Raw genomic sequence first — 52,766 nt, forward strand, 5'->3', positions numbered from 1 at the left:
CTCCGTCACCAGTTCCCGCTGTCCAGCGTCGCCAGGCATGCACGTCAACACCGCGAGCTGGCCGCGCGCGCTGGCCGGCGTCACCGTCGCCGGCGCGCCGGCGAGCGCGTTCGTGCTGGTCCGGATCGTCGGCGCGGACCGGGTCCGGCTGGCGTTGCGCGAGCGGGGGTACGCGGTGCGGCGCGGCGACACGTTTCCGGGGCTGGGTGCCGACTGGCTGCGGGTGGCGGTGCGGGACACTGCCACCACCGACGCGTTCACCGCGGCGCTCGCGAACGTTCTGGAGGCGTGATGTTGGAGGCGACGCTGTTGGAGGCGACGCTGGCGGCGATCCGGCCGCTCGACGGGGCCGCGATGGCCGCGGCCCGGTGGCTGCAGGCCCGGCTCACCAAGCCGCCCGGCTCGCTCGGGATGCTCGAGGAACTCTCCATTCGGCTGGCCGGACTGGCCGGGACCTGCCCGCCGCCGGTGCCCCAACCCGCGACGGTCGCGGTGTTCGCCGGGGACCACGGGGTGCACGCCCAGGGCGTGACGCCGTGGCCGCAGGAGGTCACCGCGCAGATGGTGGCCAACTTCCTCGACGGCGGCGCCGTGATCAACGCGTTCGCCCGGCAGACCGGCGCCTCGTTGACCGTGGTCGACGTCGGCGTCGCGAACCCACTCAAGCCCGTCCGTGGCCTGGTGGCCGCCAACGTCCGCGCCGGCACCCGTGACCTGACCGTCGAGGCCGCGCTGACCGACGATGAGGTCGTGGCGGCGGTCGAGGTCGGCATCCGGGTCGCCGGTGACCTCGTCGACCGGGGCGAGAACATGCTCGTCACCGGCGATATGGGGATCGCCAACAGCACCCCGGCCGCAGCCCTGATCGCCGCGTTCACCGGCACCGACCCGGCCGACGCGACCGGCCGGGGGACCGGCGTGGACGACGCGACGTACGCGCACAAGGTGTCGGTGGTGCGCGCGGCGCTCGACCTGCACCGTCCCGACCCCGCGGACCCGATCGCCGTGCTGGGGGCGGTCGGCGGCCTGGAACACGCGGCCCTGGCCGGTCTCATCCTGGGCGCCGCCGCCGCACGGGTGCCGGTGATCCTCGACGGGGTGGTCTCGGTCTCCGCCGCCCTGGCCGCCGCCGCGCTCGCCCCCGACGCGATCGGGGCGATGGTGGCGGGGCACCGCTCGGTCGAGCCGGGCGCCAGCGCCGCCCTGCGGCACCTCGGGCTCGACCCGCTGCTCGACCTCGGCCTGCGACTCGGCGAGGGGACCGGCGCGATGCTGGCCGTGCCGATCGTGGCCGCCGCGGTGCGGGTGCTGCACGACGTGGCGACGTTCGACTCGGCGGGGGTTTCGGAGCAGTGACCCTCTATCCCCTCGCATTGCGGCTGGAGGGCCGCACGGTGCTGGTCGTCGGTGGCGGCGCGGTGGCGACCCGCCGGGTGCCGGCGCTCCTCGACGCCGGCGCGCACGTGGTGGTCGTCGCCCCTCAGCTGACCCCGGCGCTGCAGGCGCTCGCCTCGGCCGACCGGCTGCGCTGGGAGCCGCGCCGCTTCGAACCCTCCGATGTGGACGACGCGTGGCTGGTGCAGGTCGCCGTCGATGATCCGGTGGCGGCCGCCGAGGTGAGCGAGGCCGCCGAGGAACGCCGGGTGTTCTGCGTCCGCGCCGACGACCGTACCCGGGCCACCGCCTGGACGCCGGCGGTGACCCGGCACGGCCCGGTGACCGTGGCGGTGCTCGGCGGCGGCGACCCGCGCCGGGCGATGGTGGTCCGCGACGCCATCCGCGACGGTCTGGTCGACGGCACGCTGGAGAGCGCCGCCCCGCTCGCGCCCGTCGCCGAGGCCACGCCCGGGCGCGTCGCGCTCGTCGGGTCCGGGCCGGGTGACCCCGAGCTGATCACCGTCAAGGGACGGCGGTTGCTCGCCCGCGCCGACGTGGTGGTCGCCGACCGGCTGGTGCCCGGCCTGCTCCTCGACGAGCTCCGCCCCGACGTCGAGCTGGTCGACGCCTCCAAGATCCCGTATGGGCCGGCAAAGGCCCAGGAGGAGATCAACCGTATCCTCGTCGACCGGGCCCGGGCCGGCCACTTCGTCGTCCGGCTCAAGGGCGGCGACCCGTACGTCTTCGGGCGCGGCGGCGAGGAGCTGATCGCGTGCGCCGAGGCGGGCGTCCCGGTCACCGTGGTGCCCGGCGTGACCAGCTCGATCGCCGCGCCGGCCGCCGCCGGCATCCCGGTGACCCATCGCGGGGTGGCGCACGAGTTCACCGTCGTCTCCGGCCACGTCGCGCCGGACAACCCGCTCTCGCTGGTCGACTGGTCGGCGCTGGCCCGGATGCGCGGCACGCTCGTCGTACTCATGGGGTTGAAGAACCTGCCGGCGATCGCCGCGACGCTGCTGACGCACGGACGGCCGGCGGCGACGCCGGCCGCGGTGGTGCAGGAGGGCACGACCGGGGCGCAGCGCGTGCTCCGCTCCACCCTCGGCGACGTCGTCGACGAGGTGGCCGCGGCCGGCATCCGACCGCCTGCGGTGGTGGTCTTCGGTAACGTGGTGGACGCGCTGGCGACGACCCTTCCGGCCCGGCGCGGCGATCAAACCTGATGCACGGACCCAGCTGAGCGAAGGCGTTGCCACCCCGACGCGTCCCGCGGAGGTACGGATGGCAGCAGATCATGCTCGTGTTTGGCATCGGTTGGTGGCCGCCGTCGCGGTGTTCGCGGTGACGGCTGTCGCGGGGGTGGTGATTCCGGGCGCGGTGCCCGCGGTCGCTTCCGGCGCGGCCGTCTCCGGCCTCGTCGCCCCTTCCGGCGGGTGTCCGGTGGGCGTGCAGCCCAAGCGTCAGCTCCGTGGCGCCTGGATCGCGTCTGTCTCCAACATCAACTGGCCGTCCCGGGTGGGGCTGACCGCGGCACAGCAGCAGGCCGAGCTGCGCGTCCTGCTCGACGAGGCGGTGCGGCTGCGGCTCAACGCCGTGTTCCTGCAGATCCGGCCGACCGCCGACGCGTTCTGGCCCTCACGGCACGAGCCCTGGTCGGAGTACCTGACCGGCAGGCAGGGCGGCGACCCCGGCTACGACCCGCTCGCCTTCGCCGTCACCGAGGCGCACGCGCGCAGCCTGGAGCTGCACGGGTGGTTCAACCCCTACCGCGTGAGCATGCAGGCCGACCCCGCCCGCCTGCTCCCCACCCACCCGGCCCGGCTCAACCCGTCATGGGTGGAGCGCTACGACGGCAAGCTCTTCTACAACCCCGGGGTGCCCGCCGCGCGCCAGCACGCTGTCAACGCGATCATGGACGCGGTCACCCGGTACGACCTGGACGGCGTCCACTTCGACGACTACTTCTACCCCTACCCGGTCGCCGGTCAGAGCTTCGACGACGGCGCCGAGTTCGCCGCGTACGGGGCCGGGCGGACGCTCGGGGACTGGCGCCGGGCCAACGTCGACAGCCTCGTCCAGGAGCTCGGCGCCCGGATCCGGCAGGTCAAGCCGCACGTACGCTTCGGCATCTCGCCCTTCGGCATCTGGCGCAACGCGGCGACCGACCCGCGCGGCTCCGCCACGTCCGGCCTGCAGTCATACGACGCGATCTACGCCGACACCCGGAAGTGGGTCAAGCATGGGTGGGTGGACTACGTCGCGCCGCAGATCTACTGGAAGACCGGGTACGCCCCGGCCGCCTACGACGTGCTGGTGCCGTGGTGGTCGAACGTGGTCGCCGGCACGAACGTGCAGCTCTACATCGGCCAGGCGGCGTACCGGATCGCGGAGTGGGGCGACGCTGGGGAGATGCCGCGGCATCTGCTGCTCAACCGCGGCCACCCGGTCGTCGGGGACGTCTACTTCTCGATCGGCGATCTGCGGGCCAACCCGCTGGGCTTCGCCGACCGGCTCCGCGCCGACTTCTACCGTGACCCGGCGCTGGTGCCGGTCAGCCCGCGCCTCGGTGGCGCCCCGCCGGCAGCGCCCGCCTCGGTGCGGGCGACCCGACGTGGCGGCGGCATCGAGCTGAGTTGGAGCGCGGGGAGCGGCACGCGGCCAGCCTATTACGCGATCTACCGGGCGGACGGCGCGGGGTGCGGCATCGACGCGGCGCGCAACCTGATGGCCGTACGCCGGGCCGGCGCGGGGGCGCAGCGCTTCACCGACACGGCACCTCCGCCGGTCGGGCAGACCACGTATCTGGTGACGGCGCTGTCCCGGCTGCACCACGAGAGCCCGCCGGTGCCGGTCACCGTCGCTGACTGACCCGGATCAAGGAAACGCCCGCCGATCAAGGACGTCTTCACACGATCGGAGATCGAACCATGTGAAGACGTCCTTGATCGGCGGGCGGTTCAGCCCTCGGGCGGTCAGCCCTTGAGCATGTCGTCCAGCAGGAGGGCGCAGCGGATCAGGCCAAGGTGGCTGTAGGCCTGGGGGTGGTTGCCCAGCCCCCGCTCCGATAGCGGGTCGTACTGCTCCGGCAGCAGCCCGGTCGGCCCGGCGGTGTCGATCATCTGCCTGAACAGCTCCTCGGCATCACTGCGCCGCCCGGTGCGCAGGTAGGCCTCGATGAGCCAGGCGGTGCAGATGTGGAACCCGCCCTCCCGGCCCGGCAGCCCGTCGTCCCACCGGTAGCGGTAGACGACCGGACCACTGCGCAGATCCGCCTCGACCTTGAGCACGGTGGCGAGGAAGCGCGGGTCGTTGTCGGGAAGCAGCCCGGAGAGGCCGATCCAGAGGGACGACGCGTCCATGTCCTCGTCGCCGTACGCGACCGTGTAGGCGCCCGCGGCCTCGTGCCAGCCGTGCTCGAGCACGTTGTGCGCGATCCGGTCGCGCAGCGCCACCCAGTCCGGGCGGTCCTGGCCGCCGTGCTGGCGCATGACGTGCAGCGCCCGGTCCACGGTCATCCAGCACATGACCTTGGAGTAGACGTGGTGTCGAGGGGAGAGGCGCGCCTCCCACAGGCCGTGGTCGGGTTCGTGCCAGCGCCGGTCGACGGCCTGGACCATCGCCTCGATGACCCGCCACTCGTCGTCCCGTACGGAACCGCGGGCGTCGGCGACCGCCGCGAGCAGGTCGGCGACCGGCCCGAAGACATCGAGCTGGAGCTGGTGGTTGGCGAGGTTGCCGACCCGGACGGGGCGGGAGCCGGCGTAGCCGGGCAGCGTGTCGATGACCGCCTCGGCGCCGAGTTCGTAGCCGTCGACCGTGTAGAGCGGGTGTAGCCGCTCGGGGTGGCCCCCGGTGCGCTCCACGCAGCCGTCGACCCAGCGCAGCAACGCCTCCGCCTCGGTAAGCGAGCCGAGGTCGACCAGTGCGCGCGCGGTCATCGCCGCGTCGCGCAGCCAGCAGTAGCGGTAGTCCCAGTTGCGGACGCCGCCGATCTCTTCCGGCAGCGAGGTGGTCGCGGCGGCGAGGATCGAGCCGGTGGGCTTGTGGCAGAGCCCCCGCAGGGTCAGTGCGCTCCGCGCGACGAGGTCGCGGGCCCCGGGGGGCAGCCGCAGCCCGGCCACCCAGTCACGCCACGGCTGCTCGGCGGCGGCCTGCCGCTCCTGCACCGGCACCGTGTGGTGGTCGAGGCTGTGCGACCCGAACCGCAGCTCCATGGTGACCGAGCCGCCCGCCGCCGTGAGGTCGACGACCGCCCGTGCGGTTTCGTGGCCGCCGTCCTCGACGATCTCCCACTCGACGCCCGGGGAGTAGAGCGCGAACGGTTCGTTGGAGCCGAGCACCAGCAACCCGTCGCCGAGCGGCTGGAGCTGCACGGAGACCTGGCCGAACTCCGGTCGGGGCGCGAACTCCAGCCGGGCCCGCCCGGAACCGGTCAGCACCCGCACCAGGGTGGAGTCCCCGGTGATCGCCAGCGTGTCGCCACCGATGTCGTCGGCCGGCCGCTGGTCGAGCCAGTCCGTGACGGTCAGCCCGGACCAGCGCGTCTCGACGGTCATGGTGTTCGACCGGTAACGCTGGCCGAGCGGGAGGCCGCCGCGGTCCGGCGCGACCGTGAAGTGGCCGGCCGGGTGGCCGCCGAGCAGGTCGGCGAAGATGGCCGACGAATCGGGCTTGGGGTGGCAGAGCCAGGTGACCTTGGCGTCGGGAGTGAGTAGCGCGACGGTGTGGCCGTTGGCCAGCATGGAGTGGCGCTCGATCGGCACCGCCCGCTCGCCGAAGAGCCACTGCCGCCGGCTCTCCAGCAGCAGGCCGAGCACGCGCGCGGCGTCGATCGGTTCGCCGACCCGGTAATCGGCCCGGGTCTCGCCAGGACCGATCTTGATGCCCATGTCGGGGCCGTGCAGGTTCGCGAACGCGTTCTCGTCGGTGATGTCGTCACCGATGAAGAGCACCGCGCTGGCCGACATCTGGGTGCGGATCTGGTCGACGGCGGTGCCCTTGTGGGTGGGGACCACCGAGAGCTCGATGACCTCCTTGCCCTGCGTGACGGTCACCTCCGGCCAGACGGCCGGGCCGGATCGAACCGCTTCGACAACCTCCGCGGTGACATCGGGGTCAGCGCTGCGGGTGTGCACGGCGACGCTCGCCGGCTTGATTTCCAGGCGTACGCCGGGCCGCTCGTGCGCGATCCGGCGCAGCTCGGCCTTCAACCGCGTGCGGACCTCCACCAACTCGGGGGCGAGCCGCTCCACGAAGCCGATGTCGAACTCCGAGCCGTGGCTGCCGACCAGGTGCACCTCGCTGGGGAGGCGGGAGAGCGCGGCGAGGTCGCGCAGCGCCCGCCCGGACACGACGGCGACGGTGGTCTGGGGCAGGGCGGCGAGGGCACGGATCGCCGCGACGGACTCGGGCAGCGGCGCGGCCTTGGTCGGGTCCTCCACGATCGGCGCGAGCGTGCCGTCGTAGTCGCAGGCGATCAGGAGCAGCGGCACCCGGGCGATCCGCCCGATGCCGGCGCGTAGCTCCGGCGCGATGGTGTCCCCGTCGTGCGCGTGCCCGTCCTGGACGGACGGTGTCATGCCGCCTCCGTCTCGGGGACGCCCAGCTCGTTCAGGAACGACCGGGCCCAGTGGCCCACGTCGTGGGTCCGCAGGTGGCGTTGCATGATGCGCATGCGGCGCCGGGCCTCCCCTTGATCGACATGTACGGCGCGCAGCAGCGCGTCCTTGACCCCGTCCGGGTCGTGCGGGTTACACAGGAACGCCTGGCGCAGCTCGGTGGCCGCGCCGGCGAATTCACTGAGCACGAGCGCGCCACCATGGTCGGCGCGCGATGCGACGTACTCCTTGGCCACCAGATTCATTCCGTCTCGGAGGGGGGTCACCATCATGACGTCGGCCGCGCAGTAGAGCGCGGCGAGTTCACTGCGACTGTACGACTGGTGCAGGTAGTGCACTGCGGGCACACCCACCCGTCCGAATTCACCATTAATCCGGCCAACTTCGCGCTCGACCTTGACCCGAAGTGCCTGGTAGTGCTCGACCCGCTCGCGGCTCGGCGTGGCGACCTGCACCATAACCGCGTCGGGGACTGTCAACTTTCCGTCAGCGAGCAGCTCGCGGAACGCCTTCAGGCGGAGCTCGATCCCCTTGGTGTAGTCGAGCCGGTCGACGCCGAGCACCACGGTCTTGGGATCGCCCAGCTCCGCCCGGATCTGTTTCGCCCGCGCCTGCACCGTCGGGTCCTGCGCCATCCGCTCCATCTCAGCCACGTCGATGGAGATCGGGAACGCGCCGGCCTTGACCCGCCGCCCGTCGACCTCGATCGTCTGACCCTCGTAGCGGAGCCCGAGCAGGTGCCGGGCCAGCCGGACGAAGTTCTGCGCGGCGAGCCGCTGCTGGAAGCCGACCAGATCCGCGCCGAGCAGGCCGCGCAGGATCTCGGCCCGCAGCGGCATCTGCATGAAGAGCTCGATCGGCGGGAAGGGGATGTGCAGAAAGAAGCCGATCCGCAGGTCGGGGCGGAGCTCGCGGAGCATGGCCGGTACGAGCTGCAGCTGGTAGTCCTGCACCCAGACCGTCGCACCCTCGGCGGCCACTTCCGCGGCGGCCTCCGCGAACCGGGCGTTGACCACCCGGTACGTCTCCCGCCAGCGCCGCTTGTACGCCGGTGTCTCCACCGCGTCGTGGTAGAGCGGCCAGATCGTCGCGTTCGACTGCCCCTCGTAGTAGCGCTCCAGCTCCTCGGAGCTCAGCGGCACGGGGTGCAGCCGGATCCCCTCCAGCTCGAACGGCTCCGGGGCGGCGCCGACGCCGCCGGCCCACCCGACCCAGGTGCCCCGTTGCTGTGCCAGCACGGGGTGCAGGGCGGTGACGAGCCCACCGGGGCTGCGCCGCCACTGCTGGCCCTCAGGGGTATTCACCTGGTCCACGGGCAGGCGGTTGGCTACGACGACGAACGAACTGCGAACCGTCACGCTCCGCACACCTCCGGTGATTACGGGACTGCCCCTGAGCGTACTGGGCGTCGCCAGGGCGTTGTGTCCCCGCCCACTCCATTACTGCCCCGCAGGTCGTAGCCGCAAAACCTGTTGTTGATCAGTGTCACGTAGTCCGCCGTCCCCGGTCTGTGCGGCGCGGCGCCGGAACGAATGCGGAAGGAAACGACCGTTCGCCGTGTTGTGTCCGGCGGAGCGCCGGGTCCGGCAGGTCGAGCGGGGCCCGCGGGCAGTGGTCGGCGGTCGCGCACCGTACTCCGCACAGCGGGGCGATGTGCGCGGACGGTGGCCTACCTGTCAGGATTGACCACGGCGTCTGCCGAATCGGTCTCCGTTCGCGACCGTCCGCGCCGCAGCGGCCGGGGCGGCGACTCCAGCCGCAAGCGCGCTCCTCGCGCTCACCGAGTCTCACACTCTGGAGGTAGGCCGCACCGTGGCCCAGTTCATCTACGTCCTGGAAAAGGCGCGCAAGGCGCACGGCGACAAGGTCGTCCTCGACAACGTGACGCTGAACTTCCTGCCGGGCGCCAAGATCGGTGTGGTCGGGCCGAACGGCGCCGGTAAGTCCAGCTTGCTCAAGATCATGGCCGGCCTGGACCGGCCGAGCAACGGTGAGGCCCGGCTGATGCCCGGCTACACCGTCGGGATGCTCGCCCAGGAGCCGCCGCTCAACGAGAACAAGACCGTCCTCGGCAACATCGAGGAGGCGGTCGCGGAGACCAAGGCGAAGCTGGACCGGTTCAACAAGATCGCCGAGCAGATGGCGACGGACTACACCGACGAGCTGATGGAAGAGATGGGCAAGCTCCAGGAGGAGCTCGACCACGCCGACGCGTGGGACATCGACTCCAAGCTCGAGCTGGCGATGGACGCGCTGCGCTGCCCGCCGCCGGACGCCGCCGTCACCGAGCTCTCCGGCGGTGAACGCCGCCGCGTCGCGCTGTGCAAACTGCTGCTCGAGGCCCCCGACCTGCTGCTGCTCGACGAGCCCACCAACCACCTGGACGCCGAGAGCGTGCAGTGGCTGGAGCAGCACCTGGCCAAGTACGCCGGCACGGTCATGGCGATCACGCACGACCGGTACTTCCTCGACAACGTGGCCAACTGGATCCTCGAGCTGGACCGCGGCCACACCTACCCGTACGAGGGCAACTACTCCACCTACCTGGAGAAGAAGGCCGCCCGCCTGGCGGTGCAGGGACGCAAGGACGTCAAGCTGCAGAAGCGCCTCACCGACGAGCTCGAGTGGGTGCGCTCCAACGCCAAGGCGCGGCAGACCAAGTCCAAGGCCCGGCTCGACCGGTACGAGGAGATGGCGAGCGAGGCGGAGAAGACCCGCAAGCTCGACTTCGAAGAGATCCAGATCCCGCCGGGCCCGCGCCTGGGCAGCACCGTCATCGAGGCCCGCAACCTGACGAAGGGTTTCGGGGACCGGGTGCTCATCGACAACCTGAGCTTCTCGCTGCCCCGCAACGGCATCGTCGGCATCATCGGCCCCAACGGCGTCGGCAAGACCACGCTGTTCAAGACCATTGTCGGCCTGGAGCAGCCGGACGACGGCGCCGTCAAGGTCGGCGAGACGGTGGAGCTGTCGTACGTCGACCAGAACCGCGCCGGCCTGGCCGGCGACAAGACGCTCTGGGAGACGGTCTCCGACGGGCTGGACTACATGATGGTCGGCAAGGTCGAGATGCCCTCGCGCGCCTACGTGGCCGCGTTCGGCTTCAAGGGCCCCGACCAGCAGAAGCCGACCAAGGTGCTCTCCGGCGGCGAGCGCAACCGGCTCAACCTGGCGCTGACGCTGAAGATCGGCGGCAACGTCATCCTGCTCGACGAGCCCACCAACGACCTCGACGTCGAGACGTTGTCGAGCCTGGAGAACGCGCTGCTCGAGTTCCCCGGCTGCGCCGTGGTGATCTCCCACGACCGGATGTTCCTCGACCGGGTCGCGACGCACATCCTGGCGTGGGAGGGCGACGACGAGAACCCGGCCAAGTGGTTCTGGTTCGAGGGCAACTACGAGGCGTACGAGAAGAAGAAGGTGGAGCGGCTCGGCGCCGACGCGGCCCGGCCGCACCGGGTGACCTACCGCAAGCTGACGCGTGACTAGTACGTCGCAGGCGCGTGCCGGGGCCGATGGTCCCGGCACGCGCGCAGGTGGGTCCGGCCAACCCCAGCGGTACGTCTACGACTGCGCCCTGCGCTGGTCCGATCTCGACGCGTACGGCCATGTCAACAACGCGCGCTTCCTCACGCTGTACGAGGAGGCGCGCGTGGCGTTGATGTTCGTCGGCGGACGTGCCTGGGGAGTCGGTTCGTTCGCCGACGGCGTGGTGATCGCGCGGCACGAGATCGACTACCTGCGGCCGGTCGACTACGCGGTGGGTCGGGCGACCGCGGAGCGGCCGCCGAGCGTGCGGATCGAGATGTGGGTCGAGGAGATCCGGGCCTCCCGGTTCACCATCGGCTACGAACTGTTCGACGGTGACGTGTTGGCCAGCCGGGCCCGCTCGGTGCTGGTCCCGTTCGACCTGGAACGGCAGCGTCCGCGCCGGCTGACCGCGGACGAGCGGGCCTTCCTGGAGCCGTACTCCGTGCCGGCCGGGGGTAAGACGCCGGCCGGGAGCGAGACGCCGGCCGGGAGCGAGACGCCGGCCGGGAGCGAGACGCCGGCGGGCGCGGAGTCGCGGTGAGCGCGCGACACGGGTTGACCGGCGTCGCGGATGCCGCCGCCTTCCTGACCCGGCTGACCCGGCTCGACGGGTCGGCCGTCGTGCGGCTGCGCGCGGGCGCGCCCGCGCGCACCGCCCTCTGGGCCCGGCTGCCCTGGGCGGTTCTGGTGAGCCGCACCGTCGCGGGCGACGGCCCCGGGGATGTGACCGTGTCGGGGGCCGAGCTGCTCGCCGAGGTGAGCCGGGGCGACGGCGCCCTGCCGGCGCGCCGCGACCAGGAGTGGCGATGGCCGTTGCCGCCGGCCGCGGGCCGGGTGGTGGAGACGCTCCGCGCGGCCGAGCTGTGGCAGGTTGCCGCCGCGGCGGCGGGGACGCTGCGCACGGCGGCGACGGAAGGAGTCGGCGGGCGGGCGGTGGGGCAGCGGATGCTGCGCGACGCGCTCCTCGATCACGTCGCGATCGTGGTGACGGAGCCGGCGGCGGTGGCCGAGGGTTCGGAGCCGCCGGTGGCCCAGAGCCGCATCGAGGTGCGGCAGGGTCTGATCCAGGCGATCGTCCGGATGGGGTTCCTGGGGTCGCCGGAGAGCGCGGGCGACGTGCCGGTTCACGTGCGGGTGGCCGGACGGTGGACCGGGCTGTCGGCACCGTACGGAGTCGCATGGTTACCGCCAGTCAGCACTCTCGCAGTGAGACCCACCAACTATCGTACGAACGGATGAGGTCACATGGACTGTCCGGTTTGGTGCGAGCGGTGGGGGGATGCCTGAAGGCGGCTATCCGGGTACCGTCGTGCCTCGGGTCCAACGCAACGTAAACGTCTGGATCCGCTGGGGAGCGAGGTGCGCGACGATGCCGTGGTGGTCATGGCGCCCCGGTCACGCCGGTGGCGTTGAGCCGGAAACTCGAAGAGCGATCGCAGAGGGCGGTAACGTCCGGCTCTCAGTGCCGGCGCCGCGCGAACCGGAGGCGATCTGCGCCCCGAGCGACGTGTCCACGATGGAGAAAACCCCGGCGCAGGTCGCCCCGGTCACACTGGACCGGGTGGGCGAAGCGCTGGACCTGCTCGACGTCCGGTATCTGGCCGATGGCGAAGGCAGCCTGCTGGCGATGTGGGAGCGGCACGCCGTGCTGTTCACGTTGGAGGGGCCCGACGACGAGATCCTCGTCGTCCGCGCGCGTCCACACTCGACCGTTCCGCCGGACTGGGCCGACCGGGCCTACCGCGTGGTCAACGAGTGGAACCACACCCGCCGGTTCTGCAAGGCGTACGTGGGTGACCCCACGGAGCGCGGCCAGCTGCCGATCTATGCCGAGCTGCAGGTGCCGCTCGGTGCCGGCGCCCACGACGCGCTCCTCGTCGAGGTTCTCGACTGCGGCGCCGCCGTGGCGACGACCTTCGTCGACTGGTTGCACGACGAGGGCGCCCTGCTCTGACCGGGCCGGGCGCCGCGCCGCGTCACGCCAACGGGAACATTCCGATCCGCCCGTGATACTCCTTCGCCAGTTCGTTGGTGTCCGAGCCGACCCAGAGCCCCTGTGGCGTCGCGAGGAACGCGCGGACGCCGACGCCGCGACTCCTGGTCGGGTTCCAGGGGAGCGCCTTGCCCGTACGCGGGTCGATCGCACCGATGCCCGGACGGGAGGCCGCTCCCGGGCCGGCCGACTTGTGACCGTACGGGTTGTTGAGCCACCGCTGGTGCCCCCCGACGTAGACCGCGGCGCCGGTGACCGAGACGGAGAAGAGCGTGTTCCCTCCGGTGTGGTTCAACCCAGGTCGGGTTGCGCCGTCCGACGCCGCCCGTCTCGAAGCGGGCCGCCGTGTTGCACGTCTGCGTCGGGCCGGTGTCGTGCCCCGTCGTGACGACGACGAAGTAGGAGCCGTCCGGCGCGAAGTCCACGCCGCGCAGATAGGTGTCGAACTGGCTGCCGCAGCGCGGGCGGTATGCCTCGGTGTACCAGCCGCCGTCCGTCGGGCGAGAGCGCCAGGTCCTCCACCTTCACCCGCGACGCTCCTTCGGCGACGAGCCGGGGGTCGAAGCGGGGATCGACCGCGACGGAGACCGGGTCGAGCCGCGCGAGAGTTTCTGGGCTCCTCGGCGGCAGGGCGGCCGGGGTCCCGCCGACGGGGGTGGGCGGTCCGGGCGCTGTTTACCCCTGGATCAACGACCGAATAGTGCCATCGTCGCGCGCTATGCCCCGTTTGGTCGATTCGTCGATGTTGCGTCGTCGTCCGTATCCGGTGTGTTGACCATGAAATAGGCGGCCCGCTCCAGGTAATCCCAGAGCATCGCTTCCTGGTCGGCCGGGAGTTCCAGGCTCAGCACCGCCCGCCGCATGTGACTCAGCCAGGCGTCGCGCTCCGCCGGCCCCACCCGGAACGGCGCGTGCCGCATCCGCAGGCGGGGGTGGCCGCGCTGAACGGAATAGGTGTTGGGGCCACCCCAGTACTGCATCAGGAATAGCGTCATCCGGTCGGCGGCCGGCGCCAGGTCGGCCTCGGGGTACATCGGCCGCAGCAGCGGATCCTCCGCGACGCCGGCGTAGAACTCGTCGACCAGCTTGCGGAAGGTCGGCTCGCCGCCGATCGCGTCGAAGAAGGTCGCCGGCTCGCCGTCGGTCGGCCGGCCGGTGTCCGCTCGCTCGCCTGCAGGATTCACCGTTCCATCCTGCCAGCCGACGAGATATCCCCGTCACGGTGTGGGGTGCGGGTCACAACGCGCTGATGCCCGCCGAGGGGGAGGACGGGCGCGGGGTGGCGTCCGGGTCGCTTCGCGCCTCTCCCGTCGGCTGACGGGGCGCCGACGCCTCTCCCGTCGGCTGGGCCGGCGGCGCACTCACCCGGCTCGCCGCCGCGATCGCCGCGTTGAAGCGTTCAGCGCTGGGCCACTGGGTCGCGGCCAGCGCCATCACCAGCACGCCGGCCACGCTCCAGAACCCGACCACGACGGGGATGGAGAACCGGTCGGCGAGCAGCCCGGTGGTGAAGACCGCGATGCCCTGCATGACCTGGGTGCCGGTGGCCATCACACCGAACGCGCGGGCCCGGAAACCGTGCGGCAGAGCCTGCACGAACAAGCCGTTGGCGACCGGCATCAGACCCGCCACGGCGAAACCGCAGACCGCGGCGAGCCCCGCCACCACCAGGGGCGGCGGATCGAACAGGGCCGGCACGAGCGCGAGCGGCGCGAGCACCGCGAACGGCCGGATGAGTGCGCGGCGTACGTCCGGACGGACCGCCCGCCCGATCAGCAGGCCTCCCAGGATGAAGCCGACCGGGCTGGCCGCCATGATCAACGCCTGCGCGAGCCCGCGCTCGCTCTCGTTGCCGGTGTGTTCGGCGGCCCACGCCGCGGCGAGCCCTTCCGGGACGATGGCGAAGAGCATCGAGGTGAAGACCAGGACGGCGATGGCCCGCAGTACGGGATTCGCGAAGACGATCCGGAAGCCGTCGCCGGTCTCCCGGAGCAGATGGCTGCGGTGCGCGCGGGTCATCGCCGGCGGCCGCTGCCGTACGCCGAACCGGATGATCGCCGCCGAGACCGCGAAGGTCGCGGCGTCGATGAGCAGCGCGACGCGGGGGTTGACCGCCGCTATCGCGGCCCCGGCCACGTAGCCACCGACCTGCGCCGCCTGGCTCGCGCTCGTGTTCAGCGAAATCCCGACCACGAGCCGGTCGCCGGCGAGGATGACCGGCATCAGCGCGGACTTCGCCGCCTGACTGGGCGGGTTGGCCAGTGTGGTGGCGAACAGCAGGACGAGCATCACCTCGACCGGCACGCCGGGCACGGCGACCAGGCCGATCAGCACCATCCGGATGAGGTCGCAGATGACCATGACCGTGCGGTAGGAGTGGCGCTCGGCGACCGTCGCGAGCAGGGGCCCACCGACGAGCCAGGGCAGATAGCTGATCGCGAACGCGGCCGCGGAAAGCGCGACGGACTCGGTCTGCTGGTAGACCATGACGGTGACCGCCGCCTTGGCCATGTAGTCGCCGATCCACGAGAGCGCGGCGGCGTGGAACAGGGCCCGGAACTCGCGCTGGGCGAACACCTCGCGGAAGGTGGCCGGCCCTGCGGGCGGATGTGTCTCGTCGGACACCGGGATGCCTCCATCGTTCTCGGCCGCTCACCATGGGTGTGGGGGCTGCCGGCGAACGTTGTCAGACGTGCGGATGAGCGAGCTCGCGGTAACGCTCCGAAAAGCTTTTCCGGATTCTGCCCGATCGTCTGACACCTGGCTAGTGCGAACGGACAGCCAGTCGCGTGTCCGACTGAACGAACGGACGATACCTGACCCTCCGTGTGGCGCGCGACCCGCGCATCGTCGCTCCTGGAACCCGACGTTCGGGTGCCTGCGACCTCAGGTCGCGCCCCCCTGGCCGGTCTCGCCCTCGTCGGCCGGCGCCGCCCGGCGCGGAAACGTCCGCGCCGCCGCGATCCGGGCCGAGATCCCCGATTCCTCGAGCGCCTCGGCCAGCCGGCGGCGCAGCGCCCGGCTGATCGCGAGCTGCCCCTCCGCGCTCGTCTTGGCGACCGTACGGATGACCGCGCCGTCGACCGTGATCTGCTCGATGCCGAGCACCTCCGGCGGGTCGACGAAGTCGGGCGCGAGCTCGGGGTCCTCGGCGACGCGGGCCGCCGCCGCACGCATCACCTCGGTCGCCTCGTTCATGCGGGCGAACCCGATCGGCATGTCGACGACGACCATCGCCCAGCCCTGGCTCTTGTTACCCACCCGGATGATCTCGCCGTTGCGGATGTACCAGAGGACGCCGCGGCCGTCGCGGACCGAGGTGATCCGCAGACCGACCGCCTCCACCACGCCCGTCGCCTCGCCGAGGTCGACCGTGTCGCCGACGCCGTACTGATCCTCGAGCAGCATGAACAGGCCGGCGATCAGGTCCTTGACCAGGCTCTGCGCGCCGAAGCCGAGCGCGACGCCGGCGATCCCGGCGCTCGCCAGCAACGGCGCCAGGTCGAAGCCGAGCTCCTTGAGGACCATCAGTACGGCGATGGAGAAGACGAACGCGGTCACCAGGCTGCGCAGCACGGAACCGATCGCCTCGGCGCGCTGTCGCCGCCGCTCCGGATAGATGCCGGACGGGTCCGGGGGCGCGGTCGGGATCCGCTCCCGCAGCGGCTTCAGGATCGTCGGCACCGAGGTCTCGGAGGTGGTGCGGACCAACCGGCTGATGGTGCGGTTGAGCAGATGGCGGGCGACCATCGCGATGAGCACGATCATGATGATCCGCAGCGGCTTGACCAGCACGTAGTAGCTGCTCTCCGCGAACCAGGCCGAGTCGGTCATCTCGTACGTCGCTTTGCAGAACCAGTCGTCCAGGCAGGTCGGTTCGGGGGAGGGGGGTTTGGCCGTGGGCGCGGCGAGGATGAGCTCTGCGGTCGTCACGCCCAATGTCGTACCGCACGGCCTCCGGGCCCTGTCGCCCGCCCCGCCCCGTTCCAGCGCGCCGCCGTGTGCACAGCGCCGCGCACGGGGAATCACGGGGCAGGTCGGCGACGGCGCAATCGGACGGAAGCGAGAGTCTTGCCATGCGGCGCGAAAGGTCGACCGCACGAGCCGGGAATAGTACGTGCAATTAGGTCATCTATCGGGGACGATTGGCAGACGGACGCCGGTGAACTGCCGGCGTCGGCCGCGGTTTCAGCGACCTGGCGCGGCATGGTGCAGGCGACAGGAGCGGGCGGGACAACAGCCGAGAGGGTGAGCGCGATGCCTGACATACGACCCACGGTGGGCTCCGGTTCGTTGGTGCTCAACGCAACGTATGAGCCGCTGTGTGTCGTTTCAGTGCGTCGAGCCGCGATTCTCGTGCTCTCCGCGAAAGCAGTCTGCGTCGCAGACGGCGAGGGCATCCTGCACAGCGCCCGGCACGCGCTGCCGGTGCCGTCCGTGGTCCGCCTGACCCGGTTCGTACGCGTCCCCTACCGCACCCACGTCGGCCTCTCCCGGCGGGCCATCTTCGCCCGCGACGGCTGGCGCTGCGCCTACTGCCGCGGTCCGGCCGAGACGATCGACCACGTCTTTCCGCGCAGTCGAGGCGGACGGCACGCCTGGGAGAACGTCGTCGCGGCCTGCGCCAAGTGCAACCACAGCAAGGGCGACAAGACACCGGCCGAGCTCGGCTGGCGGCTGCACGCGCTGCCGAGCGCGCCGAAGGGGACGGCCTGGCGGGTGCTCGGCCACCGTGCTCCGGACCCGCGCTGGGCCGACTGGCTCGACCTGCCCGAGCGCGACGCGGCCTGACCGGCACGCCGGGCGCCACCGGCGGACATGAGCGGCCGGACGTGTCCGAGCGGCCGCCGGTCAGCGGCGGCGGCTGTTGGAGGCCAGCGAGGCGAAGACAATCACGTTGTCCGCGTAGCCGGTCTCGCCCCCCACCCATTGCCCACCACACGTGATCAGGCGGAGATTGGCGCGGCTGAAGTCGCCGTACACGCGGTCGTTGGGCAGGGCGCGCTTGTCGAACCGCTCCACCGATTCGACCTTGAAGACCGCCTGCGATCCGTCCTGGCGGGCGATTTCGATCTTCGCGCCCGACTTCAACGTTTTGAGGCCGTGGAAGACCGACGGGCCGGTGCGGGAGTCCACGTGACCCACGATCAGCGAGGGCCCCAGCTCGCCCGGGGTCGGGCTCCGTTCGAACCAGCCGGCCTCGCGGTGCCGCTCCAGTGGGGGGACCTCGATCGTCCCGTCGGGGGCGAGCCCGACGGAGTGCACGGCGGCGCGCAGTTGCAGATCCGGGATCGAGATCGCGGCCGGTCGGCTTGCCGGCATCGCCGGGGATTTGCGGGGCGGCTGTCGGTAGTCGCCGCTGAGAAAGCTCGGGCTGCCCGATCCCGTGACGTGTTGCAGACCGATTCCGGTCGCGAAGACCCCGACCAACAGGATGATCAGGGCGATCGGTCCGACGGGAATCCGGCGGCGGCGAACGGGCACCGCGGTCGCCACGGGGCGCGGGGGCTCGGGTGGGGGCCCGGCTCCCGTCGCCCGGACCGGCGCGACCCCGCGGGCGATCACCGCGGCGCAGCCCCGCGCGGTGATGCCCGACGGTTGCGAGATCGTCGTGCCTCCCGCGTCGACGGCCGCGCGCTCCCGCGCCGCCTTCGCATGACGCGGCGCCTGGGTGGCCAGTGCCCTGCCGAGCAAACCGCGGCGCGCCCGTTCCTTGCGGGCGCGCCCCCGCATGGCGCGGTGGCGGGCGGGCGGTGGGGTCGGGCCGGAGGGCGTGCCGTAGGTTTTCGTCCTGGACGCCGGGACGTGTGCGGTGGTGCCGGCGAGCGCGGCCTGGGTGGCCGTCTCCAGCAGCCAGTGCCGCTCGTCGGTGTCGGGCGGCTCCTCATCCGGGCGCCATTCCTCCGGGTCCCCCGGTCGTTCCTGCTCCGCGGTCCCGGTCTCCGGATCGGCTTCCATCGGGACCGACCCGGCCGGCGTCCGCCGGCCGGGTCGCGCGGGTGTCGCCATCGTCGGTCCGGTCACGCGCCCGTTTCGGGACGCCGCCGGATCGGGGCCGTGCCGGCGCGGTGGCGGACCAGCGCGAACAGCCCCAGTGCGACGCCGAGTCCCATCGTGGTGAGCCCGCCGGCCAGGATCAGGCGGTCCTCACCGCCGGGTCCGGCCATGCCGCCGCCGCCGGCGTTCGGACCGCGCTCGGGCGGGCTCATGGTCGGCGTGGGACTGGCGGTCTCGGTGGGAGTGACGTTGGTGACGGTGAGCGTTGTATTGGCGGTGCGGTTGTTCTGGCACTGCAGATTCACGTTGTAGCGTCCCGGCCGTTTGCTCGACGGAATGGTCACATTGCCGCGGAGCGTCCCGTCGCGCGGCAGCAGCATGACCCGCCCGAAGGCGTCGGACGTGACTGTCGCCGTGACGTTGTTCGCGTCACCGCAGCTGGCGGTGAGGGCGACCCGGGTCCCGGCGCGCGCCGGGTTCGGCGTGACCTGGACGAACGTATCCTGTGCGTGAGCCGGGGCGGCACCGAGCAGTACCGTCGCGCCGACCAGCAGGACGGCGGCGACGCATGCGAACGTGGCGCGAACCCCGTATCCGAGTCCCCGCATGATCCCCCTTCCCGGTGCTACCGGAACCGGTCACTGTGGGCGTGCTCAACAGAGACACTTTCCCACTCCGGGAAGAGCTAAAGATAAAAATGCGACAAGCCGGCAGGGCTCTTTAGGTGACCCTTGAGCGTTCGGCCGGAAACGCCGTATACGAACCGGATTCCATAATGTCCCGGAGTCGCGCGAATCCGGTGTGAACATCGGTGAACCGGGTGTATAGCGGAGCGAAACCGATGCGCAGCCGGTCCGGCGTGCGGAAGTCCGGGATGACCTCCGCCGCCCGCAGGGCCTGACTGATCTGCCACGCCTGCGGGTGGTGCAGCGTGACGTGCGCACCGCGCCGCTCGTCGTCGCGCGGCGAGGCGAGCGCGAAGCTGTGCCCCGTGAGCCAGCGGTCGACGAGCTCGATCGCGTACGACCCGAGCGCCGCCCCCTTCGCGGCGATGGCCGCGATGCCCGCCTCCGCGGTGATCCGGGCCCCCTCCAGCGCGCCGTACCCGCCGAGCACCGGTGGCGTCCCGACCAGGAACCTCTCCACCGACTCCGCCGGCTGGTAGGAACCGGCCATGTCGAACTGCTCCCGCTGCCCGAACCAGCCCCAGATCGGCTGCCGGAGCGCACTCTGCAGCTCGGTCCGCACGTAGAGGAACGCCGGCGCCCCCGGCCCGCCGTTGAGGTGCTTGTACGTGCACCCCACCGCGAGATCGACGCCGGAGGAGCGCAGCGGCACGTGGATGGAGCCCGCCGAGTGGCTCACGTCCCACAGTGTCAGGGCGCCCACCGCGTGCGCGGCCGCGGTGATGCCGGCCAGATCCGCCACGGCCCCCGACCGGTACGCCACGTGCGACAGCGACACCAGCGCCACGTCGGTGTCGAGCGCGGCCACCACGTCGTCGCGGGAAACCCCCGCGTCGAGATCGCTGCGCACCACCCGCAGCTCCAGCCCGCGGGCGGCGGCCAGCCCCTGCAGGATGTACTGGTCGGTCGGGAAGTTGTCGTCGTCGGTGACGATGACGCCTCGGCCGGGGCGGGCGTCGCAGGCGGCCACCGCGAGCTTGTAGAGGTTGACGCTGGTGGAGTCCGCGAGCACCACCTCGCCCGGTTCCGCCTCCAGCACCCTGCCCGCGAGCACGTCGCCGACCTCCCGCGCCAGCGTCATCCATCGGTCCCAGCCGCGGATCAGCTCCACGCCCCACTCCCGGTCGATCACCTGGTGGAGGCGTTCGCGGGTGGCTTTCGGCAACCGCCCCAGCGAGTTGCCGTCCAGATAGACGACGTCGGGGTCGGCGATCACGAACCGTTCCCGGAACGCCGCAAGCGGGTCGGCGGCGTCCAGCTCACGGGCGCGAGCGAGGAAATGATCAGTCACGGGCGCCACCGTAACCGTTGATCGTCGCGGCCGATGGCGAGCGGGGCCGGTCAACCGGTGCTCATCCGGGCTGCTCGCCCGGGTTCCCGCCCGCCGGGGTCCGCAGGCCCCTAGGCTGAGTGACCGGGGCCGGTGATGGGACAGCGTCGTTTTCCGCCGTACCGGGTGGATTTTCGCCAGCGCCGGTCGCCAACGGGCCCGCGCCGCGTCTGCGCTGGTCGGCAGAGGCGTGGTCGCCACCCCGAGATCCGACGATCTGTGCCTTCCGCTACCGTGAAGGGTGTCTGAGTCTGGGTAGATCGGCGGTGTGGCCCTTCCGCCCTCGCCGGACGCCCTGGTCCCTATTTGACGCCTGGGGGCGTTGAGTTGTCTGTTACCAACACGCTGGTCTACTTCGTCGGCATCCCGACCCTCATCGTGGTCGTGATCGCCGGCCTGATCATGCTTGTCAGCCGTGGCCCTTCCAACGCCGGCGGTGATAAGCGCTACCGGCCCGGCCGGCCGTTCGACTTCACCCCGGTCTGGTTCCTCTCGACACCCGAGCAGGTGACCCAGCCGGAGAAGACCGGCCGCAAGACGCTGCCCGGCGGCGTGCCCGCCCCGGCGGTACGGGCGGGTGGCGAGACTGATTCCGCGCGTACGCGGGCCGGCGTGACGGGAGGCGCAAGTGACCGTTGGTGAGCAGGAGCGGGAGCAGCACCACCGCGAAGTGCTGGATGGACCGTTCTCGACGCGGCAGCTGATCCGCCTCGACGAGGCGCTAAGAGTTGCCGACAACTCGACGGGACTGAGCTTCAGTGTCTACGTCGGCGATCTGGATGAGCCGGTCCGCGCACACGCGGAGAAACTGCACGGCGAGCTCGCCGACGCCGACAAGGCGGTGCTGATCGCAGTCTCGCCCAATCAGCGCGTACTGGAGATCGTGACCGGAGCCGAGGCGCGCAAGCGCATCGGTGACCGGGACGCCAAGCTCGCCGCCCTCTCCATGGTGGCGGCCTTCGGCGGGGGCGACCTTGCCGGCGGCATCATCAGCGGGCTGGACCAGCTCTCCACGCACGCCGGCCGCGCCTGACCGTTCCGCACCCGCACCACCCAAGATCCGCGTGATCAGGGAGTAGCCCGTGCGCGCCGTCGGCGCGCCGCGCGACCACGCCCCTGATCACGCGGATCTTGTGTATGTGCCCGGCCCCGGAGGATCTTGTCCGCGGCGCCGCGGCGGGGGACGGGTCAGCCCCGCCCCCCGCCCGCCCGACCGTCAGCTGTCCGCAGCGGTGTCCTTCGCCCGCGCCTTCAGCGCCCGCAGCACGCCGTCCTTGCCCTCGGCCACCAGCCGTCGCAGCGGCGCCGGGTGCCCCTGCTGCGCGAGCCAGGCGTCCGTCGCCGCCACCGTGTCGTCACTCACCTGGTAGGCCGGGTAACCCAGCACCACGAACTCCTGGGCCGGCTCACTGTCGCGGCTGGCCCACACCTTGCCCACCTCCGCGAAGAAACGCTCCACGTAGGGGGCGGTCAGCTCGACCTGGGTCGGGTGCTGGAAGCCCTGCAGCAGCGAGCGGTGCCGCCAGTTCGGCAGCGGCTCGTCACCGGTGAGCTGCCGCCACACGTCGGCCTTCCCCTCCGCCGTCGGCAGCAGGGCCCGGGCGAGCGCGGCCTCCCGTTCGCCGCTGGCGGTCCGGTCGGTGGCCAGCTCGGCGTCGATCTGCTCGGCCGTGCCCGCACGCTTCGCCACCAGCGACTGCAGCACTGACCAGCGCAGCTCGGTGTCGATGGTCAGCCCGGCGGGGATCTCGGCCCCGTCCAGCCAGCCACGCAGCACCGCGAGGTCCTCGTCGCTCTGCGCGGCCGAGACGTAGGCGCGCGCCCAGGCGAGCTGGAAACCGCTGCGCGGCTCCGCGGCCTGCATCGCGGTGCGCGCGGTGCGGGCCAGGCCTGCCCATCCCGTCGGGGCCCACTCGGGGTCGGCGTAGAGGGCGAGCGCGGTGGTGGCCTGCCGCAACGTCGCGGTCACCAGGTTGATGTCCCGCTCGCTGGGGAGTCCGCTGAGCACCAGCGCGAGGTAGTCCCGCGCCGCCAGTTCGGCGTCGCGAACCATGTCCCACGCCGCCGCCCAGCAGAGCGCCCGCGCCAGCGACGACTCGAAACCGCCGATGTGCTGCACGACCGTCGCCATCGACCGCTCGTCGAGACGCAGCTTCGCGTACGTCAGGTCGTCGTCGTTGAGCAGCAGTACGGCCGGGGCGGGTACGCCGACCAGCTGCGGCACCTCGGTGCGCTCGCCGGTCACGTCGATTTCGACGCGCTCCCGGCGCACGAGCGCACCGTCCACGAGGTCGTAGAGGCCGACGCCGATGCGGTGGGTGCGCAGCGTCGGGAAGTCCGCCGGCGCCTCCTGCCGGACGGCCACCCGCTCATAGCTGCCGTCCGCGGCGATCGACACCTCCGGGCGGAGCGTGTTGACCTGCGCCGTCTCCAACCACTGCGCGGCGAACTTGCGCAGCTCGCGTCCCGAGGCGGTCTCCAGCTCCGAGAGGAGGTCGTCGAAGGTGGCGTTGCCCCAGGCGTGCTTGGCGAAGTAGCTGCGCAGCCCGGCCAGGAACGGGTCCATCCCGACGTAGGCGACGAGCTGCTTGAGCACGCTCGCGCCCTTGGCGTACGTGATGCCGTCGAAGTTGACCTCGACCGCCTCCAGGTCGGGCATCTCGCAGTAGACCGGGTGGGTCGAGGAGAGCTGGTCCTGGCGGTAGCCCCAGTTCTTGCGCACCGACAGGAACGTGGTCCACGCGTCGGCGAAGCGGGTGGCGTTGGTGTTGCACCAGTGGCTGGCCCATTCGGCGAACGACTCGTTGAGCCACAGGTCGTTCCACCAGCGCATGGTCACCAGGTCGCCGAACCACATGTGCGCCAGCTCGTGCAGGATCGTGTTGGCGCGCTGCTCGTACTCGAAGTCGGTGACCTGCGACCGGAAGATGTAGTGCGCCTCGGCGTGCGTCACGCAGCCGAAGTTCTCCATCGCGCCCGCGTTGAAGTCGGGCACCCAGAGCTGGTCGTACTTGGGCAGCGGGTAGCGGACCCCGAACTGCTCGTGGAAGAAGTCGAAGCCCTGCTTGGTGATCAGGAACAGGTCGTCGGCGTCGAGGTGCTGGGCCATCGAGGCGCGGCAGTAGACGCCGAGGTCGATGCCGTCGTGGCTGTCGCGCACCTCGTGGTACGGGCCGGCGCAGAGCGCCGTGATGTACGTGCTCATCCGCTCCGACCGGACGAAGTGGACGGTCTTGGTCTCCTCGTCGAGCGGCTCCTCGCGCTCCACCGGCATGTTGGAGATGACCCGCCAGTGCGCGGGGACGGTCGCGTGCCAGGTGTAGACGCTCTTGAGGTCCGGCTGGTCGAAGGCGGCGAAGACCCGCTGCGCGTCCGCGGTCTCGAACTGGCTGTACAGATAGGTCTCCCCGTCGACCGGGTCGACGCTGCGGTGCAGGCCCTGGCCGCTCGCGGAGTAGAGGAAATCGGCGTCGACGACGAGCATGTTCTCGGCAGCCAGGCCGGTCAAGGCGAGGCCGCGTTCGGCCGACCATCCGGCGATGTCCACCGGGGCGCCGTTGAGGGTGGCGGACCGGACGCTGTCCGCGGCCACCTCGATGAACGTGCTGGCGCCGGGCTCCGTGCAGCTGAACGTGACCTCCGTGGTCGACCGGAACGTACGGTTCGCCGCCGTGCCGCCGGACAGGTCCAGGCGGATGTCGTATCCGGTGACGTCGAGCAGGCGGGCTCGCTCCGCCGCCTCGTCCTGCGTCAGGTTGCGCACTCCGGCCACTGTGTGTCTCCATCCGAATCGACGCGCCGTCCCCGTCGACGGCGCGGAGAGCCATGTGAAGGCGGCTCTCCGCCCCAAGTCTTCCATGTCACGCGATTTCAGCGGGGGTACCCCGAGTCACCCGTGCCGCGCGGTGGGTCAGGAGGGTTCGGGGGTATAACTCAGGTTCACGTCCAGAACTGTTGAAAGGACCCGACGGTGGCCGAACGCGAAACCGTGGATATGTGGTTCGACCCGATCTGCCCGTGGGCCTGGCTCACGTCGCGCTGGCTTCTCGAGGTGGAGCAGGTGCGGCCCCTGGACATCCGGTTCCATGTGATGAGCCTGTCGGTGCTCAACGAGGGGCGGGAGCTGCCGGAGCAGTACGTCCAGTTGATGCAGGCGGGCTGGGGCCCGGTGCGGATCTGCATCGCGGCCGAGCAGAAGTACGGCAACCAGGTGCTCCGTGACCTCTACACGGCGCTCGGCACCCGAATCCACCTCGGCAAGCAGGAGCTGGGTTCGGAGCTCTACGCGGCCGCCCTCACCGACGCCGGGCTGGACCCGGCGTTGGCCGCCGCGGCCGACTCGCAGGAGTACGACGCGCCGCTGCGGGTCAGCCACAACGCGGGCATGAAGCCGGTCGGCACCGATGTGGGCACGCCGGTGATCCACGCGCCCGGTCCGGTTCCCGGCGAGCCGATCGCGTTCTTCGGCCCGGTGGTCACGCCCGCCCCGAAGGGCGAGGCGGCGGGTCGGCTCTGGGACGGGGTGGTGCTGGTGGCGGGCACTCCGGGCTTCTACGAGCTCAAGCGTTCGCGCGAGCAGGACCCCAGCTTCGACTGAGCCGCGGGAGGGCTGACCCGGCGGAGCGCAGGTGCGGCGGCGGGTGCGCGTACGTCGCACTACGGGTACGTGACCGGTGCCGGGGACATTCGTTGCGCAGGATGTCCGCCGGCGACCGGAGCGTCGCCACCCGCCGCACCGGAGGGATCACCATGGCCGAACACGACTCCATGTCCCGCGACGACCTGCCCGTGCTCCGTGACGCGATCGCCGCGAGCCTCGGCGGGGCGTACTGGACGGTGGATGGCGGGGGCTGGTCCGACCCGCGACCGTCGTTCAGCGAGGGCATCGCCGACCTGCTGGCGCCGTCGGTCGTGGTCGGCGCGGCGCCGCTCGGTCCCGACGTCGATCTGCCGGAGATGCTCTCCGCCCCGGCGGTCGGCAGCGCCGAGCCGGTGGACCTGATGGTCGCCGAGGCGTCGGCGCCGCTGGGGAGCGCGGCGTCGCCCGGCCCCGGCCGGCACCGCCGGATGGCCCGGGTCGGCTGACCCGTCGCGTCGGTTCGTCCACCCGGTGGACATCGGCCGGGGTATCGGCGATCACACCGGGGCGCGACGGTAGCGTCACCGACCATGACGGTCGTCCACCCGATCACCCGAGCCTGGATCACCACCGGCGAGACGGGCGCGCAGAACTACGACGAGTTCGCCAACGACGCGGAGATCACCGCGATCATCGAGGCGAACCCGCGCAGCGCGCTCGCCATCGAGATGCCGCACCGGGCGCCCGACAGCGTCGGTCGGTCCTTCCTGCACTCCCTGTCCGACGCCGCCACCCGGCTCGCCGAGGCGAAGGCCGACGGCAGCTACACCCCCGCCGAGCAGGTGGTGGTCCTCTACCGGATCACGGAGCCGGCCAGCGAGGCGGCGGCGTACGGCATGTTCGCGCTGGTCGACACCGATCAGATCTCGACCAGCGCCGACGAGCCCGGCCTGGTGATCCGCAACGAGGACGTCTTCATCGAGAAGGTCCGGGAGCGGGTCGCGTTGGCGGAGGCGGTGGGGCATCTGCTCTCGCCGGTACTCCTGCTGCAGACCGCCCACGGCGATGCCCTGCACGCGGCGCTCGCCGCGGCGTGCGACGACGCCGGCGTGCCGGCCGCGACCGACACGGACCAGGCCGGGCGCACGCATGCCATCTGGCTGCTGGGCCCGGGCGCGCGGCAGGACGAGCTGCGGGCACTGGCCGGCGGCGGCGAGCTGGTGGTCGCGGACGGCAACCACCGCAGCCTCGCTGCCCAGACCGGCGGGCTGCCGCGTTTCCTCGCCGTGATCACCACCCCGGCGTCGGTGGCCATCCAGCCCTACAACCGGCTGGTCAGCGAGTTGACCGCCACGCCGGCCGAGCTGATTGCCCGGTTGGAGGCGGCCGGCGCGCTGGTCGAGCCGGTCGCCGACGCCCCGGCCGTGCCCGTGACCGGCGGCAGCGTCCAGCTGTACGCGGCGGGCCAGACCTATGCGGTCACGCTGCCGACCGGCGGGGGGGGCGGGGTGGAGAACCTCGACCACGCGGTCGTCGAGCGGGTGCTGTTGCGTGACGCCCTGGGGCTCGACCCCGGCGACAAGCGGATCACGTACGTCGGTGGGGACTACCCGGCGTCGTGGTTGGCCGGCGAGGTCGACGCGGGCCGGGCGGAGCTGGCGATCCTGATCGCGCCGGTGACCGTCGACGACTTCGTCGCGGTCAACCTCGCCCGGCAGAAGATGCCGCGCAAGAGCACGTGGTTCACCCCCAAGGCGCGGGGCGGTCTGGTCCTCGCCCAGCTCTCCTGATCGCGTGTGACGTGATCCGGTGCGGCGCGTCCCCCCGGCGCCGCCCCACCGTGAGCTGAAAGACTGCGCGGTATGCGCGTCTACCTGGGAGCCGACCACGCCGGCTACGAGCTGAAGGTGCACCTCGTCAACCACCTGGCCAAGCAGGGGTACGAGGTGATCGACGTCGGGCCGCACGTCTTCGACCCCGACGACGACTACCCGGTCTTCTGCCTCCACACGGGGAGCCGGGTGGTGGCCGATGCGGGCAGCCTCGGTGTGGTGATCGGCGGTTCGGGCAACGGTGAGCAGATCGCGGCGAACAAGGTCGCCGGGGTGCGCGCGGCGCTGGCCTGGAGCGTGGAGACGGCGCAGTTGGCCCGCGAGCACAACGACGCGAACGTGGTCGGTGTCGGGGCCCGGCAGCACACGCTCGACGAGGCGACCGCGATCGTCGAGGCGTTCCTGACCGCCCCGTTCTCCGCCGGCGAGCGGCACGCCCGGCGGATCTCCCAGCTGACCGCGTACGAGCAGTCCGGGGATCTTCCGCCGCTTCCGTGACGGCCCGCGAGATCCGCGTGATCAGGGGAGCGGCTCGCCGGCAGGCGCTAGTTGTTCCCCTGATCACGCGGATCTTGCCAGATGGGGTCAGCGACCGCTGCGGGGAACGTCCTCGCGCGGCACCCAGTTCCGGCGGACGATCACCAGTCGTTCCTCCGCCGCGGCCAGGTCGTCGTCGCTGGGCCGGGTGGCGTCGCGGGCCCGGAGCGCGGCCGTGACGCTCACCTGGGATGCCCCGGAGCCGACCAGGCCGCGCAGGCCGCGCTCGGTTTCCCGGTCCTCCGCGGAGCCACCCGTCCCGCCGCCCCGCCGCGACGCAGGGGCCACCGGCTCGGGATCCTGCACCTCGCCGGTCACCGCCGAGCGGCCGTTGGCGGAGTCGTCCGCACCCCTCGGCGCGCCGGCCGGGGGAGAGTGCCGCAGCCGGCGCCGCCGCCGTTCGGGATCCGCCATGTGCCGACCGTACCGCTCCGGCCACCCGACCCTCCCGATACACCGCGTGCCGGCGGGTATCGATCCGGGTTTGACACGCTTCGCGGTATTCTCGGCCGGTACAAAGGTTGCGGCGTGCTCCGTCTCGGCCGCACGAGGCTCGTGAAGTCCGTGTACGACGCGGGCTGGGCCGGTTTCACCGCGATGTTGGAGTACAAGTCGCCCGGTATGGGCGCACCTTCGCCTGCATCGACCGGTTCGCGCCCACGTCGCAGACGTGCTCGGCGTGCGGCCGACTCAACGCGGCACACAACATGCTCGCCCAGGGGCGCTGGGTGAGCCTGAACGCCTGTGGAGCGCAGGTAAGACCGGCATCCGTGCCGGCGCAGCCCCGGAAGCAGGAATCCGCGTGGACGCTGTGCGCCGTTCCACGCGCAGCGTGGAGAAACCTCCGTCGTTTAGGGCGGAGAGAACGTCAATGTCAGAATGGAGCGGTTGAATGGCGCGGGTTCACGCCGCTGCCGCGGGGAGGGAACATGGCAGACCAGACGCAGTCCTGGGCCGAGCGGACCGTGGAGACGCCGCCGCAGCACGGCGGCTTCCATCGCGGTGTCGCGCAGGTCGGCCAACGGGGCGAACCGCCCACCGCGGCTTTCGACGCCCCCCACGAGACGACCGGCACGGGCTGGCCGGACGCGATGGAGTCGCAGCCGCGACTGCCGGTGGGCCACCACCTGGCGCAGTTGCGCCGCGGTGGCGAGTGGAGCGGCGCCGGTGGGCTCTTCGCCTTTGTCTGCTGGGGCATCTGGGCCATCTCCGCGCGCGGTAATCTCACCAGCCCCGTCCTCGCCTTCCTGCTCAGTCTCTTCGTCGCCGTCGGCCTGTTCGCGCTCTGCCGCATGGTCGGGCGGGTGGTGCTCGAGCGGCAGCTGCACCGGGTGCGGCGCACCGCCCGTGGGTCACACCTCGTCACCGGGGCGTTCCTGGTCGCGGTCGGCGTGGCCTACCTGCAGCAGACCGAGTGGGTGGTGAGCGCGTGGAACTGGGCTTCCGGTCTGTGGTGACGATCACGTCGCGTTCGATCGCGTCAACCCGGTAGCCACCTCACCTCGTCCGGAAGGGGTCCACCGCGGCACGCGATGGGCCCCTTCCGGACGTCGGCGCGGACCCGGTCAAACCCCCGTGGTTCCGCACGAGGGCGGAGGGGTACGTTGCCGCGCATGCGAGGTAGGACAACCGGATACGTAGCGGCGTTTCTGCTCTTCCTGACTGCCGTGCAGGTAGCGGCATTCATTCAGGTATGGCGTTTTTTTGTGCACACCAGCCATGGACAGCTCATCGATACGGTCGGCCTGGAGGGCAACAGCATCGGTCGCGACCGCGTCGACGGGGTGACGGACACGGTGCTCAACGCCATGTCGGTCGCGTCGCTGGCGATCGCCACCGCGGTCATCGTCTTCATCGCGCTGATCCGCCGCCGGATCATGCTGGCGATGATGGCGGCCACGCTCATCATCGGCGCCAATCTGACCACGCAGCTCGTCAAATACGCCACCACCCGGCCGGACCTCGGGGTCGACCCGGAACGCGCCGCTGCCGGCAACAGCCTCCCCAGTGGACACACCACGATCGCCGCGGCGGTCGCGGTGGCGCTGGTCCTGGTGGTCCCCGCGCGGTTCCGGGGAGTGGCCGCGATCATCGGCGCCGCCTACGCCGCGCTCGCCGGCGTCGCCACCCTCTCGGCCGGGTGGCACCGGCCCAGCGACGCGGTCGCGTCAACGCTCATCGTCGGGGCGTGGGCGGCGATCGCCGGGTTCATCCTCGTGCTGACCCGGCGTCGCGACACCGACATGGAGCCGGGGCCCGCGCACCGCTTCGCGATGACCGCGCTCGCGATCACCGGGGTCGTGTTGCTGGCGGTGGCCGCGGTCGCCCTCGCCATGACCGACCAGGTGCTGTCGACGCCCCCGGACGAACTCGGCCGGCAGAAGCTCCTCGTCGCGTACGTGGGCGGCGCCGCATGGATCACCGGCGCGGCCGGCCTGATGATGGCGCTCGTGTTGAGCACGGTCCACCGGGTCGTGCTGCGGCGGCCCGCCTGACGGCCGTCAGCGCGGTGTGACCGCGCAGGGCCGGCCGTCGAGCGCGCATCCCGTCGGCGCCGCACTGAGCAGGGAGCCGTTGACGCGGAACCGCACCTCGACCGCTCCGCCGGCCGCCACCTGCCGGGTTTCCGGCTCCGGGATGAAGGTCCAGACCGCGTCGGACTGGCTCGCCCGCGCCCCGGAGACCTCGCTGACGGTGAGCGTCCGCCCCGGCAGGGTGACCACCAGCGTCCAACCGGAGACCGGTACGGGACCAGGGTTGGTGATGATGACCGACGCCCCGTAGCTGAGCAGCGCGGTGTCCACTGTGGCGTACTGGGCCGCGAGCGGCAGCGGCGTCGGCGCCGGCCGCACTACCGGCCGGGTCGGCGTCCCGCTCGAGGGACCCGGGCCGGGCGCGGCCAGCGATACGGGCGAGGCCGCGCCGGCGTCGATGCCCGGGCTGCCCGGATGGGGAGTCGCCTCCCGTGCCGCTTCCGGCGCTCCCTGCCGGGCCGAAGGCGTGTTCGCTGGCGGCCCGGGCAGCAGCACCACCGCGAGCGTCGCCGCTCCGACCAGCACCGCGAGCGTCGCCGCGACGACGGCGCCGAGCGTGCGGCGCGGCAGAGGCCAGCGCACGGCGGCGCGGAGCGCGGTCAGCGAACGGGTGGTTAGGTCGAGGAGAACCACCGCCGTGGTCCGCCGGGGGCGCTGCCGGAACCGGGTCACGAAGGGTCCTTTCGCGGGCTTGCCAGGGAAGGTCATCACAGTGCGCGCAGTCCGACGAGCACCGCCTGGAGAATCGCGCCCGGCGGTGCGTCGGCCACGGCCAGCGGCTGGTGAGTGTCGATGAGTTCCGCCTCGAGCAGATCACCGAGGAGGACCCGCACGGTGCCCAGCGGTAGATCCAGCTGAGCGGCGATCTCCGCGACCGATAGCGGCTCTTCGCAGCAGGCCACGATCTCGACCTGCTCCGGCGAGAGCGTCGCCGGGCGCCCGGTCTGCGTCGCGGGCCGGGCCATCACCAAGGTGATCAGATCGAACTCGCCCCGCGCCGGTTCCGTCCGCCCGCGGGTCATCAGGTACGGCCGCACGATCGGCCCGGTCTCGCCGTACCGACCACCCTCCTCCGACGGCGCCACCACCCATCACCCGGCCGTGACCGCAGCGGGCGCGGGATCGGGGAACGGGGGGAGATGGAGGTCGAGGCGTCCGGCGAAGAGCGCGACCTCGTACGCGATGGCGGCGACCTCCGAGTCCCCGGCGAAGAGCACGGCGAGGATGGCGCCGCCCCGCGTCGCCGCGATGAACAGGAACGCGCTGCCCATCTCGACGATGATCTGGCGTACCGCGCCGCTGCCGGAATGCTCGCCGGCCGCCACGGCCAGCGCCCGGAGCCCGGCCGCGACGGTGGAGAGCTGCTCCGCTATCTCCTCGTCGACTCCGCTCGTCGCCGCGAGCAGCAGCCCGTCGGGGGAGAGCGCCACCGCGTGCTCGGCCTCTCTCACCCGCGCGACCAGCTCTTCGAGTAACTGTGCGAGGTTGTCGGTCGTGACCGTCGGAAGCGGCACCTGTCGTCCTCTTTCTGCCGTCGTCGCGGGGCGGGGCGTTGCGGTGCGGTGCGGTATGTGCGCGTGGTGCGGGGGTCACTCCGTGGGACGTCGGGGCCAGGGCGGGCGGAGCGGGTCGTCGCCGGCGCGGTCGGCAGCCATGGCCCGGAGTCGGGCGAGCAGTTCGCTCCGGCTGCCACAGCCCAGCCGCTGCCGCATCCGGGCCACATGGTGCTCCACCGTCTTGGCGGAGATGAAGAGCCGGTCACCGATCTGTTTGTACGTCAGTCCGGCAAGGACGAGGTCCGCCACCTCCTGCTCGCGGTCGCTCAGCCGTCCCTCGTTCGCTGCGGGCGAGGCCTCGGCCACCTCCTCGACGAGCGCGTCCGGCTGGGCCGCCCCGCCCTTGTGGCTCGCGGGTCTGCCCTGGAGCAGCCGTGCGCAGTCCAGCAGCGTGGTCATGGCGCGCCGGTCGGAGGTGCGGATCGCCGCCTGTCCCGCGAGGCGGGCGCCGTCCCACCACAGCCCGGCGTCGTGCAGCCCGCGCGCGGCGGCCTCGACCCGCGCCGGATCCACGACCCCGCGCAGCACCTCCACCCAGCTCTCGGCGGCGGCGGCCATCACGGAGCCGTACCGGGTATGGCCGGCGGTGGCGACCAGGGCCGCGACGTGTTCGTCCGCGACGTCCGGTTCCTCGGCGAGGATCGCCGCGTGCAGGCCACTCCAGTGCAGGGGGGTGGCCCACAGCGCGGGATTGCCCAGCCGGTCGAGGAGGAGGCGCGCCTCCTGCACGTGGATGCCGAGCCGGGCCTGTTCGCCGAGGCGCGCGGCCGCGATGGCGAACTCACCCAGCGGCAGCAACGTGAACAGGTCGACAGGATGCCGGACGAGTGCCTCGCGGGCATGCGCCCAACTGCGGTGCAACGCGGCCAGGTCGCTGTTGCGCCGGGCGATGCCGACCTCCAGGGCGGTGGCGAAGAGGAGGTCGCGGGGTTCGAGCGGGCCGCCGCCGGCGGCGGCCCGGGCCAGCGACTGCGTCGCCGCGGCGGTCCGGCCCCGCACCATGAGGGTCCAGGCGTGGAGGAGACGGTGCCGACGCGACATCAGCGGCCCCCCCGTCCGGGCCGACACCGCCCGGTCGAGCACCGACTCGCCGATCTCCAACTCGCCGGAGTGGACGGCCACGAGCGCGGCGAGCGCCGCCGGGCTGTCCGGTAGGAGCACCGCCTGCGCGGCCGGCTCCAGCAGCGCCGCCGCCTGCACCAGGGTGGAGAGCGCCGCCGTCGCCGAGCCGGAGAGGCTCTCCCGTACGCCGCGCCCCATCAACAGCGCCGCGCTGGCGAGCAGGGTGGGCGGTCCATCGGCCGGCGGATTCCGCAGAAGCTGCGTGAGCTCCTCGGAGTGCCCCGTCCCCAGCGATCCGATCGCCCCGAAGACGAGGGAAGAAGCGCTGCCCGACCAGCGGTAGAGCTCGGCGCTGCGCGCGAGGTGGCCGCGGTGGGCGAGAGCGGTCGCGGCGACGGCCGCTCCCTCCGCCCGGTCCGGTGAGCCCTCCGTGGCGACCACGCGGTCCGCCAGCCGCAGCGCGGCATCGAGATCGCCGGCGAGGGCGGTTGCCCGGGCCTGGCGGGCGATGGTCGGTCGGCCGGCGGCGGCCGCGGCCGCGAAGAGCTCGGCCGCGAGGGCGGGCTCGCCGGCCAGCGCCTCGTCGGCGGCGGCCTCGAAGACCGCGGCCAGCGAGTCGCCCGCGATCCCGAAACCGAGAAGCGGACGCACCAGCGGGAGCACGGCGGCGCCGCGCTGGAGTTGGAACTGCGCCAACTGTTGCCACACCGCGACGCGCTGGGTGGCGGGACTGAGCGTGGCGACCGCCCGCTTGGCGATCGGGGGGAGCCGGTCGTCCGGCCCGAGCAGACCGGTGGCCCGTGCCGCGGTCAGCAGAGCGTCCACCGCGTGCGGGTCGGGCGACAGCAGCGAACCGAGCAGGTCGAGGGGGAGGTCCACGTCGGCGGCGGCGGCCAGCAGCAGCCGTCGGAGTTCGAGATCGAGGGCGTCCAGGTCGGACGCGAACGGCAGGACGGCGGACTGGGGTAGCTGACCGGGGTTCACCTGGCCGGGCGGGGCGCCATCCGGCACCGCGCCCTCCGGCGCGAGCAGCGCCCTCGCCAACCGGTCGACGAACCGGGGGATGCCTCCGGTCTGCGCGTGGACCATCTCGACGGTGCCCGGTCGCACCTCGGCGCCGGCGAGCAGCCTGAGGTGGGCGGCGGTCCGCTGCTGGTTGAACGGGTGGAGCAGCAGCGGCGGCCCGTCGCGCTTCAGCAGGGCGGTCAGCTCCGCCATCGCCGGGGGTCGGGGCCATGGGCGGTAGGCGACCGCGAGCCGTGGCCGTCCCGACCCGGCCAGCCGCAGCAGTTCGCGCAGGCGGACCTCGTCGAGCAGGTGCGCGTCATCGATGAGCAGCACGCAGTCGTCGCCGACGCTCCCGGTCATGTCCTGCCACCCGTCGATGACCGTGACGCCCGCCTGCCGGTAGATCCGGTGCAGCGCGCGCAGCAGGACGGTCTTGCCGTGGCCGCCGGGGGCCTGAATTCCCACGCTCATCGGCGCGTGTGGGTCGGCCTCGACCGCAGCGAGCAGCGCCCCGGTCTGTGTGTCCAGGACGAGCGGGGGTTGCGTGGCTGTTCGGAGACTCAACAGGGTCCTCACCGGTGTCATGTGAGCCGGAGCGAGCGGTCGGGGTTGCCGGGGATCGCCCGCGTGACGCGACCGGGGATGAGTCGTGACGCGGAGCGCATCCGCGGAAGCTTGAGCGGGGTGATGTTGACCGGTGGCCGTGGCGGCGGCTCGACGCGCGGCCCGCCGTTCCGGTCGTCGTGCGGCCTCGGCGGCTGCACGGCCGGATGCGCGAGCGCCGCCGCCTGCGACGCCCGCTCCGGGTCCGGCCGCGGCTGCGTCGGCCCCGACAGGATCTGGCATGCGGCGAGCGCGGCTCCGGCGGCCGCGGTGGTCTGCGGGTCCGGCTCGACGGCCACGGGGCCGGCGAACCGCGCCGCGAGCAGCTCGGCCACCAGCGGGATCCGGGTCGCGCCGCCGAGCAGCAGTACACCGTCGAGCTCCTCCGGCTGAAGGCCGCAGGAGCCGACCACCCGGGTCAGCGTCTCCACTGTGGCCTGTAGCGCCGGCCGGATCAGCTCCTCGAACTCGGCGCGTGCGACGGAGACCTGTGCCACCCGGTGCGGGAGCTGCACGAGCACGTCGGCTTCGGCCGCCACCGACAGTTTCTCCTTGGCCCGCGCGCACTCGTCGCGCAGTTCGGTCAGGACCATCCGGGTCCGGGGGTCGGCGGGGGAGAGCTGGTCGAGCTCGCGGCCGAGCCGCGCACGTACGCGTGCGACGAGCGCCTCGTCGAAGTCCGCGCCACCGAGCGGTTCGCTGGCCTCGCGCGAGCCGACCAGCTCGAAGCCGGCGTGGTGGGTGGCCCGACGGACCACGGACGCTTCGAAACCGTTGCCGCCGAGCGCGTAGACGCCCAGGGGCCCGGTCGAGCCGGCGGCGAAGCCGCGGGCCGCGTGGCTCTCGGCGGCGGTCACCGGCTCCGGTAGCAGCGTGACGTTGGTCAGCCCGATCCCCCAGAGCGCCTCGCGCAGCAGGTCCTTGCGGTAGGTGCCCCAGGACGCCGGATGGCTGAGCACGATCTGCTCGGGGTGGGCGGCCTCCTGGGCCAGTGCGCGTTCGACGACCCACATCGCCAGCACCGCGGTGAGCGTCTGGGCGGTGCACGGCTCACCGCCGATGACGAAGGGGACATGGTCGCCGACGCGCCGGCTGAAGCCGCGGGCGATGCGGGTCGGATCCATCATCGCTACGTGTTGACGGGGGTCACCCACAGTGAGGGATCCGTTGGGTAGCATCTGGATGACCGACGGTACTAAATAGGACTGCGCGTCGAGCCAGACGGGCTCCGGCCGGCTCCAGCTCCCGCCCTGAAACCGGGAGACCGCAGCACTCGTGCAGGTGCTGCCGATATCTATCCCGAGGACGTAGGGCATCCGACCAATCCTTTGCCACCAGAAGGCGCTGTCCGGGACGGAACCCGGGCGCACGCCGCACCTTACGGTGAGTTCCGTTCAGGTTCCCCTGTTCGTACCAGAGATCGCTCCACCACTGGGACCCTAAATCTCCGCACATCGGATCCCCTAAGCCCCTAACGCCCCGGGTGATCCATGCCCTAGTCCCGGCCGCCGGAGAACCCGGACCCGTCCCCGATGTCCGGGGGGACCCCCCACCCATAGGTTCATCCCGGCACCGCGAAACAGCACGGTCAGCTTCCCCCCTGTCACGTTGTTCCAAGGAGACCCGGGAAAATGGACACCACCCAGACCCTGCACGACTTCGTTCTCAACCTGCTCACCGACGCCGACGCCCGCTCCGCGTTCGACCTCGACCCCGAGGGCGCGTTGAACGCCGCCGGCCTGAGCGACGTCACCGCGCTCGACGTCCAGGACGTGGTCCCGCTCGTCATGGACTACGCGCCGGTGCAGGGCATCACCTCGCTGGACGTGCTCGGCGACAACGGGCTCGGGCTCGGCGCCGTCAACGCCGACCCGCTGGGCGTGATCGGTCAGCTGACCAGCGTCACCCAGGGCCTCAACCTCGGCACGCAGCAGTCGGGCATCGCGGATGTCAACGTGACCGCCCTGGGCGTCGTCGGCCTCGACACGACCGGCGGCATCGCCGCGTCCGTCCTGCCGGGCATCGGCGTGGGCGTCGGCGCCAACGGCGTGACCGCTGAGCTCTCCGGCGTCAACGACGTGGCGCACACCCTGGACGCCGGCGTGCTCAACCCGGTCACCCTGGACGTGGTCGGCGCGGTCGGCACGGTTGACGGCGTTGTCGCCGGCGCCAGCGGCACGGTTGACGGCGTGGTCGGTGGCCAGGTCGGCGGCACGCTCGACGGCCTGCTCGGCGATGGGCTCACCGGCGTTGCCGGCGGCGCGCTCGGCACCGTCGGCCACACGGTCGACGGGCTCGGTGTCGGCGGCCTCCTCGGTGGCGTCACGGGCACCGTCGGCGGCACCGTCGACGGGCTGGGCGTGGACGGCGTGGTCGGTGGCGTCACGGGCACCGTCGGCGGCACCGTCGACGGGCTGGGCGTGGACGGCGTGGTCGGTGGCGTCACCGGCACCGTCGGCGGCACGCTGGACAGCGTGGGCATCGGCGGCGTGACCGGCGGCCTCGGCCTGCACGGTGACGCCGACGCCTCGGGCCACGGCCTGCTCGGTGGCCTGCTCTGAGTCTGACGACTCCGCATCGGATCGGGGGTCGGACCGTCCTTGGGCGGGCCGGCCCCCGTCCCGCTTGATTACCGCGCCGAAATGAGCACACTTGGTGCCGTGATGGCGCCGATCTGGCTCGACGTACTCGACGAAACCGCGCAGCTCTGCGTGGCCCACGGCCGCACCGATCTACTGGAGCGGTTGCGGCAGAAGCGCGCGCAGTTGCTGGATCCGAGGCTGCGGGTCCTGCTGGTCGGTGAACCCAAACAGGGCAAGAGCCAGCTGGTCAACGCCCTGATCAACGCGCCCGTGTGTGCGGTCGGCGACGGCCCGGCCGCGGCGTTGCCAACCGTGGTGCAGCACGCCGCCGAGCCCTCCGCCGTGCTGGTCCGCACCCCACATCCGGTCGCGGGCCGGCCGACCACCGGCGTCTCCCAGGTCGAGGACCGCATCCCGGTGACGATGGAGCAGGTGACAACCGGCCTCGGCGCATTGCTGCGGCACCGTCCCGCCGCCGAGTCCGTACACGTGGAGATCGGCGTTCCGCGGGCGTTGCTCGCCTCCGGGCTCGTGCTCATCGACGCTCCCGGCACCGACGGCCAGGACCCGGCGCGCGCCCTCGCCAGCACCGCGGCCTTCGCGCGGGCCGATGTGGTGGTGATGGTGTCGGACGCGACGCGCGAGCTTTCGGTCACCGAACTCAATCTGCTCCTGCACGTAGTGCAGTCGCATCCGCACGTCATCGTGGCGCTGACCAAGATTGACCTTTCGCCGCACTGGCGGGCGGTCGCCGAACGCAACCGGCATCACCTCGCCAACGCCGGCATTCCGGCCGCCCTCATTCCCGTCTCGGCGACCCTGCGTCTGCAGGCCGCGCGCAGCAACGACAGGGCCATCAACGCCGAGTCGGGGTTTCCCGAGCTGATCGCACGCCTGACCCGCAACCTGACCGACAAGTCGGAGGTGCTGGCGGCGGGGAGCGTCGGGCTGACCGCGCGCACCGTCATCGAGCAACTCGCCGCCCCGCTGCGGGCCGAACTCACCACACAGGCCAGTGCGAACGCGTCGGGCCCGATGTCGAAGCTGCACGAGGCGCAGCGGGCGGTCGACGAGCTGCGCCGGTGCTCGGCGCGCTGGCAGAACGCGCTCAACGACGAAATCGGTGACCTCGTCTCAGACATCGAGTACGACCTGCGCGATCGCACGCGACAGATTCTGCGCAAGGTCGACGAGGCCTTCGACACGGCGGACCCCCTGCCGGGCTGGGAGACCTTCCAGGACTGGTTGGAGAGCAATCTCATCGAGGCGGCCGAGGCCAACTACGCGTGGATGGTGCAGCGCTGCGAGTGGATCGCCCAGCGGGTGGCGGACAACTTCCGGGGCTACGGATACGACGCGTTGCCGGACTGGTCGCTCACCACGCCCCGCGATCTCGCCGAGCGCGTCTCCGCCATCGAAAAGCCGGCGATCGACCGGTTCACCCCGACACAGAAGGTCGTCACCGGTCTTCGTGGCTCCTACGGCGGGCTCCTGATGTTCGGTCTCGCGACCAGCCTGGCCGGCATGCCGCTGATCAACCCGATCTCGCTGGGAGCCGGGGCGCTCTTCGGCGGCAAGAGCATTCACGACGAGGGCAGATCCCTACTCAAACGGCGGCAGGCGGCGGCCAAGACCGCGTCGCAGCGCCATGTCGACGACTTCTTCATCAAGCTGAACAAGGACTGCCGGGATACCGCCCGGCAGGTGCAGCGGGTGCTGCGCGACCATTTCACGGCGGTGACGGAGGAGTTGCAGGAGGCGATCGTCCACTCGTTCCGCAACGCGAAGCAGGCGGCGGACGCTGACGCGGCCGAGCGTGACCAGCGGCACCGGCAGATCGAACAGCAGATGAAGCGGCTCGCCGCCCTCTACGAGCAGGCCCAGGAGTTGATGACGGGACGCGTCGGCGCGTCGCGGGTGCGACTGGAACCCCGGGTATGAGCGGTGGGGAGCGCCTCGACGAGTCGGTGTGGACGCTGATGAACGAGGCGCTGCAGGTCTACGGAGACAGCGGGCGCGCGACCCATCACCTCCGCCATCACCTCGCCCGGTTCGAGCAGCCGCTGCGGATCGCGGTCGCCGGTCCCTGGCAGTCGGGAAAGTCCACGCTCATCAACGCGATCCTCGGCGAGGAGGTCGCACCGGTCGAGGTGGGTGACGGCCGGCAGATCTTCACCTGGTACGAGGACGGGGCGGCCCCGCGCGCCACCGCGTACGCCTCCGGCGGTGTCGTGCAGGAGTTGCCGGTCACGCGGTCGACGCGGGGAATGCGGGTCGATCTCGCAGGGCGTCCGCCGGAGTACGTCAACGAGATCGTGGTCAAGTGGCCGAGCCGCACGCTGCGGCACATGACTCTCGTCGACACGCCCGCCGTTCCGCCGGCGGCGGGGGATGACGGCCGCACGACCAGCACCGACAAGATCATCAGCGACGCGGACGCCGTCCTCTATCTGACGCGGGACGGGCGCGCCAGCGATCTGCGGTTCCTGCACTGGGCGCAGGACGGCGTGGTGGCGAGCGCCGCCCCGATCAACGTCATCCTCGTGCTTTCCCGCGCCGACGAGGTCGGCGGCGGCCGGATCGACGCGTTGCTGACCGCCAAGCAACTGGCCCGCCGGCACCGCCGCGACCCGCAGGTCGGTCCCCTCTGCATGGCCGTGGTGGCGCTCGGTGGTCTGGTGGCCCTCGCCGGGCGGGCGCTGACCGAGGCGGATTTCGCGGCGCTCGCCAGCCTCGCCGTCGTGTCGCGCGCCGAACTGGAGCCGTATCTCCTCTCCGCGGACCGTTTCGTCGGCGGCGCGTTCCCCGCGTCGGTCGATGCCGCGGTCCGGCGGGGGCTGCTCGACCGGTTCGGCATCTTCGGGGTACGCATGGCGACGACCCTGATCCGCACCGGCTGTGACAGCCGGGCGAAGATCTCCGCCGAGCTCGTGCGCCGCAGCGGCCTCACCGAGCTGCGGGAAGCCATCGGTCGCTACTTCGTCGACCGTGGGGAGGTGCTCAAGGCGCGCTCCGCGCTGGCCGGGTTGGAAACGGTGCTGCGCGCCGAGCCGCGACGGGGGAGCGCCCAACTCCTCGCACGGGTCGAGCAGATTCTCGCCGGCGCCCACGAGTTTCGCGAGTTGCGCCTCCTCGCCGCCCTGCAGGATGCCCAGGTGAAGCTCGACGCCGAGTTGTCGGTCGAGGCGCAGCGGCTGATCGGCGGGAGTGGCGCGGCCCTCGCCGCCCGGTTGGGGGTCGACTATCAGGCCAGCCCGGACGAGCTCTGGGCACTGGTCGCCGACGCGCTGGGGCGCTGGCAGGACCATTCCGAGGATCCGCTGCTGAGCGTTGACCAGCGCCGCGCCGCACGCGTGATCGTCCGAAGCTGCGAGGGGATGCTGGCCGAACTGGCCGGCGACTACGGGTGAGCGGCCTCACTCGGCCGAGCTGAGTCCGCTCCGCTCCTCATCTTCGGCGCGCGCAGGTCGATCAGAGACCTGTTGAACCCGAGGAGGACAGATGAGCGCACGTCGTCGGCGACGCCTTGCCGTGGTGCTGGTGGGCGCGGCGGTGGCGGTCGCACCGCTGTCTTCGGCGCACGCCGCCGCGAAGGACGATGGAGTTGACCTGGTCGTGCCGGTCCTGGCCGCCATGCTTCCCGGTCAGCAGGGCTGGGTCAGCGCGCTCTGGAGCGCCAACAAGGACATCTGTGACGTGAAGGTCACCGTTTCCGGCCCGGGTCTGACGGTCAGCTATCCGACGAACACCGGCACGTACACCTCCATGTACATCAACTCCGCGCTCGCGACCGGCAACATCGACTACACCGCGTTCAACGTGACGGTGCCGTCCTCGGCGGGGGGCCCGGTGCCGGTGACGCTCGCCGTCTCGTACACGCAACTGCCGCCGGGGCAGATCAAGAAAGACGACGATCTGAAGACGGCGAAGTTCGACTGCAAGGGGCCCAAGGGCGCGCAGACGGTCGAGGCCACGTTGCCCGTCGTGCCGGTCGTCGGTGCCGCGGTGGCGCAGCGGACCACCGCCGTCACCGTCCCGAGGACCAAGCCGACCTGGGTGAACATCAAGTTCCAGGGGCGTAAGCCGGGCCTGGACAACTTCCGGGTCACCCTCTCCCCGCCGGCGGGGCTCACGTTGACCTATCCATCGGACGCGACCTCCGCGGGGCTGCAGAGCCTCGCCGGTCTGCCGGTCGCCCGTGAGGACCACGTCTCCGTCCGGCTCGATGCCGGCGGCCTGGCTCCCGGCGACTACCAGGTTCCGGTGCACGCCACGTACACCGGTGGCAGCTACGACGGGAAACTCACCGTCACGGTCACCGCCAACTGACCCCCCCGCGTCCCGTCCCGAGCCAGCGAAGGATCCTGCCGTGAAGTACCGCGCTCCCGTGCTGGTCGGCGTCGCACTCGCCGCCGTGGCCGCCATCAGTTCCGCGGTGGCGTTGCAGAGCGAGCCGGAGACCGCCGCACGGGTCCCCGTCGCCGCCTCGTCCGCCGCGGCCGCGCCGGAAGGCCCCGACGAGTCGTTCATCGCGGCCACGGCGCAGCATCTGTGCGGCGTGCAGTCGAGGGTCTACGACAACCCGAAGGCACTCGCCGACGACTACCGGGCGACGCCGACGTACGCCGGGTTGACCCCGGCGCAGGTCCGCGCGTTCCAGCAGCGGCTGGCCGTCGACCGTGAGTTCTCCGCCCGCCTGACCGCGAAGCTGCGGGCCGACTGCCGCCCGACCGCGTCGCCGACCCCGTAGCGACGTCGCCGTTTGATGACCGCGTAGCGTCCGGCCTGCCCGAGCAGGCCGGACGCTACGCCATCACGGCGTCCGTGCTGCTGCCCCGCCGCCGACCTGTTCCGCGAGTGCGGTGCAGTAGGCGACGGTGGCGTCGTCGTAGATCTTGGCGCGCGGCCAGAGCCGCCCCTGCCGGTCACTGCGCTCCGCCGCCCGAACCCGGCGGACGACCTCGCCCGGCCCGTCCCCGTCGAGAACAGCGATGAGGTCGGGCCAGTCGGCGAGTCCGAAACGGTCGACGATCCGGCTGGCGCCGTCGCTCAGCAGGGCCACGCCGCGCAGTTCCCGGACGGGCCGGCTTCCGGTGAGCGCCTCCGAGGCGGCCCCGGGATCGGCCGCCGCCACCCAGAATCCGTCCGGCTGGTTGCGATGCGCCCGGACCGCCTCCACACAGTCGAGATGCGCGCCGTCGTGTTCGGGCGTGCCGTGCGCCGCCGCGCGCATCGCGGCGCGGTAGCGGGCGCCGATCTCCCCGGCCCGGTCGTCGCAGATGACGGTCGGGCCGCCGTCCACCTGGTCCAGCACGAGCACGGAGTCCGCCAGGACCAGATAGTCCGCCCGATCGCCATGGCACCTGAACACGATCACCGTCGCGGACGGGCTGTGCGGGCTGTCGACATCGCAGGTGTCGCGGTGTGCGAGGCTCACGTCGCTGATCGACGCGGCGAGGAGCGCGGCGAGACTCCGGCCGTCGTCTCCGGAGAGATGGGTCACGAGAGCACCGCCGAGGCGGCGGGTGTACCAGGCGACGCCGTGAGAGCAGCTGTCGTGTACCGGGATGCCGGCGCCGTCGAGCAGGACGACGGCGTGGGGGAGCGCCGCGGCGAAGTCCTCGTTCGGGCGGTCCGGGTCGGCCGCACTGGTCGCCATGGTGACCCGCATCCGGTCTTCCTCCAGTCGCTCGCGCGCCCGGCTGTTCGAAACTGCCGACCTGATTCTCCACCCGGTGATCGCCGTCGCGCTCCTCGCCGTGAGGACCGATGCACGGCTGTCCGGGCCCCTCGCGTCCTCGCCGCACCTTGATCATCAAGACTGGGCTGCGCAGCCTAGCGACTGATGCGGCAGCGGGCCCGTCACCCTAGCCAGGGGCGACAAAGCCCTCTTCCGTCAGTTGCGGAACACGAAGCGGCGTGATCGGGCGCGGCAAGAAAGTGGCGGCCGGCATAACTAAAAGCCCAGGTCGGGCGGGTTGCCTGACCTGGGCCTTCATACTGGAGCGGGCGACGGGAACCGAACCCGCACCGTCAGTTTGGAATAGCGCGCTCAACCGGTCGTGATGCCCGAAACGCCTGCTCGTGGCTGCCGGCCCGGTCACCTCTCGTGCCCGCCGGTGACCGTTCGGCCCGATTGCTACTGGCCCGTCGGTGGCCCGGGCGGCTCACCCCACCAGGTTCAGGACCCCCAGGACAACCGACGCGGCGATCGCGACCACCGTGATGCCGGCGACGGCACGCATGACGGCACGGGCCACCCAGCTGCCTCCGGTGCCCTCAGCAATGCGGCCCACCATCTCCGTCCGCGCGTCGATGGAGTACGGGTTGGTGCTCGTATCCACGTAGCTGCGCTTCAACCAGTCGCGGTCGGGGTTCGGGTCCTGAATCGTGCCCATGCACCCAGTGTGCGCCGTGGCGCAAGGAGCAAGAAAGACTCTGGACGGAGCACCCATCTCCTCGTCGGGCAGTCGTAGATGGGGACTGGCCGCCATGCTGCCCCCATCCCCCGGATAGGTGCCAAAGACTGCGACGCCGAGCGGATGGCGCAGAGGAGCGAGCACCGGGGGATGGGTCACGACCGGCGTGGCCCGCTTGCGGGCCGCCTTGATCAGCTCGCCACGAGCGAGCGGGACCGTGAGATCGCTTCGGCAATGGACCGGCGGATTGCGAAGCACGCTCGCCGCCGACGTGACCCGGACAACTAGTGGCCCACGGATGGCCCGCAAGATCAAAGCGGGGGAGTGGCGTGCCGGCCCACGATCGGGGGATACCACCCCTGACGTGGCCCGGAGGGCCGTGGAGCGGGCGACGGGAATCGAACCCAAACCGTCAGTTTGGAAGATCGGGATCGACGAGTCGTGATGCCCGAAACGCCTGGGCCGGCGGCAAAGCTCGGTGCCGCTCGTGCCCGCTCATGACCGCCGGGCGCCACGGTTACTGGCCCGTGGATGGCCCGCGCCGGTACACGGGATTCTGTCCATCGGGATAACTTGCCCTATGCCCGTCATCGATCTGAGTGCGCCAGCCCGCCCGCCGTCGCCTCGCAGGAGGAGAAATCCACGGTTCGTGGCAGCGCTGGCAGTCCTGGGGCTCGGGTGCCTCAGCGGGGAGCCGATGAACCCACCAAAGCTTGCTCGTGAGGTGCGGTGCGAATCATGGGAGGTCCTCGCGGGCGAGTCGGATGTTGTTACCTCTTCGGGAGGGGACGCCACGAGGATGCGCATCGCCCTCACACTGGATTCTGTAACCGGATGTGTCGTTTCGGTGCGGCGCTGGTAGCCCTTGTGGTGCCCGACGAGGTGATCCGCCCCCGGCCGATCTCTGAGGAGGGCCGGGGTTCGGGCAGAGCCCCGAGGTCTCCAGAGGTTCTGCGTTCGTCAGCGTGGCCGGCCGGCCCGACCGATGCCGGCCGGAGGTCGCCAGCAGGCCGGGGCCGGGCCGGCGCGGCCCGCTTGCGGGCCGCCTTGACGCCGGCACGCTCCGTGTCTCCCGCAAGCTCGCCGCGTTGCGCAGCCACATGGAGTTCGGGCGGCCCAAGTCAGGTGCCGGAATCCGGGTCGTCGCCCTGCCGGTCGCCGCCGTAGATGCTCTGCGAACCCACCTGGCCGGCTTCCACTTCCATGACTGCGGCACACGGGCAACACCCTCGCCGCTTCGTCCGGGGCGAGTACGCGGGAGCTGATGCACCGGATGGGCCACCCGAGTATGCGAGCCGCGCTGATCTATCAGCTCGCCACGAGCGAGCGGGACCGTGAGATCGCTTCGGCAATGGACCGGCGGATTGCGAAGCACGCTCGCCGCCGACGTGACCCGGACAACTAGTGGCCCACGGATGGCCCGCAAGATCAAAGCGGGGGAGTGGCGTGCCGGCCCACGATCGGGGGATACCACCCCTGACATGGGCCGGAGGGCCGTGGAGCGGGCGACGGGAATCGAACCCGCACCGTCAGTTTGGAAGACTGAAGCTCTACCATTGAGCTACGCCCGCATGCGCCCCGGTTTCCCGCGGCGCGGCCCCTAGCGTACTGGGTCCCTCCGGAAGGCACGCGGGGGTTCCCCCCGCGTGTCAGATCCGCCTATCGGGGGCGACACAACCAGCCAGGCCGATACCAACCGGCGCGGCGCGGGACGGACCGCATACACTTCTGGTCGCCACGGGGTGTGGCGCAGCTTGGTAGCGCACTCGCTTTGGGAGCGAGGGGCCGTGGGTTCAAATCCCGCCACCCCGACTGTGATCCGCCACTGCGGTGTCGGGCGCGGCGTCTCCCGTGCGTCGGCGCGACTACACTCGATGGGCTGATTCACGCCCGGACAAAGATTTTAGACGCATCAAGGAGTACGCCTGTGAAGAGCACCGTCGAGACCTTGAGCCCGACGCGGGTCCGGCTCGCCATCGAGGTGCCGTTCGTCGAGCTTGAGTCGAGCCTCAAGAAGGCGTACCGCGAGATCGCCCAGCAGGTCACCGTGCCCGGCTTCCGCCGTGGCAAGGTGCCGACGAACGTGATCGACCAGCGGGTGGGGCGCGGCACGGTGCTCAACGAGGCCGTGCAGGAGGCGATCCCGGAGAACATCCTCGCCGCCGTACGCGAGCACGATGTGAAGACCCTGGGCCGCCCTGAGGTGGAGATCACCGAGTTCAGCGACGGTGAGCCGCTGAAGTTCACGGCCGAGGTGGACGTGCGTCCGGAGATCACCCTGCCCGACCTGTCCGGCATCGAGGTCACCGTCGACGAGCTCCAGATCGCGGACAGCGAGATCGACGAGCAGGTCAACGGTCTGCGGGAGCGTTTCGCCACCCTCAAGACGGTCGAGCGGGCCGCGCAGGACGGCGACTACGTGCAGCTCGACCTCGCCGCGAGCGTCGACGGCGAGGAGGTCCCCGGCGGCTCGGCGACCAACATCTCGCACGAGGTCGGCAGCAAGCAGCTCCTGCCGGGCCTCGACGAGGTGCTGGTCGGGCTCGAGGCGGGCGCGTCGACCTCGTTCGTGACCCAGCTGGTCGGCGGCGACTTCGCCGGCCGTGACGCCGACGTCGCGGTCACCGTCCGCACGGTCAAGGAGAAGCAGCTCCCCGAGCTCGACGACGAGTTCGCGCAGATGGCCAGCGAGTTCGACTCGCTGGAGGAGCTCCGCAACGACCTGCGCGAGCGGGTCACCCGGGCCAAGCGGGTCGAGCAGATCTACGCCGCACGTGACAAGGCGCTCGAGCAGGTCGTCGCGGCCGCCGAGGTGCCGGCGCCCGAGGGTGTCGTGCGCGAGGAGGTCGACAGCCGCAAGCAGGCCATGGTCGACCAGCTGGAGCGCATCGGTGCCTCGCTCGAGGAATACCTCGCGGCGGAGGAGAAGACCGAGGAGCAGATCGACACCGAGCTCAACGAGGCGGCGACCGAGGGCGTCAAGATCCAGCTCGTCCTGGACACGCTGGCCGACGCCGAGGACGTGCAGGTCTCCGACGACGAGTTCGGTCACGAGATCATGCACCGTGCGCAGCGCGCCGGGATGGCCCCGCAGCAGTACTACGACCAGCTCGTTCGCTCGGGCGCGGCGGGCTCCGTCTTCGGCGACGTCCGCCGCGGCAAGGCACTGGCGCTGGTGATGGAGCGGGTGAAGATCACCGACTCCGCCGGCAACCCGGTGACGATGGACGCGCTGCAGGGCGAGGACGGCGACGCGCACGACCACGATCACGAGCACTGAATGTGACGGTGGACTGGGCCGTCGGGCACCGCTTGCGGGGCTCGACGGCCCTTGTCTTCCGGTACGGCACACGCCTGCGCTGAGAGCGAACAGTAGGCGGAGAAGGGCGCTTCGGCACCGGTGAGAGGTTAGTGTCGGGCGTAAGACGGACGGAGAGCGAAGGGCTGCCATGACCGATCTGCACATCCCAGCGATGCCCCTCCGGGTGACCGAGGCCCGCGGCGGGGACTCACTCAGTGGCAACCTCGACGACACGGTCTTCAACCGGTTGCTCAAGGAGCGCATCATCTTCCTGGGCAGTGAGGTGACCGACCAGGTGGCCAACCGCATCTGCGCGCAGCTGCTGCTGCTCGCGGCGGAGGACCCTGAGCGTGACATCAACCTCTACATCAACTCGCCGGGCGGCTCGGTCTACTCGGGCATGGCGATCTACGACACGATGCAGTTCGTCAGCAATGACGTAGCTACGATCGCAATGGGTATGGCTGCTTCCATGGGCCAACTGCTGCTGTGCGCCGGAGCGCCGGGCAAGCGCTACGCGCTGCCGCACGCGCGGATCATGATGCACCAGCCCTCCGGTGGCATGGGTGGCACCGCATCCGACATCGCTATCCAGGCGGAACAGATGCTCTACACGAAGCGGATGTTCCAGGAGCGCGTCGCGCACCACACCGGCCAGGACCCGGCCCAGATCGAGGCCGACTCCGACCGTGACCGCTGGTTCACCGCGGCCGAGGCCAAGGACTACGGCTTCATCGATACGGTGATCACCGGAGCGACGCAGGTCCCGGCCGGCGCCGGCACCCGCAACTGAGGAAGGCGACGATGACTGACCTGACCCTGCCGCCGCAGTTCGCAGCGGTGCACAACCGCTACGTGCTGCCGTCGTTCGTCGAGCGCACCTCGTACGGTGTCAAAGAGTCGAACCCGTACAACAAGCTCTTCGAGGACCGGATCATCTTCCTCGGTGTGCAGGTGGACGACGCGTCGGCGAACGACGTGATGGCCCAGCTGCTCACGCTGGAGGGCACCGACCCGGACCGCGACATCATCATGTACATCAACTCGCCCGGTGGCTCGTTCACCGCCATGACGGCGATCTACGACACCATGCAGTACGTGCGTCCGGACATCCAGACGGTCTGCCTGGGGCAGGCGGCGAGCGCGGCGGCGGTGCTCCTCGCGGCCGGCACGGCGGGCAAGCGGATGGCGCTGCCCAACTCGCGGATCATCATCCACCAGCCGGCGACCGAGGGCGGCTACGGACAGGGGTCGGACATCGAGATCCAGGCCCGCGAGATCCTCCGGATGCGTACGCAGCTGGAGGAGATGCTCTCCCGCCACTGCAACCGCCCGATCGACATGGTCCGCAAGGACATCGACCGGGACAAGATCATGACGGCTGAGGAGTCCCGCGAGTACGGCCTCGTGGACACCATCCTCACCAGCCGTAAGAAGGGTCTCCTGGCCGCCAACGCGGCGAGCTGACGTCTCCCGGTCAGGGGTCGGTCGGTCGTTTAGACTGGCCGACCTCTGACACACCCCGTTTTGGGGGTCGGAGAAAGTCCCGACAGCGGGTAACGTCGAGGTGCACGGTTTGCCGGGCGACCGGCGGGTGTTCAGAACCGACGAGGCATTCGTCCTCAGGCCAGGGCCGGGAGCAACCGGCCGATGAGCGCAGGGAGAACGTAGGTGGCACGGATCGGTGACGGCGGCGACCTACTGAAGTGCTCGTTCTGCGGTAAGTCGCAGAAGCAGGTCAAGAAACTCATCGCGGGCCCCGGGGTCTACATCTGCGATGAGTGCATCGATCTCTGCAACGAGATCATCGAGGAAGAGTTGGCCGAGTCCGGCGAGGTGAAGTGGGAAGAGCTTCCCAAGCCGATGGAGATCTGCCAGTTCCTGGACAACTACGTGGTCGGGCAGGACCAGGCGAAGAAGGCGCTCGCGGTCGCGGTCTACAACCACTACAAGCGCATCCAGGCCGAGGCCGCCGGGGCCGCGGGTTCCGGCAACGACGGGGTCGAGCTGGCCAAGTCCAACATCATGCTTCTCGGGCCGACCGGGTGCGGCAAGACGCACCTCGCGCAGACCTTGGCCCGGATGCTCAATGTGCCGTTCGCGATCGCCGACGCGACCGCCCTCACCGAGGCGGGTTATGTCGGCGAGGACGTCGAGAACATCCTGCTCAAGTTGATCCAGGCGGCGGATTACGACGTCAAGCGCGCCGAGACGGGCATCATCTACATCGATGAGGTCGACAAGATCGCCCGCAAGTCGGAAAACCCCTCGATCACCCGTGACGTTTCCGGCGAGGGCGTGCAGCAGGCGCTGCTGAAGATGCTGGAGGGCACGGTCGCCAACGTGCCGCCGCAGGGCGGACGGAAGCACCCCCACCAGGAATTCATCCAGATCGACACCACCAACGTGCTTTTCATCTGCGGTGGGGCGTTCGCCGGACTCGACCGGATCATCGAGGCCCGCACCGGACACGGAGGCACCGGCTTCGGCGCCCGACTGCGCGCGGTCTCGGAGCGGTCGACCGACGACATCTTCGGTCAGGTCATGCCCGAAGACATGCTCAAGTTCGGGCTGATCCCCGAGTTCATCGGTCGACTGCCGGTCATCACCAACGTGCGCAGCCTCGACCGCGAGGCGCTGGTGCGGATCCTGACCGAGCCGCGTAACGCGCTCGTCCGGCAGTACCAGCGACTCTTCGAGCTCGACGGCGTGGAGCTGGAGTTCGATGCGGCGGCGCTGGAGGCGATCGCCGACCAGGCGATGCTGCGGGGGACGGGCGCCCGTGGGCTGCGGGCCATCCTCGAAGAGGTGCTGCTCTCGGTGATGTACGAGGTGCCGAGCAACCCGGACGCGGCTCGCGTGCTCATCACCCGCGAGGTGGTGCTCGAAAACGTCAATCCGACGATCGTGCCGCGCGAGTTCGGCAGTCGTCGGGCGCGCCGCGACCGCGAAGAGAAGTCGGCCTGACAGCAGGCACAACCGCGCGACCGCTTTCGGCGGCCCATCGGGGCCGACGCCGGGGCGGTCGCGTCGGCGTTGATCAGGAGGAGCTCGGTGGGTGGCTCCGTGTCCGTCGATCCCACTCGCCGGACGGCACCACCACCACCATCATGAGCCGGACGTCTTCGTCGCCATCATTGCGGTAGCCGTGCGGTCGATCGGCGAGAAACTCGATCGTCTGGCCGGCGTACACCGAATGATCCTCGCCGTTCACGGTGACCACCGCCGTGCCGGCCAGGATGTGCAGGATTTCCCGGGTGCCGGGGGCGTGGTCGGCGGAGGTATGCGCCTCATTGGGGATGAGCCGCCACTCCCACAACTCCACGAAGTCCGGCTCGTTCGACCCGCCCAGTAGCCGGCCGAGCCCGCCGCGGTCGCCCTGCCAGAGCAGTGGCGCGTCCTCGACGGCCGAGATCCGTACGGTCCGCTCCGCGGCCGGTTCCAACAGTCGGGCGACGGTCACGCCGAACGCGTCGGCGACCCGGCACAGCGTTCCGATGCTCGGGTTGGTGCGGGTCGCCTCGATCTGGACGAGCATCCCCTTGCTGACGCCCGACCGGCCGGCCAGTTCGTCGAGCGACCAGCCTCGGCCGGTGCGCAGCGCACGCACGTGCTGGGCTACCGCAGCGGTTATCGCCGCGATGCCACCTGACCCGGTGTCGGTCAACACACTATCCTTCACGGTCACTATTGTGGTACACAGTTGGGGTGTTCCCCATTGTGCTCGCCGCCGTGTCGGCGGTCGCGTTCGGCACCGCGGATTTCTCGGGAGGCAAGGCCACCCAGCGGGCGCATCCGCTCGCGGTGACGGTCGTCTCGCAACTGCTCGGCCTGCCGATGCTGGTGATCGGCCTCGTCGTGGTGCCCGGCCGGATGGGTCTGGCCGACCTCGCCTGGGGCATCGCGGCGGGAGTCGCCGGCTTCGGCGGCATGGTGCTGCTCTACCGCGCGCTCGCCGGTGGGGCGATGGCGGTGGTCGCACCGGTCACCGCGGTGACCGCGGCACTGATCCCGATCGCCGCCGGCCTGCTCACCGCCCGCACCCCCGGCACACTCGCGCTCTCGGGAGCGGGCGTGGCGCTCCTGGCGATCACCCTGGTGAGCCTTGGACCCCGCGGTGGGCCCGTCCCGGCGCGGCTGGTCGGCGTCGCGCTCGCGGCCGGCGCTCTCTTCGGACTCTTCTTCGCGCTCCTCGCCCAGGGGTCCGAGAGTGGGGGGATGTGGCCGCTGGTCGCCGTGCGGGCGAGCTCGATCGGGCTCGGCGTCGCATTCATGCTGTACAGCCGTACGAGTTTCCGGCTCGCGCCGGCGGTGTTGCCGTGGGCGGCCGCTGCCGGACTCCTCGACATGGCAGCCAACGGCCTCTACCTCGCGGCCGCCACCCGGGGACACCTCAGCGTGGTCGCCGCGATCACGGCGCTCTACCCGGCCAGCACCGTGCTGCTCGCGCTGGCGGTTGACCGGGAGCGGGTCCGTCCCCTGCAGATCGCCGGCCTCGGTCTGGCGGCCACCGCGCTGGTGCTCGCGACGACGTAAGCCTGGCCCGCCGCCGGACACGCCCGTACCCTTTGCGCATGCGCGTCGCCGTCTGCCAGCTCAACGCCCGCGAGGACCCCAAGGCCAACCTGGCTGCCGCCCGGCAGCTGCTCGACAGGGCCGCGGCGGCCGGGGCGGACCTGGCGGTGCTGCCGGAGTACGTCGACTACCTCGGGCCGGCGCCCGGCCTGCCCGAGCCGGAGCCCGTCGACGGTCAGTTCGCGGCCTTCTTCGCCGCCGCGGCGCGCGAGCTGCGCATGTGGGTGCTGGCCGGGTCGTTCCACGAGGTCGGGCCCGATCCACAACACACCTACAACACTTCCCTGGTCTTCGACCGCGACGGGCGGCTCGCCGCCAGCTACCGCAAAATCCATCTGTACGACGTGGAGATCCCCGGCCGCGTCTCCTACCTGGAGTCCCGCGGTGTCGCGCCGGGCGCCGAGACCGTCGTGGTCGAGATCGACGGGGTACGGGTCGGTCTCTCCATCTGTTACGACCTGCGCTTCCCGGAGCTCTACCGTCGACTCACCGTGGACGGTGGGGCCCAGGTGCTCGTCGTTCCGGCCGCGTTCATGCTGCATACGGGGCGGGACCACTGGGAGGTCCTGTTGCGCGCGAGGGCGATCGAAAACCAGTGTTACGTCGTGGCGGCGGGGCAGATCGGCGACCACGACCCGGGGCGCACCTGCTTCGGCCGCAGCATGGTGGTCGACCCGTGGGGGACCGTGCTAGCCCAGGCGCCCGACACGGTGAGCATCGCGGTCGCGGACCTCGACCTGGGCCGGCTGGGTGCCATCCGCGCCGAGCTGCCCAGCCTGGCGAACCGGCGCCTGTGAGAGCGGCAGGGCAGGGTAACGAGGGGAACGCGCCGACCAGGTCGGGCGCTCAGGCCTTTCGGGTGCCAGAGTGACACCCATGCCTGCCGCACCGACGCTCCTCGCCGCAGACGCGCTGTCGGCGTTGCTGCTGCCGTTCTGGCAGCTGGTCATCGCCGGCGGGGTGCTCCTCGCGGTACTCGTCTCCGTGCACCGGCTCGTCCGGCGCGGCCCGTCCCGGATGACCACCGCGCTGCTCGTCACCGGGGGAGCGATCGTCGGGCTCGCGGTCATCGGTGTGCTTCTCGCGTAGCCGGGAACAACGCCCACCCACCCACGGTTGAACGACACGTGCCCGATCCCGGATTTGCGTCCGGGTGACCGGCCGAGTAACTTTCTCTCTGCCCGCAGGGAACGGACGAGACGGTAGAAATGCCGGAGGCCGGAGCTGCGGGAACTTTCCGGGTTCGTGTTGGGTTTTGCTCGACGTGAGGCTGGTTCCGGGTGGTGCGATCGGCTGGTTTGGGATCGCGGTGCTGACCGGGTAGAGTGTTGGGGCCGGCAGGAGCCGGGCGGATGTGCCGCAGTGATGTGGTGATCGGCCGGTCTGCGGTTTCTCCCCTGATGTGATCGCTGCTGTGGCGGTGGTGTGTGTTGTGGGGGCGTCTGGGTGATGATTTTCGGGTCCTGAGGTTGGGGCTTGACTTTCGGAGCGGGGCGTGTAAGATTGAGGAGTTGCCCCGAGGGCGTCTCTCCTGGTGGAGGGGTTGTCTGAGGTGTGTGTTTGTTCTTTGAGAACTCAACAGGGTGCTTGATAAGCCAGTGCCAATTTGATTTATTCCCGGGCCGGCTGGAATCGTTTACGGTTTT

Annotated in this window: 46 protein-coding genes, 2 tRNA genes and 2 pseudogenes; 30 read left to right on the top strand and 20 right to left on the bottom strand. The window is 71.2% G+C overall.

What is annotated here, in order from left to right:
• Window positions 1-67 precede the first annotated feature (67 nt).
• The 4 genes and pseudogenes from AB0J06_RS21595 to AB0J06_RS21610 all read left to right on the top strand — a co-directional run.
• Window positions 68-292, top strand: a pseudogene (locus AB0J06_RS21595) (aminotransferase); the annotation flags it as partial.
• Window positions 293-306: 14 nt separating this feature from the next.
• Window positions 307-1,356 carry a nicotinate-nucleotide--dimethylbenzimidazole phosphoribosyltransferase gene (cobT, locus tag AB0J06_RS21600; RefSeq protein ID WP_357430793.1) on the top strand — a complete coding sequence of 350 codons (1,050 nt, stop codon included), beginning with the start codon at window positions 307-309 and terminating at the stop codon, window positions 1,354-1,356.
• Window positions 1,353-2,600, top strand: coding sequence for a uroporphyrinogen-III C-methyltransferase (cobA, locus tag AB0J06_RS21605; RefSeq protein WP_357430750.1), 1,248 nt, complete (start codon window positions 1,353-1,355; stop codon window positions 2,598-2,600). Before cobT ends, cobA begins: the two co-directional genes overlap by 4 nt.
• Before the next feature lie 94 nt (window positions 2,601-2,694).
• Window positions 2,695-4,245 carry a family 10 glycosylhydrolase gene (locus tag AB0J06_RS21610; RefSeq protein ID WP_357430751.1) on the top strand — a complete coding sequence of 517 codons (1,551 nt, stop codon included), beginning with the start codon at window positions 2,695-2,697 and terminating at the stop codon, window positions 4,243-4,245.
• A 104-nt stretch (window positions 4,246-4,349) separates the two neighbouring features.
• Here AB0J06_RS21610 and otsB read toward each other — a convergent pair whose 3' ends face one another.
• Together otsB and AB0J06_RS21620 are read right to left on the bottom strand one after the other, a co-directional pair.
• Complete coding sequence (gene otsB, locus AB0J06_RS21615) at window positions 4,350-6,956, bottom strand: trehalose-phosphatase (protein ID WP_357430752.1); 2,607 nt, start codon at window positions 6,954-6,956, stop codon at window positions 4,350-4,352.
• Window positions 6,953-8,353, bottom strand: coding sequence for a trehalose-6-phosphate synthase (locus tag AB0J06_RS21620; RefSeq protein ID WP_357430753.1), 1,401 nt, complete (start codon window positions 8,351-8,353; stop codon window positions 6,953-6,955). Before AB0J06_RS21620 ends, otsB begins: the two co-directional genes overlap by 4 nt.
• Before the next feature lie 454 nt (window positions 8,354-8,807).
• On the opposite strand from AB0J06_RS21620, the gene ettA reads away from it, so the two are divergent.
• The 4 genes and pseudogenes from ettA (at window position 8,808) to AB0J06_RS21640 (ending at window position 12,480) form a co-directional block, all read left to right on the top strand.
• On the top strand, window positions 8,808-10,484 hold the full coding sequence (gene ettA, locus AB0J06_RS21625; protein ID WP_357430754.1) for an energy-dependent translational throttle protein EttA: 1,677 nt from the start codon (window positions 8,808-8,810) through the stop codon (window positions 10,482-10,484).
• An 88-nt stretch (window positions 10,485-10,572) separates the two neighbouring features.
• A pseudogene (locus tag AB0J06_RS21630) lies at window positions 10,573-10,980 on the top strand (thioesterase family protein); the annotation flags it as partial.
• Between the two features lie 83 nt (window positions 10,981-11,063).
• Window positions 11,064-11,765 carry a hypothetical protein gene (locus tag AB0J06_RS21635; RefSeq protein WP_357430755.1) on the top strand — a complete coding sequence of 234 codons (702 nt, stop codon included), beginning with the start codon at window positions 11,064-11,066 and terminating at the stop codon, window positions 11,763-11,765.
• A 130-nt stretch (window positions 11,766-11,895) separates the two neighbouring features.
• Entirely contained in the window at window positions 11,896-12,480 is a 585-nt protein-coding gene (locus AB0J06_RS21640) for a YbjN domain-containing protein (RefSeq protein WP_357430756.1), read from the top strand.
• A gap of 22 nt (window positions 12,481-12,502) precedes the next feature.
• Here AB0J06_RS21640 and AB0J06_RS21645 read toward each other — a convergent pair whose 3' ends face one another.
• The 4 genes from AB0J06_RS21645 to AB0J06_RS21660 all read right to left on the bottom strand — a co-directional run bounded on the left by AB0J06_RS21645 (window position 12,503) and on the right by AB0J06_RS21660 (window position 16,434).
• Window positions 12,503-12,814 carry a hypothetical protein gene (locus tag AB0J06_RS21645; protein WP_357430757.1) on the bottom strand — a complete coding sequence of 104 codons (312 nt, stop codon included), beginning with the start codon at window positions 12,812-12,814 and terminating at the stop codon, window positions 12,503-12,505.
• A gap of 421 nt (window positions 12,815-13,235) precedes the next feature.
• The gene (locus AB0J06_RS21650) at window positions 13,236-13,703 is read right to left on the bottom strand and encodes a globin (RefSeq protein WP_357430758.1); all 468 of its coding nucleotides are present in this window, start codon (window positions 13,701-13,703) and stop codon (window positions 13,236-13,238) included.
• Window positions 13,704-13,755: 52 nt separating this feature from the next.
• The gene (locus AB0J06_RS21655) at window positions 13,756-15,144 is read right to left on the bottom strand and encodes an MFS transporter (protein ID WP_357430759.1); all 1,389 of its coding nucleotides are present in this window, start codon (window positions 15,142-15,144) and stop codon (window positions 13,756-13,758) included.
• Between the two features lie 261 nt (window positions 15,145-15,405).
• On the bottom strand, window positions 15,406-16,434 hold the full coding sequence (locus tag AB0J06_RS21660; RefSeq protein ID WP_357430794.1) for a mechanosensitive ion channel family protein: 1,029 nt from the start codon (window positions 16,432-16,434) through the stop codon (window positions 15,406-15,408).
• A 342-nt stretch (window positions 16,435-16,776) separates the two neighbouring features.
• Here AB0J06_RS21660 and AB0J06_RS21665 point away from each other — a divergent pair, with 342 nt between their 5' ends.
• Window positions 16,777-17,310, top strand: a complete 534-nt coding sequence (locus AB0J06_RS21665) for an HNH endonuclease (RefSeq protein WP_357430760.1) — start codon at window positions 16,777-16,779, stop codon at window positions 17,308-17,310.
• A gap of 60 nt (window positions 17,311-17,370) precedes the next feature.
• Here AB0J06_RS21665 and AB0J06_RS21670 read toward each other — a convergent pair whose 3' ends face one another.
• The 3 genes from AB0J06_RS21670 to kynU all read right to left on the bottom strand — a co-directional run bounded on the left by AB0J06_RS21670 (window position 17,371) and on the right by kynU (window position 20,493).
• Entirely contained in the window at window positions 17,371-18,477 is a 1,107-nt protein-coding gene (locus AB0J06_RS21670) for a class F sortase (protein WP_357430761.1), read from the bottom strand.
• Between the two features lie 62 nt (window positions 18,478-18,539).
• Window positions 18,540-19,124 (bottom strand): hypothetical protein, encoded by a 585-nt coding sequence (locus AB0J06_RS21675; RefSeq protein WP_357430762.1) that lies wholly within the window; start codon window positions 19,122-19,124, stop codon window positions 18,540-18,542.
• A gap of 112 nt (window positions 19,125-19,236) precedes the next feature.
• Window positions 19,237-20,493 (bottom strand): kynureninase, encoded by a 1,257-nt coding sequence (gene kynU / locus AB0J06_RS21680; RefSeq protein ID WP_357430763.1) that lies wholly within the window; start codon window positions 20,491-20,493, stop codon window positions 19,237-19,239.
• A 384-nt stretch (window positions 20,494-20,877) separates the two neighbouring features.
• Here kynU and AB0J06_RS21685 point away from each other — a divergent pair, with 384 nt between their 5' ends.
• Complete coding sequence (locus tag AB0J06_RS21685; protein WP_357430795.1) at window positions 20,878-21,174, top strand: hypothetical protein; 297 nt, start codon at window positions 20,878-20,880, stop codon at window positions 21,172-21,174.
• A complete protein-coding gene (locus AB0J06_RS21690; RefSeq protein ID WP_357430764.1) occupies window positions 21,161-21,565 on the top strand; it encodes a DUF5130 family protein in 405 nt (134 codons plus the stop codon). Before AB0J06_RS21685 ends, AB0J06_RS21690 begins: the two co-directional genes overlap by 14 nt.
• Window positions 21,566-21,748: 183 nt before the next feature.
• Here the strand turns inward: AB0J06_RS21690 and pepN are convergent, their stop codons facing one another.
• Complete coding sequence (gene pepN / locus AB0J06_RS21695; RefSeq protein WP_357430765.1) at window positions 21,749-24,295, bottom strand: aminopeptidase N; 2,547 nt, start codon at window positions 24,293-24,295, stop codon at window positions 21,749-21,751.
• A 207-nt stretch (window positions 24,296-24,502) separates the two neighbouring features.
• On the opposite strand from pepN, the gene AB0J06_RS21700 reads away from it, so the two are divergent.
• The 4 genes from AB0J06_RS21700 (at window position 24,503) to AB0J06_RS21715 (ending at window position 27,441) form a co-directional block, all read left to right on the top strand.
• Window positions 24,503-25,129: a disulfide bond formation protein DsbA gene (locus AB0J06_RS21700; protein ID WP_357430766.1), complete on the top strand. Its 627-nt coding sequence runs from the start codon at window positions 24,503-24,505 to the stop codon at window positions 25,127-25,129.
• Window positions 25,130-25,221: 92 nt separating this feature from the next.
• Entirely contained in the window at window positions 25,222-25,617 is a 396-nt protein-coding gene (locus AB0J06_RS21705) for a hypothetical protein (RefSeq protein WP_357430767.1), read from the top strand.
• Window positions 25,618-25,701: 84 nt separating this feature from the next.
• On the top strand, window positions 25,702-26,901 hold the full coding sequence (locus AB0J06_RS21710; RefSeq protein ID WP_357430768.1) for a DUF1015 family protein: 1,200 nt from the start codon (window positions 25,702-25,704) through the stop codon (window positions 26,899-26,901).
• A gap of 72 nt (window positions 26,902-26,973) precedes the next feature.
• Entirely contained in the window at window positions 26,974-27,441 is a 468-nt protein-coding gene (locus AB0J06_RS21715) for a ribose-5-phosphate isomerase (RefSeq protein WP_357430769.1), read from the top strand.
• A gap of 87 nt (window positions 27,442-27,528) precedes the next feature.
• Here AB0J06_RS21715 and AB0J06_RS21720 read toward each other — a convergent pair whose 3' ends face one another.
• Entirely contained in the window at window positions 27,529-27,894 is a 366-nt protein-coding gene (locus AB0J06_RS21720; RefSeq protein WP_357430770.1) for a hypothetical protein, read from the bottom strand.
• Window positions 27,895-28,409: 515 nt separating this feature from the next.
• Between AB0J06_RS21720 and AB0J06_RS21725 the strand changes: the two genes are divergently transcribed.
• Complete coding sequence (locus AB0J06_RS21725) at window positions 28,410-28,937, top strand: hypothetical protein (RefSeq protein ID WP_357430771.1); 528 nt, start codon at window positions 28,410-28,412, stop codon at window positions 28,935-28,937.
• Between the two features lie 156 nt (window positions 28,938-29,093).
• A complete protein-coding gene (locus AB0J06_RS21730; protein WP_357430772.1) occupies window positions 29,094-29,975 on the top strand; it encodes a phosphatase PAP2 family protein in 882 nt (293 codons plus the stop codon).
• A 6-nt stretch (window positions 29,976-29,981) separates the two neighbouring features.
• Here AB0J06_RS21730 and AB0J06_RS21735 read toward each other — a convergent pair whose 3' ends face one another.
• The 5 genes from AB0J06_RS21735 to AB0J06_RS21755 all read right to left on the bottom strand — a co-directional run bounded on the left by AB0J06_RS21735 (window position 29,982) and on the right by AB0J06_RS21755 (window position 35,370).
• Window positions 29,982-30,686: a cellulose binding domain-containing protein gene (locus AB0J06_RS21735; RefSeq protein WP_357430773.1), complete on the bottom strand. Its 705-nt coding sequence runs from the start codon at window positions 30,684-30,686 to the stop codon at window positions 29,982-29,984.
• A gap of 35 nt (window positions 30,687-30,721) precedes the next feature.
• The gene (locus AB0J06_RS21740) at window positions 30,722-31,099 is read right to left on the bottom strand and encodes a DUF742 domain-containing protein (protein ID WP_357430774.1); all 378 of its coding nucleotides are present in this window, start codon (window positions 31,097-31,099) and stop codon (window positions 30,722-30,724) included.
• 6 nt (window positions 31,100-31,105) lie between these two features.
• The gene (locus tag AB0J06_RS21745) at window positions 31,106-31,528 is read right to left on the bottom strand and encodes a roadblock/LC7 domain-containing protein (protein ID WP_357430775.1); all 423 of its coding nucleotides are present in this window, start codon (window positions 31,526-31,528) and stop codon (window positions 31,106-31,108) included.
• 75 nt (window positions 31,529-31,603) lie between these two features.
• Window positions 31,604-34,204 carry a helix-turn-helix transcriptional regulator gene (locus AB0J06_RS21750; RefSeq protein ID WP_357430776.1) on the bottom strand — a complete coding sequence of 867 codons (2,601 nt, stop codon included), beginning with the start codon at window positions 34,202-34,204 and terminating at the stop codon, window positions 31,604-31,606.
• Between the two features lie 17 nt (window positions 34,205-34,221).
• A complete protein-coding gene (locus AB0J06_RS21755) occupies window positions 34,222-35,370 on the bottom strand; it encodes an Hsp70 family protein (protein ID WP_357430777.1) in 1,149 nt (382 codons plus the stop codon).
• Window positions 35,371-35,874: 504 nt separating this feature from the next.
• Here AB0J06_RS21755 and AB0J06_RS21760 point away from each other — a divergent pair.
• From AB0J06_RS21760 to AB0J06_RS21780, 5 genes are all read left to right on the top strand, one after another.
• Window positions 35,875-36,804, top strand: coding sequence for an IniB N-terminal domain-containing protein (locus tag AB0J06_RS21760; protein ID WP_357430778.1), 930 nt, complete (start codon window positions 35,875-35,877; stop codon window positions 36,802-36,804).
• Between the two features lie 81 nt (window positions 36,805-36,885).
• On the top strand, window positions 36,886-38,766 hold the full coding sequence (locus AB0J06_RS21765; protein ID WP_357430779.1) for a dynamin family protein: 1,881 nt from the start codon (window positions 36,886-36,888) through the stop codon (window positions 38,764-38,766).
• The gene (locus AB0J06_RS21770; RefSeq protein ID WP_357430780.1) at window positions 38,763-40,235 is read left to right on the top strand and encodes a GTP-binding protein; all 1,473 of its coding nucleotides are present in this window, start codon (window positions 38,763-38,765) and stop codon (window positions 40,233-40,235) included. Before AB0J06_RS21765 ends, AB0J06_RS21770 begins: the two co-directional genes overlap by 4 nt.
• Before the next feature lie 91 nt (window positions 40,236-40,326).
• Window positions 40,327-41,154 carry a hypothetical protein gene (locus tag AB0J06_RS21775; RefSeq protein ID WP_357430781.1) on the top strand — a complete coding sequence of 276 codons (828 nt, stop codon included), beginning with the start codon at window positions 40,327-40,329 and terminating at the stop codon, window positions 41,152-41,154.
• 40 nt (window positions 41,155-41,194) lie between these two features.
• Complete coding sequence (locus AB0J06_RS21780) at window positions 41,195-41,575, top strand: hypothetical protein (RefSeq protein ID WP_357430782.1); 381 nt, start codon at window positions 41,195-41,197, stop codon at window positions 41,573-41,575.
• Between the two features lie 63 nt (window positions 41,576-41,638).
• On the opposite strand, the gene AB0J06_RS21785 is transcribed toward AB0J06_RS21780, so the two are convergent.
• The 3 genes from AB0J06_RS21785 to AB0J06_RS21795 form a co-directional block, all read right to left on the bottom strand.
• Window positions 41,639-42,496, bottom strand: coding sequence for a protein phosphatase 2C domain-containing protein (locus tag AB0J06_RS21785; protein WP_357430783.1), 858 nt, complete (start codon window positions 42,494-42,496; stop codon window positions 41,639-41,641).
• A gap of 496 nt (window positions 42,497-42,992) precedes the next feature.
• A complete protein-coding gene (locus AB0J06_RS21790) occupies window positions 42,993-43,223 on the bottom strand; it encodes a hypothetical protein (protein ID WP_357430784.1) in 231 nt (76 codons plus the stop codon).
• A 1,518-nt stretch (window positions 43,224-44,741) separates the two neighbouring features.
• A tRNA-Gly gene (locus AB0J06_RS21795) sits at window positions 44,742-44,815 on the bottom strand.
• A gap of 167 nt (window positions 44,816-44,982) precedes the next feature.
• Between AB0J06_RS21795 and AB0J06_RS21800 the strand changes: the two genes are divergently transcribed.
• From AB0J06_RS21800 to clpX, 5 genes are all read left to right on the top strand, one after another.
• A tRNA-Pro gene (locus AB0J06_RS21800) sits at window positions 44,983-45,056 on the top strand.
• Between the two features lie 115 nt (window positions 45,057-45,171).
• Entirely contained in the window at window positions 45,172-46,524 is a 1,353-nt protein-coding gene (gene tig / locus AB0J06_RS21805; protein WP_357430785.1) for a trigger factor, read from the top strand.
• Between the two features lie 169 nt (window positions 46,525-46,693).
• The gene (locus AB0J06_RS21810; protein WP_357430786.1) at window positions 46,694-47,338 is read left to right on the top strand and encodes an ATP-dependent Clp protease proteolytic subunit; all 645 of its coding nucleotides are present in this window, start codon (window positions 46,694-46,696) and stop codon (window positions 47,336-47,338) included.
• Window positions 47,339-47,349: 11 nt separating this feature from the next.
• On the top strand, window positions 47,350-48,012 hold the full coding sequence (locus AB0J06_RS21815) for an ATP-dependent Clp protease proteolytic subunit (protein WP_357430787.1): 663 nt from the start codon (window positions 47,350-47,352) through the stop codon (window positions 48,010-48,012).
• A 204-nt stretch (window positions 48,013-48,216) separates the two neighbouring features.
• Window positions 48,217-49,512 carry an ATP-dependent Clp protease ATP-binding subunit ClpX gene (gene clpX, locus AB0J06_RS21820; RefSeq protein ID WP_357430788.1) on the top strand — a complete coding sequence of 432 codons (1,296 nt, stop codon included), beginning with the start codon at window positions 48,217-48,219 and terminating at the stop codon, window positions 49,510-49,512.
• Window positions 49,513-49,585: 73 nt separating this feature from the next.
• Here the strand turns inward: clpX and AB0J06_RS21825 are convergent, their stop codons facing one another.
• Window positions 49,586-50,227, bottom strand: coding sequence for an XRE family transcriptional regulator (locus AB0J06_RS21825; RefSeq protein WP_357430789.1), 642 nt, complete (start codon window positions 50,225-50,227; stop codon window positions 49,586-49,588).
• A gap of 26 nt (window positions 50,228-50,253) precedes the next feature.
• Between AB0J06_RS21825 and AB0J06_RS21830 the strand changes: the two genes are divergently transcribed.
• From AB0J06_RS21830 to AB0J06_RS21840, 3 genes are all read left to right on the top strand, one after another.
• Window positions 50,254-51,081 (top strand): DMT family transporter, encoded by an 828-nt coding sequence (locus tag AB0J06_RS21830; RefSeq protein WP_357430790.1) that lies wholly within the window; start codon window positions 50,254-50,256, stop codon window positions 51,079-51,081.
• A gap of 38 nt (window positions 51,082-51,119) precedes the next feature.
• The gene (locus tag AB0J06_RS21835) at window positions 51,120-51,917 is read left to right on the top strand and encodes a carbon-nitrogen hydrolase family protein (protein ID WP_357430791.1); all 798 of its coding nucleotides are present in this window, start codon (window positions 51,120-51,122) and stop codon (window positions 51,915-51,917) included.
• Window positions 51,918-51,987: 70 nt separating this feature from the next.
• Window positions 51,988-52,209 carry a hypothetical protein gene (locus AB0J06_RS21840; RefSeq protein WP_357430792.1) on the top strand — a complete coding sequence of 74 codons (222 nt, stop codon included), beginning with the start codon at window positions 51,988-51,990 and terminating at the stop codon, window positions 52,207-52,209.
• Window positions 52,210-52,766: the final 557 nt, after the last annotated feature.

This window comes from Micromonospora sp. NPDC049679, from assembly GCF_040659735.1.
In the GTDB taxonomy this organism is placed as follows: domain Bacteria; phylum Actinomycetota; class Actinomycetes; order Mycobacteriales; family Micromonosporaceae; genus Micromonospora_I.

Excerpts from the sequence above, each read along its gene's own strand:
- AB0J06_RS21720 (WP_357430770.1), bottom strand. The coding sequence starts at position 27,894 with ATGGCGGATCCCGAACGGCGGCGGCGCCGGCTGCGGCACTCTCCCCCG.
- AB0J06_RS21730 (WP_357430772.1), top strand. The coding sequence starts at position 29,094 with ATGCGAGGTAGGACAACCGGATACGTAGCGGCGTTTCTGCTCTTCCTG.
- AB0J06_RS21770 (WP_357430780.1), top strand. The coding sequence starts at position 38,763 with ATGAGCGGTGGGGAGCGCCTCGACGAGTCGGTGTGGACGCTGATGAAC.
- AB0J06_RS21785 (WP_357430783.1), bottom strand. The coding sequence starts at position 42,496 with ATGCGGGTCACCATGGCGACCAGTGCGGCCGACCCGGACCGCCCGAAC.
- AB0J06_RS21760 (WP_357430778.1), top strand. The coding sequence starts at position 35,875 with ATGGACACCACCCAGACCCTGCACGACTTCGTTCTCAACCTGCTCACC.
- AB0J06_RS21725 (WP_357430771.1), top strand. The coding sequence starts at position 28,410 with ATGGCAGACCAGACGCAGTCCTGGGCCGAGCGGACCGTGGAGACGCCG.
- AB0J06_RS21640 (WP_357430756.1), top strand. The coding sequence starts at position 11,896 with ATGCCGTGGTGGTCATGGCGCCCCGGTCACGCCGGTGGCGTTGAGCCG.
- AB0J06_RS21790 (WP_357430784.1), bottom strand. The coding sequence starts at position 43,223 with ATGGGCACGATTCAGGACCCGAACCCCGACCGCGACTGGTTGAAGCGC.
- AB0J06_RS21775 (WP_357430781.1), top strand. The coding sequence starts at position 40,327 with ATGAGCGCACGTCGTCGGCGACGCCTTGCCGTGGTGCTGGTGGGCGCG.
- AB0J06_RS21710 (WP_357430768.1), top strand. The coding sequence starts at position 25,702 with ATGACGGTCGTCCACCCGATCACCCGAGCCTGGATCACCACCGGCGAG.
- AB0J06_RS21815 (WP_357430787.1), top strand. The coding sequence starts at position 47,350 with ATGACTGACCTGACCCTGCCGCCGCAGTTCGCAGCGGTGCACAACCGC.
- AB0J06_RS21670 (WP_357430761.1), bottom strand. The coding sequence starts at position 18,477 with ATGGAAGCCGATCCGGAGACCGGGACCGCGGAGCAGGAACGACCGGGG.
- AB0J06_RS21755 (WP_357430777.1), bottom strand. The coding sequence starts at position 35,370 with ATGATGGATCCGACCCGCATCGCCCGCGGCTTCAGCCGGCGCGTCGGC.
- AB0J06_RS21665 (WP_357430760.1), top strand. The coding sequence starts at position 16,777 with ATGCCTGACATACGACCCACGGTGGGCTCCGGTTCGTTGGTGCTCAAC.
- otsB (WP_357430752.1), bottom strand. The coding sequence starts at position 6,956 with ATGACACCGTCCGTCCAGGACGGGCACGCGCACGACGGGGACACCATC.
- AB0J06_RS21765 (WP_357430779.1), top strand. The coding sequence starts at position 36,886 with ATGAGCACACTTGGTGCCGTGATGGCGCCGATCTGGCTCGACGTACTC.
- AB0J06_RS21835 (WP_357430791.1), top strand. The coding sequence starts at position 51,120 with ATGCGCGTCGCCGTCTGCCAGCTCAACGCCCGCGAGGACCCCAAGGCC.
- AB0J06_RS21715 (WP_357430769.1), top strand. The coding sequence starts at position 26,974 with ATGCGCGTCTACCTGGGAGCCGACCACGCCGGCTACGAGCTGAAGGTG.
- AB0J06_RS21675 (WP_357430762.1), bottom strand. The coding sequence starts at position 19,124 with ATGCGGGGACTCGGATACGGGGTTCGCGCCACGTTCGCATGCGTCGCC.
- AB0J06_RS21810 (WP_357430786.1), top strand. The coding sequence starts at position 46,694 with ATGACCGATCTGCACATCCCAGCGATGCCCCTCCGGGTGACCGAGGCC.